This window comes from Burkholderia sp. RF4-BP95 (assembly GCF_001521985.1).
Lineage (GTDB): Bacteria > Pseudomonadota > Gammaproteobacteria > Burkholderiales > Burkholderiaceae > Burkholderia > Burkholderia diffusa.
Window position 1 is genome coordinate 55,078 of the sequence record NZ_LOSX01000053.1, and the last position, 56,578, is coordinate 111,655.

The following is a 56,578-nucleotide window of genomic DNA, read 5'->3' on the forward strand; positions in this document are numbered from 1 at the left end:
ATGCCGTTGAACACGAACTCGATCATCGCCCACGTGCTCTCGGCGCGCACGCGCGACGCGACCGTGCTTTTGCGGGAGAAGCTCGTGTAGTTCATCATCATCCCGGCCGACACGGCCGCGAGCACGCCCGACAGCTCCAGGTGCTCGGCGAACAGATAGGCGGCGAACGGCACGAGCAGCGTCATCACGATGCCGGGGGCCGGGTCGCCTTCCTGCTCGGCGTTCAGGAAGCGCGTCGACAGCGCGCTGAACACCCACGACACGATCGCGCCCGTCGCGAGCCCGCCGGCGGCGACGATCACGAACGTGATCGACGCATCGCGCAGCGAGAACACGCCGGTCAGCGCGGCCGCGACCGCGAACTTCAGCGCGACCAGGCCCGACGCGTCGTTCATCAGCGCCTCGCCTTCGAGGATGTGCATCAGTTGCGGCGGAATCCGCCCCTTGCCGGCGATGCCCGACAGCGCGACCGCGTCGGTGGGCGACAGCACGGCCGCGAGCGCGAACGCGATCGGCAGCGGCAACTCGGGTATCAGCCAGTGCGCGAAGTAGCCGACTGCGAGTACCGTCATGAACACGAGCCCGAACGCGAGCATCAGGATCGCGCGGCGCTGCAGGTACAGCTCGCGTTTCGGAATCCGCCAGCCGTCCGCGAACAGCAGCGGCGGAATGAACAGCAGCATGAAGATTTCGGGATCGAACGTGACGTGCAGGTTCAGCTTCGGCCATGCGAGCATTGCGCCGAACGCGATCTGCATCAGCGGCAGCGGCAATTGCAGTGGCAGGATGCGCGTGACCGCGCCGGACAGCGCGACGGTCAGCAGCAGGATCAGGACTGTGAAGACGATTTCCATCGATACGGCGATTGCGGAGAATGAAACGACCGTACGGAGTTTAGCGTGGCGACGTGACGGGTGCGTTCGAGTGCGCCGGTGCGCATGCACGCGAACGGTGCATCCGGCCTGCGCCACGCTGGTGCGGCGGCGCTGCACGCAGGCGCGGCGCGCGTGTTCGGCCCTTGCACGGACCTTGCTTGATGCTTGCCTACCGTCCGGCACCGGCCGGACAACCGAGGATTCCACCATGACATTGCGCGCGCCGTTTCAAGCACTCGCCGCGTTCGGCTGCATCGCCAGGAGGGCGCCATGACGATCGTGCAACAGGAGCGTCCGGCCACCGCTTCGCCGTATCGTTTCGAGCGGGAGATGAGCTCCGGCCTCGAACGCCTCGCGACGCAGCATCGCGACCTGACGCTCACGACCGTGTTCCAGCCGATCTTCAGCCTGTCGCACCAGCGGGCGGTGGGCTACGAGGCGCTATTGCGCGCCCATGACGCGCTCGACCGGGCGGTGTCGCCGCTCGACGTGTTCGGCGAGGCCGCGCGCCAGGGCGAACTGCTGCAGCTCGACCGGCTCGCGCAGGCGCTGCATCTCGAGAACTTCGCGCTGCTCGGCGCCGAGCGCGAGTGGCTGTTCCTCAACGTGCATCCGGGCGTGCTCACCGACCCGTTCCAGGCCGCCGCGCTGCTCGCGAACCTGAAGCGGATCGGCATGCCGCCGCGCCGCGTCGTGCTCGAAGTGCTCGAGCAGCGCGCGGAGGACATCGAGCGGCTCGCCGAAGCCGTGCGCGAATTCCGCGCGCAGGGTTTCCTGATCGCGCTCGACGATTTCGGCGCCGGCCACTCGAACCTCGAGCGGATCTGGCAGCTGAACCCGGACATCGTGAAACTCGACCGGATCATGCTGTCGCACGCGGCGCACCGCACGGGGCTCACCGCGATCCTGCACGGGCTCGTCACGCTGCTGCACGAGGCCGGCAAGCTCGTGCTCGTCGAGGGGATCGAGACCGAGCACGACGCACAGATCGCGCTGTCGTGCGAGGCCGATTTCGTGCAGGGCTATTACTTCGGCCGTCCGGCGCCCGGGCTGCCCGACAGCGCGACGGCGACCGGCTGCATCGGCGAGCTGACCGAGCGTTTTCGGCAACAAACCGAAGCGCGCGAGCGGCGCGACGCGCAGCGGCTCGCGCCGTACCTGCGCGCGTTCGAGCGTGCGGCCGAGCGGGTGGCGGCCGGCGAGCCGCTCGACGAGGTGTGCTGGAACTTCCTCGCGCTCGACGCCGCCGCGCGCTGCTTCCTGCTCGACGCACGGGGCCGCCAGGCGGGCCGCAACGTCGTGCTGCGCGCGGACCGCGCGCTCGCCGAGGCGCGCTTCTCGCCGCTGTCCGATGCGCAGGGGGCGAACTGGTTGCGCCGGCCGTATTTCCGTACGGCGATCGCCGAGCCCGGACGCGTGCAGGTCACGCGCCCGTACTTGTCGATCAACGAGGCGCAGCCCTGCGTGACGCTGTCGGTGGCCGTGCGCATCGGCGATGCGCAGCATGTGCTGTGCGGCGATATCGACTGGATCGACGAGGAAGCGGACGGCGCATAGCGACGGCGTCGCGCTGGCGCCGTTCACGCCGCTCGGCTAGGATGCGCGAATTGTCCTGACGATTCGCGAGCCGCCGATGAACCGAACCGCCGCTTCCTCCGTCCTCCTCGAAGTGATCGCCACCACCGTCGGCGACGCGAAGGCCGCCGCCCGCGCGGGCGCCGACCGCCTCGAACTCGTGACCGCGATCAGCGAAGGCGGGCTGACGCCGAGCGTCGGCCTGATCGAGGCCGTCGTGGCCGCCGTGGCGATTCCGGTGAACGTGATCGTGCGGCCGCACAGCCGCTCGTTCGTCTATGACGCCGACGACCTGCGCGTGATCGAGCGCGACGTGCGCGCGGCCGTTGCGGCCGGTGCGAACGGCGTCGTGTTCGGTGCGCTCGATGCGCGCGGCGACGTCGATCTCGACGCGCTCGCGCGCGTCGCGGCGGCTGCGGACGGGCGCGACCTGACGTTCCATCGCGCATTCGACGTGTCGCGCGACCTCAATGCCGCGTTCGACGCGCTGCTGCGCGTGCCGGCCGTCACGTCGGTGCTGACTTCGGGCGGCCATCCGTCGGTGCTCGACGCGGTCGCGACGATCACGCGGCTGGTGCGGCAGGCGGCGGGCTCGACCTGCACGGTGCTGGCCGGCTCGGGGCTCACGATCGACGCGGTCGGTGATTTCGTTCGCGCCACCGGCGTGCGCGCGGTGCATTTCGGCTCGGGCGTGCGGCCGCGCGGCGAAGTGCTGGCGCCCGTCGACGAACAGCGCGTCGAGCGCGTGCGCGCGGCGCTCGACGGTGCGGCGGCGCATGTGTGACGGGCGGCGCTGAAAGCCGCGCGCCGACGAGCGGGCGAAAAAAAGCCGGGGCATGCCCCGGCTTTTTCGTCTGCAAACCAAACGCGCTGCAGTCGCTTACGCGTTCTCCGCCAGCGCGTCGGCCTGGCTCGCGCGGATGCCGAGGCGCTCGAACAGCGCGCGGTCGCGCTGCGTCTGCGGGTTGCTCGTGGTCAGCAGCTGGTCGCCGTAGAACATCGAGTTCGCGCCCGCGAGGAAGCACATCGCCTGCATCGCGTCGTCGAGCTGCTCGCGGCCGGCCGACAGGCGCACGACGGCCTTGGGCATCGTGATGCGCGCCACCGCGATCGTGCGCACGAACTCGAACGGGTCGAGCGGTGCGGTGCCTTCGAGCGGCGTGCCTTCGATCGCGACGAGGTTGTTGATCGGCACCGACTCCGGATACGGATTCAGGTTCGCGAGCTGCGAAATCAGGCCCGCGCGTTCGCGGCGCGATTCGCCCATCCCGATGATGCCGCCGCAACACACGTTGATGCCCGCATCGCGCACGCGGTCGAGCGTGTCGAGACGATCCTGGTACGTGCGCGTCGAGATCACCTGGCCGTAGAACTCCGGCGACGTGTCGAGGTTGTGGTTGTAGTAGTCGAGGCCCGCGTCGGCGAGCTGCTGCGCCTGCTCGTTTTCCAGCATGCCGAGCGTCATGCAGGTCTCGAGGCCCAGTTCCTTCACGCCGCGCACCATCTCGGTCAGCGCCGGCATGTGGCGCTCCTTCGGGTTGCGCCAGGCGGCGCCCATGCAGAAGCGGCTCGCGCCGTTCGCCTTCGCCGCGCGCGCGGCGTCGAGCACCGTGTCGACGTCCATCAGCTTCTCGGCCTTCAGGCCCGTTTCGTGATGCGACGATTGCGAGCAGTAGCCGCAATCTTCCTCGCAGCCGCCCGTCTTGATCGACAGCAGCGTCGACAGCTGCACCGCGTTCGCGTCGAAGTGCTCGCGATGCACCTGCTGCGCGCGGAACATCAGGTCGTTGAACGGCAGCTCGAACAGCGCGACGACGTCGGCGACGCGCCAGCGCTGCGGCGCCGGAGCGGCCACGGGGATCGCGTCGGGTTGCACGGCGGCGGTCTGGGCTTGGGTCATGGTGGTTTTCCTGTCGTGGATGCGGGGATCGGGAGGTCAATGCCGCGCGTGGCGCAGCGTATCGACGAGCGTGGCGATGTCGAGCATCGCCGCCGCGGATTCGGGGGCGGCCGGCGCCAAGTGCGCGATGCGGCCGAGGAGCGGCGCGCGGTGCTCGCGCGCGAGCCAGTCGCGGATCGTCGCGACGTTCTCGTCGGCGTACGACATGGCCGGGTCGACGTGGTTCGCGACCCAGCCGGCGAGCGTGAGGCCGCGCTGGCGAATCGCGTCGGCCGTGAGCAGCGCGTGGCTGATGCAGCCGAGCCGCATGCCGACGACGAGCACGACGGGCAGGCCGAGCGCGACCGCGAGATCGGCCGTGTCCTGCGTGTCGTTCAGCGGCACGCGGAAGCCGCCGACGCCTTCGACGACGACGACGTCCGCGCGCGTCAGCGCTTCGCGGTGGCTCGCGACGATCGTGTCGAGGTCGAGCGTCACGCCTTCCTGCGCGGCGACGATGTGCGGTGCGGCGGGCGCCTTCAGCAGGAACGGCGTGCGCAGCTCGGGCGGCAGCGCGACGTTCGCGGCCGCGTCGAGCTGGTCGGCGTCCTCGTTATGCCAGACACCGTTGCGTTCGTACGCGCCGGCGGCGACGGGCTTCAGCGCGGCCGCGCGCAGCCCGTGCTGCGCGAAGCCGTGCAGCATCGCGGCCGACACGAAGGTCTTGCCGATCTCGGTGTCGGTGCCGGTGACGAAGAGGGAAAGCGGGGCCGTCATGCCGCGGCTTCCTCGGGGGGCAGCGAACGCGCGTGAGCGTCGGGGTGGTCCGCCGCCTCGCTGGCCTCGATCAGCGCGGTTTCGAGCCGCGCGAGATCGTCGAACGAATGCGCGGCCGACAGCGAGATGCGCAGTCGCGACGTGCCGGCGGGCACCGTCGGCGGCCGGATCGCGGGCACCCACAGGCCGTGCGCGTCGAGCGAGCGCATCGCCGCGAGCGTCGCGTCGTTGCCGCCGATCACGAGCGGCTGCACGGCCGTGTGCGAGTCGACCGGCTGCCAGCGCGTCATGCGCAGCAGCGCGCGCGTGCGCTCGATCAGCGCGGCGAGGTGCGCGCGTCGCGCATCGCCTTCGTCGCCGCCGATCACCTTCAGGCTCGCCGAGACCGCGTGCGCGACGGCCGGCGGCGCGGCCGTCGTGAAGATGTAGCTGCGCGCGCGCTGGATCATCCATTCGATCACGGTCTCGTGCGCGACGACGAACGCGCCCGCGACGCCGGCGGCCTTGCCGAGCGTGCCGACGTACACGAGGTTCGGCGAGCGCAGCGCGGCGGCCGCGAGCGCGCCGCGGCCTTGCGGGCCGAGCACGCCGAAGCCGTGCGCGTCGTCGACGACGAGCCACGCGCCGTGGCGTTCGGCCAGCGCGACGAGTTCGGCGAGCGGCGCGATGTCGCCGTCCATGCTGAACACGGTGTCGCTGACGATCAGTTTCGTTTCGGCCTCCGATGCATCGAGCAGCGCGGCGAGCGCGGCCATGTCCGCATGCGTGTAGACCTGCACGGTCGCGCGCGATAGTCGGATTCCGTCGATCAGCGACGCGTGGTTCAGCGCGTCCGAGAAGATCGTCGCGTGTTTGCCGGTGAGGGCCGTCATCGCGGCGAGGTTCGCCATGTAGCCGGTGCTGAAGTACAACGCGCGCGGTGCATCGGAGAAGCCGCCCGCGAAGGCGGCGAGTTCGTCCTCAAGCGTCGCGTGCGCGCGCGAATGGCCGCCGAGCAGATGCGAGCCGCCGCTGCCGGAGCCGTAGCGCTGCGCGCCTTCGGCGAACGCGGCGACGAGCGCGGGGTGCGCGGCGAGGCCGAGGTAATCGTTGCTCGCGAAACCGACGATGTCGCGGCCGTCGACGCGCATGTGCGCGTCGCACGCGGTGTCGGCGGTGCGGCGCACGCGTCGCAGGCCCTGCGCATCGAGTTCGGCGAGGCCGCGCTGCAGCGTGTCGAGCAGGGGCATGGTCGTTTCCCGTGAGGATTGCTTCATCGCGCCACCTCCGCGAGCGTCGCGTCGAGCGTGTCGCGCGTGCGTTGCGCGAGCCACGCGATGTCGTCGTCGCTCATCACGTACGGCGGCATCAGGTACACGGTCGTGCCGATCGGGCGCAGCAGCAGCTCGCGTTCCAGCGCGCGTTCGAAGAAGCGCCGCGAGAAGCCGCGTGCCGCGTCGCCGTCGAGCGCGACGTCGAAGGCGAACAGCGTGCCGCGCTCGCGCAGGTGACGCACCTGCGGGTGCGCGTCGAGCGGCGCGAGCGCGGCGCGCATCGCGGCCGACTTGCGCGCGTTGCTCGCGAGCACGTCGTCGCGCGCGAACAGGTCGAGCGTCGCGACCGCCGCGCGGCACGCGAGCGGGTTGCCGGTGTACGAATGCGAATGCAGGAAGCCGCGCGTCGTGTCGTCGTCGTAGAAGGCCGCGAACACGTCGTCGCGCGTGAGCACGAGCGACAGCGGCAGGTAGCCGCCGCTGATGCCCTTCGACAGGCACAGGAAATCGGGCCACACACCGGCCTGCTCGCAGGCGAAGAAGGTGCCGGTGCGGCCGCAGCCGACCGCGATCTCGTCGGCGATCAGGTGCACGCCGAATTCGTCGCACAGCGCGCGCAGCCCGCGCACGTACGACGGATCGTGCATCGCCATGCCGGCCGCGCATTGCACGAGCGGCTCGACGATCAGCGCGGCGATCCGGTCGGCGCGTTCGGCGAACAGGCGCCGCACGTCGTCGAGCGCGCGGCCCGCGACGTCGGCGGCCGTCTCGCCCGGCAGCGCGCCGCGCGCGTCGGGCGACGCGACCACGTGTGCATGGCGGATCAGCGGGTCGTACGCATCCTTGAACAGCGCGACGTCGGTCACGCCGAGCGCGCCGATGGTCTCGCCGTGATAGCTGTTCGCGACGCACACGAATTCGCGCTTGTCCGCGCGGCCGCGGTTGCGCCACGCGTGGAAGCTCATCTTCAGCGCGATCTCGACCGCCGACGCACCGTCCGACGCGAAGAACGCATGGCCGAGCGTGCGCGCGGTGAGCGCGTGCAGCCGCTCGGCGAGCTCGATCGCCGGCTCGTGCGTGCAGCCGGCGAGCATCGCGTGCTCGAGCGTGTCGAGCTGGTCCTTCAGCGCCGCGTTGATGTCCGGATTCGCATGGCCGAACAGGTTCACCCACCACGAGCTGATCGCGTCGAAGTAGCGGCGCCCGTCGCGGTCGTACAGCCACAGGCCCGCGCCGCGCGCGACGGGAATGAGCGGCAGGCGCTCGTGGTGCTTCATCTGGGTGCAGGGATGCCAGACCGCGCGCAGGCTGCGCGCGACCCAGTCGTCGGTGGCTGGCGTACTCAAGGCAACTCCGGGGGTAAAACGGCGGCGGGCATCGAACGGGATGCCGCGCGGCGACGGACGGAAAACGCGCTGAGATTAGCGTGTTCCGCCGCACGTTGCACTACCGGTTACAAACACCGCAAAGCCTTGCCGGACGGGAGTTCGGCGCAGATGCGGGGTGCTCGGGACGGTACGCGCCAGAAGCCCAGAAATGACCGCAGATGACGACGTTCGAGTGAGCCCCCCCGACAGAAAAAAATCGTGGGCAGGCTGATGCCGACGGGCGAAAAATCGGGGCGGGAAGCGCGACGCGACGTGCACGGTCGCCGGCGAATGTCGCGCGGACTCAGGCGCGGCCGAGATTCAGGAAACGCCCGAAAACGACCCTGGACGGCGTTGCGGGCCAGGCGTTCTTCGGCGGGGCATGCGGCCGCGTGAACGGGCGTGCGAACGCCGCCGCGGGCCGCGGCGCGCGTTCATGAAACGGAGAAGGGAGAAGGGGGAGACGCGGGCAGCGCCCGCCCCGGAGCGCCGCGGCTCGCGCGTCAGCGCGAAGCCAGTGCGCGCGGGTTGGCGTTGCCGTCGTCGGCCGTCTGCGTCGCGTTCGCGTTCCACACGACGCGGTCGTTGACCGCATACAGCCGGCATGCGCCCGCACCCTGCTTCGAGCAATTGTCGAGCGCGAGCGCCATCGGATCGTCGCCGCCTTCGGCCCACGACCATGCGCCTTCGGCGGACACCGCGAATGCACGGCTCGGATGCTGGTTCAGGAAGCGGCGATAGCCTTCGCGGCCGGCCTCGTCGAGGAACGGCACCGCGTCGACCGCATCGATCGACGCATAGCCGGTCGCATTCGGTTCGTGCGGGTTGGCGACCGCGTAGCGCACCGAGGTCGGCAGGTTCAGATCCGCGAGGAACGCATTGACGGCCGGCCACCACACGGGCACGCCGTCGCGATCGACGATCAGCCGGTGCGCGTCGTCCTTGTAGCGGCCGAAATCGATGAACTGCGCCTGCGTGCCGTGCGACACGTACGCGTCGTGCATCTGCGCGACGAGCGCGGGCGTCCATACCGAATCGTTGTCGCCGTACAGCCACAGCGAACGTACGGCCGTATGCGCGCCGTAATGGTCGAACGCGTCGACGAGATTGCGCTGCCAGCCGTCGCACAGATCCTGGCGCAGCCCGCCGGAGAAGTTGATGATGCCGCGCACGCCGGGCGCCGCTTCGGTGCCGTACGCGACCGACACGAGGCCGCCGTGCGACGTGCCCGCGACGACGATGCGCGACGCATCGACGTACGACTGGCGCGACATGTAGCGGACCGTCGCGTCGACGTCGGCGGCCTGCGTGAGCCCGTTCTTGCCGACGTTGCAGCCTTCCTGCTGGTACGAGCCGCCCGACCCCGCGAAACCCTGGCGGTTCGGCGCGATCACCGCATAGCCGCGGCGCACGAATTCGCGCGCGAACGCGAGCGGCCGGCTGCGCGGCTGCTGATGGAGGTCACCGGTGTTCTTGCCGTGGTTGAAGACGACGAGCGGGAAGGGGCCGGGGCCGTTCGGCTTGAACAGCGTGGCCTCGAGCATCACGGCGCCCGAGGCATCGGCCGGAATGCTGACGATTTGTTCGTTGAGGTTGGCGGCGACCTGCGGGAGGCCCGAATCGCCGTAATCGAAGCGCTCGGCGTGGGCGAGCGAGCCGCCGGCCGTGGCCGCGCCGGCGTTTGCGCCCGGCAGCGCACCGGCCTGAGCGGCCGACAGCGCACAGGCCGCCATCCATCCCACCAATACCTTGCTGAACGCCATTCGTAAGCCCTGCCATGCAACATGACCAATCTGAGGGCCATCCTAGCCCGACAAATTCAGGTTGTGCAATGCGGGAATTACCCGGCGTCTGACATGGCAACTATTTGTCAGCGTTCACTTACTTCTCCGTCGACATAGCGCCAGAAACCGTGCTCGTCGCGGGTGAACCGGCTCGTCTCGTGGAGCCGGTACGCCCGCCCGCCGACCTTGTAGCGGGCCACGAATTCGACCTCCGCGTGCCGTTCGTCGAGCGGCGCGTGGCGCTTGATCGCGAGGCCGAGCCAGCGCGGCGCGTCGGGCGCGTCCGGGTCCGCATCGAGATCGGCCGGGCAGGTGCGCGCGTCCCAGGTCGCGCGCAGGTAGTCGGTCGCGCCGAGCACGTACGCGCTGTACCGCGAGCGCATCAACTCGAGCGCGGTCGGCGCGGCTTCGCCGCCGTCGATGAAGCGGCCGCAGCAGGCCGCATAGCGCGGCGCCGGGGCTTTGCCGGCAGGCGCGGGGGACGCGCCGCCGCACGGGCACGCGTCAGGTCGGTTCAAAATCATGCGAATCGTGAATTAACGACGTCGGGTTGTGATGCCGGCTCACCAGCTGAGCTCGACGCCGTCGTACTGGAAGAAACGGCCGTTGGCCTGCGACACGTCCGCGCCGGCTTCGGCGATCACGCGGCGCATGCCGGTCACGCTGGTTTCCGGATCGATCGCGGCCTGCGCGCCGCCCATGTCGGTGCGCACCCAGCCGGGATGGAGCGAGATGCATGCGGCGTGGCGCGTCTGCAGCGACGCGATGCGCAGCACGTCGTTCAGCGCGGCCTTGCTCGCGCGGTACAGCCAGCCGGTCGTGCCGGTCGCCTCGGCGATGCTGCCCATCCGGCTCGAGACGACGGCCAGCACGCCGCGCGCGTCCTCGACGAGCGGCAGCAGGATCGGCAGCAACTGCATCGGCCCGCGCACGTTCGTGTGCATCACCGCGTCGAAATCCTCGGCGCCGATGGTTTCGACGCCTTCGGTGCGCGGCCCGTACACGCCCGACACGAGCACGGCGGCGTCGAGCCGTTCGCCGTCGAGCTTCCAGCCGAGCGCCGCGATCTGTTCGGGTTGCGCGATGTCGAGCGCGTGCGCGTGCGCGCCGAGTTCGCGCAGCGCGGCGAGCGACGCGTCGTCGCGCGCGGTCGCGATCACGTTCCAGCCGTCGCGCCGGTATTGCCGGACGAATTCGCGTCCGAGGCCGCGCGATGCGCCGACGATCAATACGGTTTTCATGTTCGCCGCTCCTTCGCAGTGCACCGCCGTCGCGGCAGTGTCGGTGTCAGATCAGTTCGATGCCCGTCGCGGCCGGACGCGCGATGCGTCTTCGGCCGCGACGGCGCGGGCGCACGTTACTTCGCGTCGTCGCACGGCTTCAGCGTGTCGGCGACCGCCTGCGCGACGTCGTCGAGCCGCGCGGCATCCGCCGCGACCATGTCGTTGTCGGGCGCGTGCTGGCCCCGCGCGGTCAGCGCCGCGACGCAGCGCTTGTAGGTCGCATCGAGCGCGTCGAAGTTCGACACGGACATCCCGAGGTTGCGCATCCGCCCGTCGTGCACGCCGTACACGAGCCCGTGCACGGTGAGCGACTGGCCGCGCGCCCACGCGTCGTTGACGATCGTCGTGCGGCACACGTTGACGACCTGCTCGATCGAGTTCAGCTCGATCAGGCGGCGATAGCGCGCCTCGCCGACCGGCCATTCGTCGAGCAGCGCCGCGTGGCGCTCGCGCACGTCCTGCACGTGATGCAGCCAGTTGTCCGCGAGGCCGACGCGGCGGTTGTGGAGCGCCGCGTTCACGCCCGAGCAGCCGTAGTGGCCGACGACCATGATGTGCTTCACGCGCAGGATGTCGACCGCGAACTGGATCACCGACAGGCAGTTCAGGTCGCTATGGACGACGACGTTCGCGATGTTGCGGTGCACGAACACTTCGCCCGGCGGCAGGCCGATGATCTGGTTCGCGGGCACGCGCGAATCCGAACAGCCGATCCACAGATATTCCGGCGCCTGCTGGTCGGCGAGACGCGCGAAGAAGTCGGGATCGTCGGCGAGCTGGCGCTTGACCCAGGCGTCGTTGTTGTCGAACAGATGTGAAAGCGGATTGTCTTGGGTATTCATCGGTGTGGATTCCGTTGGCGGAAAGCGGGTCGATAACGGGTTCGATTCGATTGGATCCGGTCGCGTGTCAGGCGGCGCGCTGCGCGTCGCCTGCGTCGTCACCGGCGTCCGGCGTCGCGTCGAAGCGCGCGGGGTAGCGCACGCTGAAGCGCAGCGACGCGTCGTACGGGAAAAAGTCGGGCAACTCGCCCTGCAGCAGCTTGTCCTTGCTGGCCTGCCACAGCGCGGGCTCGAAAAAATCCGCGTGATGCTTCATGAAGACCGTCCGCACGCGCGGGTCGCCGAGCAGGAACGGTCCGTAGGTTTCCGGAAAGATGTCGTGCGGGCCGACGGTATACCACGGCTCGCCGGACAGTTCGTCTTCCTCGTTGCGCGGCGGCGGCACGCGCCGCACATTGCAGTCGGTCAGGTATTCGATCTCGTCGTAGTCGTAGAACACGACGCGGCCGTGACGCGTGACGCCGAAGTTCTTGTACAGCATGTCGCCCGGGAAGATGTTGGCCTTCATCAGCTCCTTCACCGCGTTGCCGTATTCCTTCACGCCGTGCTCGACGTCCGCGTCGGTGCCGTTCTGCAGGTACAGGTTGAGCGGCGTCATCCGGCGCTCGATGTACAGGTGCTTGATCACGAGATTGCCGTCCTCGTATTCGAGCAGCGACGGCACTTCCTTCTCCAGCTCGCGCACCAGCGCATGGTCGAGCCGCGACAGCGGCAGCGCGACGCTCGAATACTCGAGCGTGTCGGCCATCCGCCCGAGACGGTCGTGGCGCTTCACGAGCTGGTACTTCTCCATGATCTGCGCGCGCGTCGTTTCCTTCGGCGGCGGGAAGTGATCCTTGATGATCTTGAACACGTACGGGAACGACGGCAGCGTGAACACGAGCATCACGAGGCCCTTGATCCCGGGCGCGATGATGAAGCGGTCGCTCGAATGCGACAGATGGTGCAGCAGGTCGCGGTAGAACAGGTTCTTGCCCTGCTTCTGCAGCCCGACCGATGTGTAGATCTCGGCCTTCGGCTTGCCCGGCATGATCGTACAGAGGAAGTCCACGTAAGCGGACGGCACGCCCATGTCGACGAGGAAATACGAATGCGAGAAGCTGAAGATGATCTGCAGCAGGTCGCGGCGCAGCAGCACGGTGTCGAGCGCAAGCAGGCCCGGGCGCACGTGGCGGATCGGCACCGCGAACGGCAGCACGCGATCGGCGTTGATGATGCGGCCGACGATGTACGCGCTCTTGTTGCGGAAGAAGAGCGACGACAGCACGTGGATCTGGAAATTCGGCGCGGCGTCGAACTCGCCGAATTCGTCGGCGATCGCCTGCATCACGCAGCCGATGTCGCGCGTGAGATCCTCGAACGGCGGCTCGAGCTGGAAGTTCGTGACGATGCGCTCGAGCGTGGCCGCGAGCCCGTCGGTGCCCGGGTAGTACGCGCGATAGGTCGGCTTCGCGGCCGGCTCGTCGTTCTCGAGGTATTCGGTCGAGATCGCGGGGCGCACGAAGATGAAATCGTTGCTGAAATACGAGCGGTGCAGGATCTTGCAGCACACCGAATTGAAGAACGTCTCCGCGCACTCGGGCTGGCGGTGCGACGTGAGCAGGCCGATGTAGTGCAGCTTGATCTGCTGCCACACTTCGTCGTCGATGTTCTCCGCGTCGTATTCGTCCTCCAGCACCTCGACGCATTCCTGCACGCGATCGTCGTACGACGTGATCCGCTCGCGCGCCAGCCGCTGCAGGCCGTGCCAGTCGCCGCGCTCGAATAGCGTCTTCGCCTCGACGGCGGCTTCCCGGAAGATCCGGTAGTGGCGGTCGAAGTATTCGAGCATCGTCTGTGCGACGTCGAAACCGATCTGCGACGACAGCAGTTTGGGGAAGTGATTCATCGCGTGCAGGCTCGTTCGAGAGGGACTGTAAGCACTCGCCATTTTAGCGCCCAAGTCGGCGTTTCAATGACTTTCGGGGGCCGGAGCCAAGTGCCGTCAATGCGCGGGTTGTGCGCCGTTACATGCCGTTCGGTGCATCTTCGCGTAAAGATACGGGTACGGAATCGATTCTGGCACGAACTTTTTTTGACCGTCCGGCGCCCCGCCGGGCACGCGTTTCGCGCGACGGCGATAGAATCGACGCGATGCCCGCCGCGGCCTGCCGCCCGCGCGCGCGCCCCGCATTCGCACGGGCATTTGCCCTGACAACGACGAGACGCCCCACCGATGAACGCACTGGAACACCAACTCGACTATCCCTTCGCCGACACGCTGCCCGCCGCGGGCGACACGTTCGAGGTCGCGCCCGGCGTGCGCTGGCTGCGCATGCCGCTGCCGTTTTCGCTGGATCACATCAACCTCTGGCTGCTGCGCGACGAGATCGACGGGCAGGCCGGCTGGACGATCGTCGACTGCGGGATCTCGTCGGACGCGATCCGTACGCACTGGGAACGGATTTTCGACACGCATCTCGACGGGCTGCCGGTGCTGCGCGTGCTCGTCACGCATTGCCATCCCGATCACTTCGGCCTCGCGAACTGGCTCTGCGAAGGCGGCGACAAGGGCCGCTGGAACGTGCGGCTGTGGATGACGCTCGGCGAATACATGTTCGGCTGCCTGATGGCGGCCGGCAACGGTTCGAACGCCGGCGGCGCGGCCGCGGCCGATCATTTCGCGCGCCACGGCCTGACCGATCCGGTCGCGCTCGAGAAGCTGCGCAGCCGCCGCAGCTACTACTCGGACCTCGTGCCGGCCGTGCCGCCGCGCTACCGGCGCCTGCGCGAAGGCGACGCGGTGAAGATCGGCGCGCGCACGTGGCGCGTCGTCACCGGCTACGGTCATTCGCCTGAACATTGCGCGCTTCACAGCGAAGCGGACGGCGTGCTGATCTCCGGCGACATGGTGCTGCCGCGCATCTCGACCAACGTGTCCGTGTTCGACCTCGAGCCGGAAGCCAACCCGCTCGCGCTGTACCTGGAATCGCTCGGCCGCTACGAGACGATGGCGCCCGATACGCTCGTGCTGCCGTCGCACGGCAAGCCGTTCCGCGGCGTGCGCACGCGCATCGCGCAGCTGCGCGCGCATCACGACGCGCGGCTCGACGAAGTGCGCGTCGCCTGCGCGGAAAAGCCGGCGAGCGCGGCCGACATCGTGCCGATCATGTTCCGCCGCCGCGAGCTCGACATCCACCAGATGACCTTCGCGCTCGGCGAGGCGCTCGCGCACCTGAACCTGCTGTGGCTCGCGGGCGAACTCGTGCGCGAGCAGGGCGACGACGGCGTGCTGCGTTTCCGTTCCGCGCGCTGAGCGTGCGTCGTCGCCGTCACGCGACGGGTTCGTAGCGCCACCCGTCGCGCTGCCATTGCATCGTGTGCGTCGGTGCGAGCGCCGCGAGAAACGCGTCGTCGTGCGACGCGACCACGAGCGCACCGGGGAAGCCGGCCAACGCGGCTTCGATTGCGCGCACCGATTCGAGATCGAGGTGATTGGTCGGCTCGTCGAGCAGCAGCAGCTGCGCGGGCGTGCCGCGCCACAGCGCACACGCGAGCGCAGCCTTCAGCCGTTCGCCACCGCTCAGGCGGTACACCGGCTGCGTCGCGCGCGCGGCATCGAGCTGCAGCAGCGCGAGCCGGCTGCGCAGGTCGCCTTCGGCGAGCGGCGTATCGAGGCGTCCCAACTGCTCGACGATCGAGCGTTCGGGGTCGAGCAGCGCGAGCCGCTGATCGAGATACGCGGCGCTCACGTGCGTCGTGCACGTTCCGGCGCGCGGCGCGAGTTCGCCGGCGAGCATGCGCAGCAGCGTCGATTTTCCGCAGCCGTTCGGGCCCGTCAGCGCGATGCGCACGGGGCCGCTGGCCGACCACGTGATCGCGTCCGTGCGGCCCGCGGTGCGCCACGGCAATTGCGCGCGCTCGAGCGCGAACAACTGGCGGCGCGCGCTCACCTCGGTGCCCGGCAGCGACACGAGCACCGGCGCGTCGGCTTCGACGCGCGCGGCGGCTTCCTGCACGCGCGCATCGAGCGTCGCCTTGCATTCGCTCTGGTGACGGCGGACCGTCCCCATGATGCTGCGAGCCGCCCCCTTGCGGCTCTGTCGCGCCATCGACGACAGGTTGGCCGCCTTCGCGTCGCGCAGCGAGCCGGCCGCGTGGCGCTGGATCGTGTCGTGTTCCTGTTCGAGCCGGCGCCGCGCGCGCCCGCGCTCGGTGCGCGCATGCTCGAGCGCGGCCTGCGCGGCCTCGTGTTGCGCATCGCGTTGCGCGCGATACAGCGCGTAGTTGCCGCCGTATGCGCGCACGCCGTGCGGCGTCAGCTCGACGATGCGTTGCACGTGCGCGAGCAACGCACGGTCGTGACTGACGACGACGACACCGCCGCGCCAGCCGTCCAGCGCGCCGCGCAGCCATGCACGGCCCGGCGCATCGAGGTGGTTGGTCGGTTCGTCGAGCACCAGCAGCCCGGCTTCCGACAGCAACGCGCCGATCAGCGCGACGCGCGCCATCTGGCCGCCGCTCAACGCATGCGCGGGCGTGTCGGCGCGCACGTCGTGCAGGCCGGCCGCGTCGAGCGCCGCGCGCAGCCGCTCGGCCAGGTCCCAGCGATCGCCGATCAGGTCGAAGTCGTGCGCCGTCGCGCGCCCGTCCGCGAGGCGCGCGAGGGCCGCGAGCGGCGCGTCGAGCGCGGCGATTTCCGCGACGCTCCGCGTGCCGGCCCGCGCGTCGTCGTGTTGCTGCGCGACGTAGACGACCGGCGTCTGCCGGTCGATCGTGCCCGCGCTCGGCGTGCGCCGGCCCGCGATCAGTTGCGCGAGCAGGCTCTTGCCGACGCCGTTGCGGCCGACGATGCCCGTCGGCGTGCGATCGATGGAAAGGTCGAGCGAATCGAACAGCGTGACGCCGTCGTCGAAGCGGAAAGAAACGTGATGAAGCGCGACGAGCGCGCCGGTCGGCGTGGCAGCAGCCATAAGCACCTCCGAAAATGCGTGAAACCCTTCGCGCGGCGTGCGTGGCACGGCGGCGAAAACATTTTTTGGAAGGCTTAGTTGTTCACTTCGGCTGGCGTCCGGTATGAGGAATGAGCGCGCAGTGTAGCAAGCGCGGCGCGCGGGCCGCAAGCGACGGGCGAGCGTGCCGTCGCTTGCGCGCCACGTGCGGTTACTGCACGGCGACCGCCGCGAAGTTCTGGCGGCCGAACGGGCTGACGTGATAGCCGCTCACGTTCGCGCGCGTGAGCGCGGCCGCGGTCGGGTAGCCGAGCGGAATCCACAGCGCCTGGTCGTGGATAATCTTCTGCGCGGATTCGTACAGCTTCGCGCGCCTGGCCTGATCGGCGGTCGCCTTGCCGTCGGCGATCAGCTTGTCGAGCTGCGCGTCGCAGAAGCGCGCGAAGTTGATGCCCGACTTCACCGCGTTGCAGCTGAACAGCGGCGACAGGTAGTTGTCCGGATCGCCGTTGTCGCCGGCCCAGCCCATGAACAGCATGTCGTGCTGGCCGAGCTTCGCCTGCTTGATCAGCTCACCCCATTCGATCACCTTCACCTCGGCCTTCACGCCGATCTTCGCGAGGTCGGCTTGCAGCAGTTCCGCGCCGGCCTTCGGGTTCGGGTTCAGCACGCTGCCCGTCGGGCGCGTCCAGATCGTCGTCGAGAAGCCGTTCGGAAAACCGGCCTGCGCGAGCAACTGCTTCGCCTTCGCGGGATCGTACGCATACGGCGCGACGTCCTTCGCGTAGCTCCACGTGTTCGGCGGATACGGGTTGTTCGCGGCCGTCGCCGTGTTGTCGAACACCACCTTCAGGTAGGTCGCGCGATCGAACGCGAGGTTCAGCGCCTCGCGCACCTTGTCGTTGTCGAGCGGCTTCTTCTGCGTGTTCAGCGCGACGAATGCGGTCATGAACGCGGGCGTCTGCACGACCTTCAGCGCGCTTTCGCCCTTCGCGGCGAGCACGTCCTGCGGCTTCGGCGACAGCGCGATCTGGCATTCGCCGGCCTTCACCTTCTGCATGCGCACCGACGCGTCGGGCGTGATCGCGTAGATCAGCCGGTCGACCTTCGGCTTCGTGCCCCAGTAGGCCGGGTTCACGTCGTAGCGGATCAGCGCGTCCTTCGTGTAGCTCTTCAGCACGAACGGGCCGGTGCCGATCGGCTTCGCGTTCAGGTCGGCCTGCTTGCCGGCCTTCAGCAGCTGGTCCGCGTATTCGGCCGAGTAGATCGACGCGAAGCCCATCGTCAGGATCGGCACGAACGTCGCGTTCGGCTCGTTCAGCACGAACTTCACCGTGCTGTCGTCGACCTTCGCGACCGACTTCACGAGCTTCACGAGGCCCATCGACTGCGCGTGCGGGAAGCCGCTCGCGCCGGCGACCTTGTGCCACGGGTTCGCATCGTCGAGCATCCGCGAGAACGTGAACACGACGTCGTCCGCGTTCAGCGGGCGGCCCGGCTTGAAGTAGTCGGTGGTCTGGAACGCGACGTTCGGGCGCAGGTGGAACGTGTACGTGAGGCCGTCGGCGCTCGCTTCCCATTTGTCGGCGAGCGCGGGCACGACCTTCTTCGCGGCTTCGTCGTACGACACGAGCGTGTTGAAGATCACGTCGGCCGATGCATTGGTCGTGACGAGCGAGTTGTACTGCACGACGTCGAAGCCGTCCGGGCTCGATTCCGTGCAGACGGTGAGCGGCTTGGCGGCGGCTAGGCCGGGAGCGGCGAGGGCGGCGGCGAGCGCGGCCGCGGCGAACAGCTTGACCTGCATAGGTTCTCCCATGTGACTTGTGATTTTTTGCCGGGTGTCGGAATGCGGGCGCGGCCCGACAGCGAGCAGGCCGGCGCGGCTGGCGGATAGCATACCGTCAAAGCGCGCCGCGCGTGAAAAAAGGCGCCGGAACGCGGCGAGTTGAGCGAAAAACGGCTGCGTTCGCGACGGAATGCGTGTTGGGGCGGCGCAGCGGCGGGGGAGGCGAGGCAGGTGCGGCAGTGAATGGCGGGCGGGCGAGGCGGTTGCGGGGAGACTGCAAATTGAGACGGGCCGGCGCGAATTTGCTTGGGGCGGCGGAAGGGAGAAGCGGAGAAGCGGAGAAGCGGAGAAGCGGAGAAGCGGAGAAGCGGAAGGCTCGCGGCGTGCGATCCGTGATACGGCCGACAGAAGGAAGCTCCGCATGCGACGGGGCGGCGCGACAGACGTGCCGGACACCCGATGCACCCGATGCGCTCAGTGCGCGCCGGCCTTCGGCTTGCGCGGCGCCTTTTCGAACAGACGGTCGTAGAGCCAGCGCGGCAGCACGTGCAGCACCTTCGCGACGACGCCCATTTGCCACGGAATCACGCGGAACGCGTGCTGCCGGGCGATCGCGCGTGCGGCGCGGGCCGCGAAGCGGTCGGCGTCCATCAGGAACGGCATCCGGTACGGGTTGTGCGCGGTCATCGGCGTGCGGATGTAGCCGGGCGCGATCGTCACGACGCCGACGCCGGCCGGGCGCAGCTCGACGCGCAGCGCCTCGAGATACTTGATCGCGGCCGACTTGGACGCGCTGTACGCGCCGGAACCGGGCAGGCCGCGCACGCCTGCGACGCTCGCGACGCCGACCAGCGTGCCGTGGCGCGCGGCCGTCATCGGGCCGACGAACGGCTCGAACGTCGCGACCATCCCGTAATAGTTGATGTCCATCACGTTGCGGAACGTGGCGAGATCGCCTTGTCCCGTGACGGCGCCCTGGCTGATGCCGGCGTTCGCGATCACGACGTCGGGGCAGCCGTGCGCGGCGATGAACGACGCGGCGGCCGTGGCGAGCGCATCGGCGTCGCGCACGTCGGCGGAGTAGACGGAGACGGACAGCTTGGGAAAGCGTCGCGCGAACGCATCGAGGGCCTCGGTGCGGCGCGCGACGAGGGCGAGCGTGGCGCCCTGGCGGGCGTATTCCTCGGCCATCGCGAGGCCGAGGCCGCTCGACGCGCCGGTGATGAAGACCTTCAGCGGAGTAGTCATGCCGGCGCGCGGGCGGGGATCAGAGCTTCTTGTCCTGAACCTGCTTCACGAGGTAATCGAGCACCTGCGCGGTGCCCGGAATGCTGTTCGTGTAAGCCGGGCCCGTCTTGTACTTGCCCTGGACGACGACCGTCGGCACGCCGTCGATCGCGTAGTTCTTCAGCAGCTCGGCCGACTGCTTCACCTGGCCCTGCACGCTGAACGAGTTGTACGCGTCCATGAACTGCTTCTTGTCGACGCCTTGCGTCGCCAGGAAGTCGGCTTGCGCCTGCGGCGTCAGCAGGTAGTTCTTCTGCTTGTGGATCGCGTTGAAGATCGCCGGCGTGACCTTCTCCGAGATGCCGAGCGCCGACACCGCGTAGAACAGCTTCGAGTGCGGGACGAAATCGTCGCGGAAGGCGACCGGCACGCGCTTGAAGTCGATGTTGTTGCCCTGCTTCTTCACCCAGGCCTCGATCGTCGGCTCGAATTCGTAGCAGTGCGGGCAGCCGTACCAGAAGAACTCGATGACCTCGACCTTGCCGGCCGGCGCGGACACCGGCTGCGGCGACTTCATCACCTCGAAGTCCTTGCCGGACACCGGTGCGGCCGGCGTTGCCTGGGCGAAGCCGGCGGCGGCCAGGCCCAGGGACAGAAGGAGCGTGCTAAGCAGTTTTTTCATGTTGTAGACGTCGAATCAGTTGCTCGGGTTACGAAACGTAACGGGTTCTGCGTGGGCGCGGCCGGTTGCTTACTGCTTCGTGAAACGGATCACCGCCGTGTCGACACCTGCATCGGACAGGCGCTGACGGGCCGAGTTCATATCCTCGAATTTCGAGAACGGGCCGACGCGCACGCGGAAATAGGTCACGCCGCTGACATCGCGCTTCGACACCTTCGACTCGAAGCCCTGGAAGCCCAGGCGCGCGCGCTGCTGCTCGGCGTCGCCTTCCGTCTTGTACGCGCCGACCTGCAGGAAGTAGCCGGTGTTCGCATCGTTCGCGGTCGGCGGTTTCGCTGCCGCGGAGGACGTCGCGGACGGCGCCGGCTTCGGCGTGTTCGCGGCCTGTTGCTGTTGCTGCTGTTTCTGCGCGGCAGCCTGCTGCGCCTGCTTCTGCGCGGCGAAGCGCGCGAGGTCGTCCTCGCCGCCTTGCTGCTGTTGTTGCTGTTGCTGCGCCTGCTGCGTCTTCTTCGGCGGCGGCGTGTTGTCGGCCGGCTTCGGCGCGACGGCGACGCCGTTGCCCGACGATGCATTGTTCGACGCGGTGGTGTTGCTCGAGCCGGTCGTGCCGTTCGTGTTGCCCGACGGCGGCACTTCGACGATCTGCGGCTCGGGCAGCAGGCCACCCTGGGTCTGGTTCGCGGCCTGGCCGGGCGCGGTATTGGGCGGCGCGGGCTGCGCGGCCTGCGGCACTGGCTGGCCGGGCGTCTTGCCCTGCAGCGCGCGGTTCGGGTCGAACTGCTGCGGCTGGCTCGCGCCGTTGTCGGCGGGCGGCGGCGCGACCTTCGACACGAACGGCGACGGCGAACGCGTGATGTAGAGCGCCACCACCACCGCGATCGCGAGGCCGACGATCAGGCCCAGCACGATTCCAAGAAATGTCCCTCCGGCTTGTTTCGATTGCTTCGAAGTTCGGCGTGGTTGTGCCATTGCTTGAGTCACCTGCAAAAAGAATCGTGAAAAGGCCGCGGCGGGCATCCGACGGCGGCGCCCGCTGCGGCCATTCGCAGCCCGGTTCGGGCCGCTTACATCTTGGCGGGCGCGGACACGCCGAGCACCGCCAGACCATTCTCGAGCACCTGCCGGGTCGCGGCGAGGAGCGCGGCGCGCGCGTTGCGCGGCGCTTCGTCGTCGACCAGCACGCGCTCCGCATTGTAGAACGAGTGGAATTCACCAGCGAGATCGCGCAGGTAGAACGCGACCGCGTGCGGCGCCAGTTCGTTCGCCGCGTGCGTGAGCATGTCCGGATACTCGGCGAGCTTCTGCATCAGCGACACGGCCTGCGGGCTCGTGAGCTGCGACAGGTCGGCGCCGGGCAGCTGCGCCGCCTCGACGTTGTAGCGCGACTTCAGTTCGTTGAGCACCGAGCAGATCCGCGCGTGCGCGTACTGGACGTAATAGACCGGGTTCTCGTCGTTCTGTTTCAGCGCGAGGTCGATGTCGAACACGAATTCGGTGTCGGCCTTGCGGGAGATCAGGAAGAAACGGACCGCGTCGCGGCCGCGCGTGATGGTCGCCTCGTCGATCAGGTCGGGTGCCGCTTCCTGGCCCGGCGCCGCGCCGCCCGACCATTCGATCAGGTCACGGACCGTCACGTAGCTGCCCGCGCGCTTCGACAGCTTCACTTCCTGGCCGTCGCGCATCACGGTGACCATCTTGTGCAGCACGTAGTCGGGATAACCCTTCGGAATGCCGACGTGCAGGCCCTGCAGGCCCGCGCGCACGCGCGCGATCGTGCCGTGGTGGTCCGAGCCCTGGATGTTGATCACCTTCGTGAAGCCGCGCTCCCATTTCGTCACGTGGTACGCGACGTCCGGCACGAAATACGTATATGTGCCGTCCGACTTGCGCATCACGCGATCCTTGTCGTCGCCTTCGTCGGTCGTGCGCAGCCACAGCGCGCCGTCCTGCTCGTAGGTCATGCCGGCCTTGATCAGCGCGTCGACCGTCTTCTCGACCCGGCCTTCGCTGTACAGCGACGACTCGAGGTAGTACTGGTCGAATTTCACGCCGAACGCCTGCAGGTCCATGTCCTGCTCGTGACGCAGGTACGCGACCGCGAACTTGCGGATTGCGTCGAGATCGTCGATGTCGCCCGCGCCGGTGACCGGCTCGCCGTCCTTCGCGGCCACCGTCTCGCGGTTCAGGTAATCGCGTGCGATGTCGGCGATGTATTCGCCGTTGTACGCGGCTTCCGGCCAGCCCGCGTCGCCCGGCTTCAGGCCGCGCGCGCGCGCCTGCGTCGAGATCGCGAGGTTGCCGATCTGCACGCCGGCGTCGTTGTAGTAGAACTCGCGGTGCACCGCGTAGCCCTGGCTCGCGATCACGTTCGCGAGCACGTCGCCGAGCGCCGCCTGGCGGCCGTGGCCGACGTGCAGCGGGCCGGTCGGGTTGGCCGACACGAACTCGAGCAGCACCTGCTTGCCCTTTTCGCGCTCCGACGTGCCGAACGCGCGGCCCTGGTCGAACACGGCGGCGATCACCGCCTGTTTCGCGGCGGCCGTCAGGCGCAGGTTGATGAAGCCGGGGCCGGCGATTTCGGCCGCGTCGACGAGCCCTTGCGCGGCCGGCTGGGCCGTGAGGGCGGCGACGATCTTCTCGGCGAGCTGGCGCGGGTTCGTGCCGAGCGGCTTGGCGAGCTGCATCGCGACGTTGCACGCGACGTCGCCGTGCGCGGCGACCTTCGGGCGCTCCAGCGTGATGGCCGGGGTGACGAATGCCGCGTCGGCGCCTTTCAGCGCGTGTGCGACCTGCGTGACGCTATCCGCGAGCAGGGCTTCGAGGGTCTGTTTGTGTGCTGGCAGCATGCTGGTAGAAGGCTTCGTTGGTGGCGGCCGGAAACGCCGGCCGGCCGGCGCGCTTTTTAAGCGCGCGTTTCAGGGATCGCAGAATTTTAACAGGTGCTAATATGCCGCTCAGGCGCCCCGCGTCCGCGAGGCCGGACGCCGGTCTGCCGGCGTCCCCCCAACTGCGCCGCGCGGGCACAACAAGATGAAAAGGGAATTGTCATGATTACGTTCAAGAGCAAGGCGGCACAGGATCTCGACGTGCTGAAGGATTTCGCCGTATACGTGCTGGGCCTCGTCGGCAAGCAGCTGGGCGAACGCGGCGTCATTACGCACGACGAACTGGACCACGCGATCGCCAAGCTGGAAGGCGCTGTCGCGCAGGCGAAGCAGGAGCGCGCCGAGCACGCGGGCCATTTCCACGAGGACGAAGACGACCACGCGCACCACGAAGTGCCGCCGAGCCTGGCGCAGCGCGTCGCGCCGTTCCTCACGATGCTGCGTGAAGCGAAGGCCGGCGAGGCCGACGTGCACTGGGGCTTCTGAGCTTCGTTGCCCGGCCGACGCGGCCGCAGGATTGATCAGGCAAGAAAAAGCCCGCGCGACGCGGGCTTTTTATTTGTCTGATCAAAAGGCGCCGAGGCCGCCCCGGTCGCGCATCGATCAGAGCTGCGGCGCGAGCGCGCGGCGCGCGTCGTCGAGCGACAGGGCCATGCGTTGCGCGTAGTCCTCGAGCTGATCCTGACCGATTTTCCCGACCGAGAAATACGTGCTGTCCGGGTGCGCGAGGTAGAAACCCGACACGCTGGCCGCCGGCAGCATCGCCAGCGAATCGGTCACGCTCATGCCGATCTCGTTCGCCTGCAGCACGTCGAACATGTCGCGCTTCACCAAGTGGTCGGGGCACGCCGGGTAGCCGGGCGCCGGGCGGATGCCCGCGTACTTTTCGGCGATCAGCGCATCGTTGTCGAGCGTCTCGCCGCTCGCATAGCCCCACAGCTCGCGGCGCACACGCGCGTGCATCGCCTCGGCGAACGCTTCCGCGAAGCGGTCGGCCAGCGCCTTCAGCATGATCGCGCTGTAGTCGTCGTGGTCGGCTTCGAACTGCTTTTCCTTCACGTCGACGCCGAGCCCGGCCGTGACCGCGAACATCCCGATGTAGTCGGCGACGCCCGATTCCTTCGGCGCGATGAAGTCGGCGAGCGAGCGGTTCGGGCGCATCACGCCGTCGACCACCGGACGCACGCTCTGCTGGCGCAGGTTGCGCCACGTCATCAGCACTTCCGAGCGCGACTCGTCGGTGTAGATCTCGATGTCGTCGTCGTTGACCGTGTTCGCCGGCAGCAGCGAGATCACGCCGTTCGCGGTCAGCCAGCGGCCCTGGATCAGGCGCGCGAGCATCGATTTCGCGTCCGAGAACACGCGCCGCGCCGATTCGCCGACGATCTCGTCGTTCAGAATCGCCGGATACGGGCCCGCGAGGTCCCAGGTCTGGAAGAACGGGCCCCAGTCGATGTAGTTCGCGAGCTCGTTCAGGTCGTAGTTCCGGAACACGCGGCGGCCGATGAACTTCGGCTTCACGGGCTGGTAGCCGGCCCAGTCGATCTTCGTCTTGTTCGCGCGCGCTTCGGCGAGCGTGACCATCGGCTGCGCCTTGCGGTTCGCGTGCTGGTCGCGGATCCGTTCGTAGTCGGACTTCAGTTCGTCGAGGTACTTCGCCGCGCCTTCGTCCGACAGCAGATTCGACGCGACCGACACCGAGCGCGAGGCGTCCGGCACGTAGACGACGGGGCCTTCGTAGTGCGGCGCGATCTTCACGGCCGTATGCACGCGCGAGGTCGTCGCGCCGCCGATCAACAGCGGAATCTTCTTCACGCGGAAGTAGTCGTCGCGCTGCATCTCGGAGGCGACGTACGCCATTTCCTCGAGGCTCGGCGTGATGAGGCCCGACAGCCCGATGATGTCCGCGCCCTCGACCTTCGCCTTCGCGAGGATCTCGTTGCACGGGACCATCACGCCCATGTTGACCACTTCGAAGTTGTTGCACTGGAGCACGACCGACACGATGTTCTTGCCGATGTCGTGCACGTCGCCCTTCACGGTCGCGATGACGATCTTGCCCTTCGCACGCACGTCGCCGCCCGCTTCGGCGAGCAGGCGCTTTTCTTCCTCGATGAACGGAATCAGGTGCGCGACCGCCTGCTTCATCACGCGCGCCGATTTCACGACCTGCGGCAGGAACATCTTGCCCTGGCCGAACAGGTCGCCGACGATGTTCATCCCGTCCATCAGCGGGCCTTCGATCACGTTGATCGGGCGGCCGCCGGCCGCGGCGATGGCCGCGCGCGCTTCTTCCGTATCGTCGACGATGAAGTTCGTGATGCCGTGCACGAGCGCGTGCGCGAGGCGTTTCTCGACCGGCTGGTTGCGCCACTCGAGGTTCTCCTCCTTCTTCGCGGCGCCGGTCTTGAACTTGTCGGCGATCTCGAGCAGGCGGTCGGTGGAATCCGCGCGGCGGTTCAGGATCACGTCCTCGACGCGCTCGCGCAGTTCCGGGTCGAGATCGGCATACACGCCGAGCTGCCCCGCGTTCACGATGCCCATGTCCATGCCCGCCTGGATCGCGTGATACAGGAACACGGTGTGGATCGCCTCGCGCACCGGGTCGTTGCCGCGGAACGAGAACGACACGTTCGACACGCCGCCGCTCACCTTCGCGTACGGCAGGTTCTGCTTGATCCAGCGGGTCGCCTCGATGAAGTCGACCGCGTAGTTGTTGTGCTCCTCGATGCCGGTCGCGACCGCGAAGATGTTCGGGTCGAAGATGATGTCTTCCGGCGGGAAGCCGACTTCGTTCACGAGGAAGTCGTACGAGCGCTTGCAGATCTCGGTCTTGCGCTCGTAGGTATCGGCCTGGCCCGTCTCGTCGAACGCCATCACGACCGCGGCCGCACCGTAGCGGCGGATCAGGTTCGCGTGGTGGCGGAACGCTTCCTCGCCTTCCTTCAGCGAGATCGAGTTCACGATCGCCTTGCCCTGCACGCACTTGAGGCCCGCCTCGATGACTTCCCACTTCGACGAGTCGATCATGATCGGCACGCGCGCGATGTCCGGCTCGGATGCGATCAGGTTCAGGAAGCGCACCATCGCCGCCTTCGAATCGAGCATCGCCTCGTCCATGTTGATGTCGATCACCTGCGCGCCGTTCTCGACCTGCTGGCGCGCGACGGCGAGCGCCTCGTCGAACTGGCCGTTGAGGATCATCCGCGCGAATGCCTTCGAGCCGGTGACGTTGGTGCGTTCACCGACGTTGATGAAGAGCGTCCCGGACGTGACGTTGAACGGCTCGAGGCCGGCAAGGCGCATCATGTGATCGGTCATGGCGGTGCGAATTCGTATGAGGTAGGGCGGGCGTTGGGGCGGTCGGTCAGGCGGCGTCGCTGTACTGGCTCGGCCAGCGGCGCGGTTTCACGTCGGCGAGCGCCTTCGCGATCTCGGCGATGTGCTCGGGCGTCGTGCCGCAGCAGCCGCCCGCGAGGTTCACGAGCCCGGCCTGCGCGAATTCCTTCAGCAGGCCCGACGTGACGTCCGGCGTCTCGTCGAAGCCGGTGTCGCTCATCGGGTTCGGCAGGCCCGCGTTCGGGTAGCACGACACGTAGGTGTCGCACAGCTTCGCGAGCTCGGCGATGTACGGGCGCATCAGCGCCGCGCCGAGCGCGCAGTTCAGGCCGAACGTGAGCGGCTTCGCGTGACGCAGCGAATTCCAGAACGCCTCGACCGTCTGGCCCGACAGGATGCGGCCCGACGCGTCGGTCACGGTGCCCGAGATCATGATCGGCAGGCGCTCGCCGGTGTCCTCGAACAGTTCGTCGAGCGCGAAGAGCGCGGCCTTCGCGTTCAGCGTGTCGAAGATCGTCTCGACGAGGAACAGGTCGACGCCGCCGTCGAGCAGCGCCTTCGCCTGCTGGTAATACGCGTTGCGCAGCTCGTCGAACGTGACGTTGCGCGCGCCCGGGTCGTTGACGTCCGGCGAGATGCTCGCCGTCTTCGGCGTCGGCCCGATCGCGCCCGCGACGAAGCGCGGCTTGGCCGGCGTGCTGTAGCGGGCGGCGGATTCGCGCGCGAGCCGCGCCGATTCGACGTTCATCTCGACGACGAGGTCTTCCATCCCGTAGTCGGCCTGCGCGACCGTCGTCGCGCCGAACGTGTTGGTTTCGACGATGTCCGCGCCGGCCGCGAAGTACTGGTCGTGGATCTCGCTGATGATCTGCGGCTGCGTGAGCGACAGCAGTTCGTTGTTGCCCTTGATGTCGCGCGGGAAATCCTTGAAACGCTCGCCGCGATACGCGGCCTCGTCGAGCTTGTAGCGCTGGATCATCGTGCCCATCGCGCCGTCGAGGATCAGGATGCGCGATTTCAGCAGCGCGGGCAGGTCGGCGCCGCGCGTGTAGGGCGCGTCGAGCGGGGCGGAAGCGGCGAGAGGGGTCGCGGACATGGCGGAAGAGCGGCGAAGACGGGAAAACCGTCATTGTAGCCGGTGCGCCGGGGCGCCGCCCGGCCCGCGCCAACAAACGAAAACCCCCGCCCGGCGAACCGGACGGGGGCTTGGATCGGAGTGCTCGCGGCGCCGCTCGAACGCGGCGAATGGCCCGGCGATGCGCCGGGCCGCGGGTCGTCAGTGCAGGACGACGGGCATCATCATCAGACTGTCGAACTGTCCGAGGAATTCGTCCACTTCGTCGAGCGACGGTTCATCCTCGATCAGTTGCTTCACGTGTGCGCGGAATCGCTCGGCGAGTTCGCCGTCGATGAAGATCTCGCGCTGCGCGTTCTTGTCGACGATTTCGTATCCGCCGGCATTCATCAGATGGTGGCCGGCCTGCGGCGCAAATTCGACGACGCAGTAGTTGGGGCTGTTGTAGATCATTTGCATGGCGGCACTCCTCTTCGCAGTGGCATCTGGCCTTGTTGTCCCGTAGGTGGGGCAGGCCTTGCCGGTTTCAAGGGGCTTGCGCTGCACACCCCGTTCTCCCGTTTGCGTGGGGTGTATCGGGTTAGAAGCCGATATCTATCAAACGTTTCTTATTGTGATCCGGTGCACCGAAATAGTTGTTAAAGAGTGTCATCGGCCATTTTGGCGAGAGCTTTAATCGGTCGAAATTGCCGATTGGTCGATCGTCACTGCACGGGCTGCGACGCTGCCGGCGGCGCAACCGCTGGCGCCTGCTCGGCGGGCGCCGGCGCGGGTTGTGCCGGCTCCGCGGCCGGTGCGCCGGCAGGCGCGTTCGTTGCGCCTTGGTTCGTCGCGCCTTGCGTCGCGCCATCGGCAGGCGCATCGGGCGGGGCGAGCCGGCCGTGCCACAGCAGCTCGATCTGCGAGCCGTTCGGTTCCGATTGTACGAGCCGCGCGGGCAGCCAGCCGAGCGACGGCGCGAGCCACATGTCGATGCGGCGCGTGTCGCCATCGCGGCGCGGCAGCCGCATGAAGTGGCGTGCGCGGACGATGCCGGCCTGTGTCTGCACGTCCTCGTCGCCGATCACCGTGATCGGCCAGGTCTCGCCGTTGTTGTTGTCGATCACGAAAAACTGCTGCGTGACGCCCGGCCGATACGCGGACGGATTGCCGCGCACGAGCCCCGACAGCTGCATCAGCATGCTGAAGCGGTCCTGCACGCCGTCGGGCAGCGGCGCGTTGTTCGGCGTGCGCGTGAAGACGACCTGGCGGATCTCGCGGTTGAAGATCGCGATGTCCTCGGGCCGCTTGCCGCGCTTTTCGACATAGCGGTCGGGCGCGACGCCGAATGCGTCGATGCTGCCTTCGCTGCGGTAGCTGAACGGGCCGACGAACGGCACGGGCATCGACACCGACAGGTCGTAGGTGCGGCCGTCGGTGCGCCAGTGGATCGTGCCGATCATGTTCTGCATGCCGTTGTAGAACGTGTCGTACTGCAGGTCGCCGGGCGGCGGCGCCGCGAACTTCACGCCGCTCGTCGCGGGGCCCGGTGTCGCTGCACCGCCGGCTTCGCCGGCCGATGCCGCCTGCGTGCCGGATGCGCCTGCCGCGCCGCTCGCAGCAGAGGCGGCAGAGGCGGCGGCCGGCGGCGGCTCGCCTTGCTCGGCCGTCTGCGTCGACGTGAGGACCGGCTCGGGCGACGGCGCGGGTTTCGCCGCAGGCTTCGGCGCGGCGGGGGCCGGCTTCGCCGGCGCTGGCTCGGCGGGATGTTCGGTGGGCTTCGGCGCGGGCTGGCGTTCGATCGGCCGCGGCTTCAGCAGCTCGATCTGCACCGGTATCTCGGCGGGCGCGGGCGGCGTGAACGCATCGCGGCTGCGCGTCAGCCACAACGCCGCGAGCGCGTGCAGCACCAGCACGACGACGAGCGCGACGCCCACGCGCAGCCAGTGGCGGGGCAGGGCGTGGCGAGGACGGGTGTCGGCAGGCGGCATCGGCGAAACGGAACAGGGTTGGGGCAGTCGTGGCGCGCGGCGCGCGTCACAGCCATCGGACCGCCGGGTGCGCCGCGCGTTCGCGGTACATCGCGCGGGTGTCGCACGCCCCGCGTGTCAGGCGTCGCGCGCGTCCGGACTATAGCCGAGTTCGTAAGACAGTTTCTGCGCGCATGCACGCAGCGCGGTGTCCATCTCGCCGCCCCATGCGATGTCGAACATGCCTTCCTGGCCGAGTGCGACGATCGCGAGCGCGAGTTCGCCGACCGCATCGAACACCGGCATGCAGAACGCATGGATCGTCGGCAGCAGCATCCCTTCGACGCGCGCGGCCTGATGCGCGCGCACGTCGGCGAGCACCGCCTCGACCTCGTCGAGCGTGCGCGGGCCGCCGTGATGCGGCGAGCGGCGCGTATCGGCGAGCTCGCGTTCGAGCATCGCCGCGGTCTTGCTGCGCGGCAGGTACGCGGCGAACAGCAGGCCCGTCGCGGAGCCGAGCAACGGCATCACGTCGCCGAGCTTCAGCGACGCCTTCGCGGGGTGGCTCGATTCCATCCAGTGCACGATCGTCGGCCCCTGGTTGCCCCACACCGCGATGCCGACCGTCTGGTCGACGCGGTCGCGCAACTCGGTCAGCGCGATCCGCGCGAGCTTCACGCCGTCGACGCGCGCGAGCCGCGCGAGCCCCATCTGCAGCGCGAAGCCGCCGAGTTCGTAGCGGCCCGACACGGGATCCTGCGACACGACGCCGAGCCGCGAGAAGCTGACCAGATAGCGGTGCGCCTTCGCCGGGCTCATGCCCGCGCGCTGCGCGAGATCGCGCAGCATCATCGCGCGCGGCTCGCTCGTCAGCACGTCGAGCAGGCGGAAGCCGACCTCGATCGACTGGATGCCGGAGCGGACCTTCTCGCCGCCTTCGCCGTGCTCGCCGGAGCCGGTGTCGTCGGTGTCGGAATCGGCGAGATCGTCGTCGGGAAGCGGGCTGGCGGGCATGGGCAACGGGGCGCGACAAGGCGGCAAGGGTCGGGACGAAAACGGCGCGCACGATCGTGGCGCGCCGCACGGATTCACCATCGTAAAATAGATTCCCTCCATCGTCACTACAACGGCAGATACCCCATGAAACTTGCATCGCTGAAGGACGGCACGCGCGACGGCCAGCTGATCGTCGTGTCGCGCGACCTGCACACCGCGGCGATCGCCGATGCGATCGCACCGACGCTGCAGCGCGTCCTCGACGACTGGGCGTTCTACGCGCCGCAACTGCGCGATCTGTACGACGCGCTGAACCACGGCCGCGCGCGCAACGCATTCGCGTTCGACCCGGCGAACTGCATGGCGCCGCTGCCGCGCGCGTTCCAGTGGGCCGACGGCTCCGCGTACGTGAACCACGTCGAGCTCGTGCGCCGCGCGCGCGGCGCCGAGATGCCGCCGGAGTTCTGGACCGATCCGCTGATGTACCAGGGCGGCAGCGACGATTTCCTCGGCGCGCGCGACGACATCGTGTGCCCGTCCGAGGAATGGGGCATCGACTTCGAGGCCGAGGTCGCGGTGATCACCGGCGACGTGCCGATGAGCGCATCGCCCGACGACGCGCTGAAGGCCGTGCGGCTCGTCACGCTCGTGAACGACGTGTCGCTGCGCAACCTGATTCCGGCCGAACTCGCGAAGGGCTTCGGCTTCTTCCAGAGCAAGCCGGCCACCGCGTTCGCACCGGTCGCGGTGACGCTCGACGAGCTCGGCGACGAATGGCGCGAGGGCCGCGTGCACCGGCCGATGATCGTCCACTGGAACGGCAGGAAGGTCGGCCAGCCCGACGCGGGCACCGACATGGTGTTCCACTTCGGCCAGCTGATCGCGCATGCGGCGAAGACGCGTAACCTGCGTGCCGGCTCGATCGTCGGCTCGGGCACGGTGTCGAACAAGGACGCGAAGCGCGGCTACTGCTGCATCGCCGAGAAGCGCTGCCTCGAGACGATCGAGCACGGCGCGCCGCAGACCGAATTCATGCGCTACGGCGACACCGTGCGCATCGAGATGTTCGACGCGGCCGGCAAGTCGATCTTCGGTGCGATCGAGCAGTCGGTCGCCCCGCCCGACGGCGCGGCCTGACGTCTGCGCGAATCTCGGCGCGAAACCCGGCGCGAAGCCCGGCTCCGGCCCGCGCGCCGGGTTTCGCCTGATGTTTGCCCGCGCGGGCTTGGCTACACTCGATTCAGGCGTTTCAGCATTTCAAGAACCCGGGAGCTGCGCATGACCGATCTCGCCGCGTACGGCGGTTACGAAGCATTGAAGGTGACGCGCCGCGATCATGGCGTGCTCGACATCGTGATGAGCGGCGAGGGCGCGAACCGCAGCGGCCTCGCGACCGCGAACGAGCGCATGCATCGCGAGCTCGCCGACATCTGGCGCGACGTCGACCGCGATCCCGACACGCGCGTCGCGGTGATCCGCGGCGAGGGCAAGGGCTTTTCGGCGGGCGGCGATCTCGCGCTCGTCGAGGCGATGGCGAACGACTTCGACGTGCGCGCCCGCGTGTGGCGCGAGGCGCGCGACCTTGTCTACAACGTGATCAATTGCAGCAAGCCGATCGTGTCCGCGATGCACGGCCCGGCCGTCGGCGCGGGGCTCGTCGCCGGGCTGCTCGCCGACGTCTCGATCGCCGCGAAGGATGCGCGCATCATCGACGGCCATACGCGGCTCGGCGTCGCGGCCGGCGATCACGCGGCGATCGTGTGGCCGCTGTTGTGCGGGATGGCGAAGGCGAAGTATTACCTGTTGCTGTGCGAACCCGTGAGCGGCGAGGAGGCCGAGCGGATCGGCCTCGTGTCGCTCGCGGTCGAGCCGGCCGACCTGCTGCCGAAGGCGTACGAGGTCGCGGAGCGGCTCGCGCACGGGTCGCAGTCGGCGATCCGCTGGACCAAGTACGCGCTGAACAACTGGCTGCGCAGCGCCGGGCCGACCTTCGATACGTCGCTCGCGCTCGAATTCATGGGCTTCTCGGGGCCCGACGTGCAGGAAGGCATCCGCTCGCTGCGCGAGCGGCGCCCGCCCGATTTCCCCGGCGACGCACCGTTCTGACGCGCGTTATGATCGGATCAAGGGCGGCCGCGCGACTCGTGCCGGCCGCATCGCCCACCCAGTCAACCAGGATGCCCGTATGACGACCGATGCCTCCGGCTCCAATCCTTTCGCCGGCTTTGCCGGTTTCAAGCCTGCCGACATGCTCGACCGGATGTGGGACATGATGCGGATGTCGCCGTTCGGCGGGATGGCGTCGTTTCCCGGCGCCGCGTCGGGGCTGCCGCCGTCGCTGTCGAGCATGTCCGACATGATGGCGCCGCTCACGAGCGTCGAGGAGCTCGACAAGCGGATCACCGATCTGCGCGCGGTCGAGCAGTGGCTCAAGCTGAATCTCGGCATGCTGCAGTCCGCGATCCAGGCGCTCGAGGTGCAGCGCGCGACGCTCGCGACGCTGCGCGCGTTCGGCGCGTTCGCGCAAAGCTCGATGTCGGCGGCCGAGGAGGCGGCGGCCGCGGCCGCGCAAGCGGCGTCCGCGCCGCGCGCCGATGCGCCGCAAGCACCGGATGCCGCTGCCGCGGCTGACGAACCGCCCGCAGGCGACGCCGCGCAGCAGGCGTTCGATCCGGCCGGCTGGTGGAACCTGCTGCAGGCGCAGTTCAACCAGCTCGCGAGCCTCGCGATGACGCAGCCGGGCGCGCAGCCCGCGGAGGCGGGCGCCGCGCCGTCCGGGCATGCCGCATCGACGGCGCGGGCGGAGCAGCCCGCACCGGCCGCGGCCGCCGCGCCGCGCAAGCCGGCCGCGAAGCGTGCGAAGCCGGCCGGCTCCGCCGCGGCGCGCGCGGCGGCCGCCTCGTCGCCCGAAACGCGTCCGCCGAAGCGCTCGACGTGACGCCAACCGGATAGCAGGTCGATCATGCGGCTCGCGCTCGTGCTGATGGGAGGCGGCGCACGTGCCGCCTATCAGGTCGGCGTGCTGAAGGCGCTGGCCGAGATCGCACGCGAGGCCGATCCGAACCGGCACACCGTGCCGTTCACGGTCGTCTGCGGCTCGTCGGCCGGCGCGATCAACGCGACGTCGATCGCGAGCCACGCGGACGACTTTTCGCATGGCGTGCGCCGTCTGCTCGAATTCTGGGAACCGCTGCGCGCGGACTACGTGTATCGCACCGACTGGCTCGGCATCGCGGCGGCGGGCGCACGCTGGCTCGCGACGATGACCTTCGGCTGGGCGGCGCGCCGGTCGCCGCGCGGGCTGCTCGACAACGCGCCGCTCGCACATCTGCTGCAGCGCGAGCTGAGCTTTCACCGGATCGAGCAGATGCTCGAGAGCAGGCTGCTGCACGCGCTCTCGGTGACGGCGCTCAGCTATTCGAGCGGCCGGCACCTGACGTTCTACCAGGCCGCCGAGCCGATCCAGGCCTGGCGGCGCGCGCAGCGCACCGCGCGGCTCGTCGATCTGTCGGCATCGCACCTGCTTGCGTCGTCGGCCATTCCGTTCGTGTTTCCGGCTGTGCCGCTCGTGCTCGACGGCCAGATCGAATATTTCGGCGACGGCTCGATCCGGCAGGTCGCGCCGCTGTCGCCGGCGATTCACTTCGGCGCGAACCGGATCGTCGTCGTCGGCGCGGCCGACCCGCGGCCGGAAATTCCGGCCGCGAACGGTTCGGGACGGGTGCGCGGCTACCCGACGCTCGCGCAGATCGGCCAGCAGGTGCTCGCGAGCGTGTTTCTCGACTCGATCGGCTCGGACATCGAGCGGATCGAGCACATCAATCAGATGATCGAGCACTTGCCGCACCAGGTCGAAGTGGACAGCGGCTGGCGGCACGTCGACGTGCTCGCGATCGCACCGTCCGAGCGCATCGAGTTGATCGCCGCGAAACACCTGAAGCAGATGCCGGCGACGATGCGCGGGCTGCTCGGCGCGATCGGCGGCAGCCAGCCGGCCGGCGCGTCGTTCGCGAGCTACCTGCTGTTCGAGGAGGCCTTCACGCGCGAGCTGATCGAGCTCGGCTATCGCGACGGGCGCGCGCAGCGCGACACGCTGGCGAACTGGATCGCGGGGGCCGACGGCGGCAGCGGGCCGGCATCCGGCCTGCCGCCGGAGAGCGGCCGCGCGACCGGCGAAATACGGGTCTGATGCGCGCGGAGCGGGGCCGAAACGGATGAAACTTACATATCGGTTGCGTTTTCGCGACGGCCGCCCGCGACCGATCGCCGCACCGACGTTGGCGGCGCGCGACCGGCTCCACGTCTCGGAACCGTCATGCGCGCGTGCTATCATGGCCGCCGCCGTATACACCATATCGAGCAGCCCGCCGGTCCGGCGGTCGCACGGGAACCCGTCCGGGAACCGCGTGGCGCCGGGCGGGCTCGCCACCGAGCCGGCCTGCGCCGGCCCCCACATCAGGCACGCGCGGCCGGTACCGTTCGAGCAGAGCGGGGCCGCGGCGTGCTTCAAGGCGGCGGCGCGGCCGCCCGGTTGCCGGACGCGGAAACTGCGTCCGGGGGCTGGATACACGCGTAAAATTAGAGTCTTGGCTGCAAAAGGCGCGCTCGCGCGCCCACGCGGCAACAGTCACGTTTAGAGAAGTCGCATTGCGCAGAACAGGGGTGGGACCATCATGAACACCATGCTTTATCCGGAACTTTACAGGTCGCTCGAAGCTGTCCGCTGGGACATGGAGAAGGACATTCCGTGGGACAAGTTCGACGCTTCGCTGCTCACCGACGAGCAGGCGAAGACGATCAAGATGAACGCGATCACCGAATGGTCGGCGCTGCCCGCGACGGAGATGTTCCTGCGCGACAACCAGCACGACAGCGACTTTTCCGCGTTCATGAGCGTGTGGTTCTTCGAGGAGCAGAAGCATTCGCTCGTGCTGATGGAATACCTGCGCCGCTTCCGGCCGGAAATGGTGCCGACCGAAGAGGAACTGCACGCGGTGCGCTTCGAGTTCGATCCGGCGCCGCCGCTCGAGACGCTGATGCTGCATTTCTGCGGCGAGATCCGCCTGAACCACTGGTATCGCTGCGCGGCCGACTGGCACACCGAGCCCGTCATCAAGCACATCTACGAAACGATTTCGCGCGATGAAGCGCGCCATGGCGGCGCATACCTGCGCTACATGAAGAAGGCGCTGAACAATTGCGGCGACGTCGCGCGCGCGGCGTTCGCGAAAATCGGCGTGCTGATGGCGTCGGCGCGTCGCACCGAGAAGCCGCTGCACCCGACCAACCTGCACGTGAACCAGGCGCTGTTCCCGCGCGACACCGTGCAGTCGCGCCTGCCCGATCCGGAATGGCTCGAGCGCTGGCTCGACGAGCAGATCCGCTTCGACGGCGAGTGGGAAAAGAAGGTCGTCGAACGAATCCTGCACAACCTGTCGATCCTGTTCGAGCGCACGTTCGCGACCGCCCAGGAGCTGAATCGCTATCGCAAGGAAGTCACCGGCCGCCTGCAGTCCGAAAGCGGCCCGTCGTCGGCCGCGCAACCGGCCTGAGGCCGCGCGGCATCGCAGCCGGCGTGAAGCGCCGCCGGTCGCGATCGCCGCAGTGTATTCCCGCATGAAGCCCGCCCGGCCATCCGGCGGGCTTTTTATCTGGCGCCGCCGTGTTTCGTCGCGACGTGCACCGCGCGCCGCTCACGCCATCCGAAATTCATCATGTCCGCTACCTTCGAACGCAAGCTGATCACCCGCGACGCCCTCGTTGCCCTGCGCGCTTCGCTGCCTTCGCCCGTCGTGTTCACGAACGGCGTGTTCGACATCCTGCACCGTGGCCACGTCACGTATCTCGCCGATGCGAAGGCGCTCGGCGCGTGCCTGATCGTCGGCGTGAACAGCGATGCGTCGGTGCGCATGCTCGGCAAGGGTGACGACCGCCCAATCAACCGCGAGGAAGACCGGATGGCGCTGCTCGCGGCGCTGGAAAGCGTCGACTGGGTCGTGAAATTCGAGGAAAAGACGCCGGTGTCGCTGATCGAGGCCGTCCGTCCGGACATTCTGGTGAAGGGCGGCGACTACGACATGGATGCGCTGCCGGAATCGGCCATCGTGCGCGGCTGGGGCGGGCGTGCGCTCGCGATTCCGTTCGAGCACGACCGCTCGACCACCGCGCTGTTGAAGAAGGTGCGCGCGCAGCAGTCCTGATCCGGGTGCCGCGCCGTCAGGGCGCGGATGCCGCGAGCGGCTCGGCCGGCACGGCCGGCGCGCCGATCGGACCGCCGATCACGGGCTGATCGCTCGCCTGCGCGAGCGGCATCGCATGCAACGCATCGGGCCGAACCTGCCGGGACAGCACGCCCGGTTCGCGCGGGCCGGCCGCCGGCAGCGGCCCGAACACGCCGCGCACGGCGACGAACGCAAGCAGGTTCGCGAGAATGAGAACAGCGATCAGCCAGCGCAGCATCGTCGACACTCCTCGTCGTTGTTCAGTCGTTCAACCGTTCGCTCGGGCCGCAGGCACGTGCGGCCGGCTGTCTGCACGGGCGCACGCGCCGGCGCCCGTTTCCCATCCCCACTGTGACGAAGCCCGCACTCGGGCCTGCGTCGACGCGGCCGGCGCGATGCCGACCGGTTTCCGTCAGTTCCGCGCCGCCGCGTCCGCGGCGATCAACGCAAGCCCCGACAGGATCAGCGCGTCGTGCCGCGTATGCGGCAGCGTCAGCGCGCGCGCGACATCGTCCGCCGCGCCGCCTGCCAGCACGAGCCGCACCGGTGCCTGCCACGCATCGGCGAGATCGCGCCATGCGCGCTCGATCAGCCCCGCCTGCGCGTACAGGCAGCCCGCCGACAGCGAGCGCGGCGTATCGACCTGGAACGGCTCGGCCTGCGCGCCCGCGAGCAGCCCGCTCGCGATGTCGGTGGTCAGCGTCGGCAGCTGCGCGGTGTGCGTGCCGAGCGCGCGCATCATCAGCGCCCAGCCCGGCGCGATCAGCCCGCCGGTGAAACGGCCGTCCGCGCGCAGCGCTTCGAGCGTCGTCGCCGTGCCGAACGTCGCGATCAGCAGATGCTCGCCCGGAAACGCCGCCCGCGCGCCGATCAGGCCGGCCCAGCGATCGCTGCCGAGCTGCTCGGGCGTCGTATAGCCGTTCGTCACGCCGCATTGCGCGGGCCGCGAGCGGATCGTCGTGCGCGCCAGGCCCGGCCAACGGGCGTCGAGCAGCGCGTCGAGCCGCGCGGCCACGTCGGCGCCCGCGACGTTCGAGATCCATGCGCCATGCGGACGCGGCAGGGCCGACCAGTCGGGATCGGCACCGCCGTCGCGCGTATGGCCGAACGCGCCGGTGTCGACGAGCGTGCGCTGCGCGTCGGCGAGCGCCCACTTGATCCGGCTGTTGCCGGCGTCGATCAGCAGGTGCGGTTCGTTCATTGCGCTTCGCGCAGCGATATGTCGCCGGCCGCGATCGCCTGGATGCCGTCGGGCGTGTCGAGCAGCAGCTGGCCGGTCGCGTCGATGCCCGTCGCGATGCCGCGCACGCGTTCGATGCCCTGTTCGAGCAGCACGACTTCGCGTCCCGCGTAAGCGTGCAGCGCGTGCCAGCGCGGCAGGAACGGCGCGAGCCCGTCGGTGCCGAACTGCGCGAGTGCGGGCGTGAGCGCGTTCAGCGCCGCGGCGAGCGTATCGGTGAGGTTCGCCGATGCGCACGCGGCCGACAGCGCCGCTGGCGGCAGCCCGCTCGCGAGTGTCGCTTCGCGCGCACGCAGCGCATCGACCTGCGCGGCGACGGCTTCCGCGCCGCGCACGTTGATGCCGAAGCCGATCACGACGGCGGTCGCGTCGGCGGTGGTCCAGACGGTTTCGATCAGGATCCCGGCAAGCTTGCCGACGATGCGCGACGTGCCGTCGGCGGCGGTCGTCAGCAGCAGGTCGTTCGGCCATTTGAGCGCGACGCGCGTGCGGGCGTCGAGCGGCAGCGTGGCGAGCCCTTCCGCGAGCGCAACGCCGATCGCGATGCTGAGGCCGCCCAGCGCGTCGACGGGGCGCGGCACGATGCAGCCGACCGAGCAGAGCAGCGCGTTGCCGGGCTGCGCGAACCAGGGACGGCCTTGCCGGCCGCGGCCCGCCGTCTGCTCGAACGCGACGCGCACGAGCGGCGCGGGCAGCGCGTTCGCGGTGCGCGGCAACGCCTTGAGGCGCGTCGCGACGTCGGCGTTGGTCGAGCCGGTGGCGGCGACGATGTCGAGCGGCCACGCGCGCGGCGCGGCGTCCAGGTGCGCCTCGAGCCGGTTGCGCGCGATGTGCGCGTCGCCGGAATCGGGCGTGTCGGAGGAGGTGGGGACGTTCATGGCGCCTATTGTAGCGACAGGGGGCCGTGCGTGACGGGCGGCGCGCACGACAGGCGGGGCCGGGGCGGCGGCCCGCACGCGACCTGCGCAAAGCCGCCGCCCGCGCGGCTCGGTGCTTCTCGATCTGCACCAGCGCCTTGACGCCCTCTTCGGACGTTTTCGCGGGCAAGCAGCGTCTTGCCCTTCAGGGCTGGCGTCCTGGCGGGCCGATTTCCGTTGCGGGCGGTCGATGCGCGGGGCGTCAGGTCGCTCTGCCGCCGCGTTCGTGCCCGCGCGGCCGACGCACCGTCACGGCGCGACGACCGGATGCTTCAACGCATGCGCGGTCTCGATCCACTGCGCATGGAATTCGTCCGCGTCGGGCTTGAGCCCCAGCTCGCCGTTGCGATAGGCCATCGCGAGCGTTTGCACGGCTTCCGGCAGCTCGTGTTCCGCCGCTCGGCGATACAGCGCGAGCGCGCGCGCTTCGTCGCGCGGCACGCCGCTGCCTTCGCGGTACGCGTTCGCGAGCATGAAATCCGCGGCCGGGATGTCCGCGCGCGACGCGATCTCGAACCAGTGCGCGGCCTGCACCGGGTCGGCAGCGATGCCGTAGCCGCTGCGATAGATCAGCCCGAGGTAATACGCGGCGGCCGGATCGCCGTGTCCGGCCGCTTCGCCGAGCAGCGTGCGGGCGCGTGCGTAGTCCTTCGGAAGGTCGCCGCTGCCGAGCAGCAGCGCCTTGCCGAGCGCCAGCTGCGCACGCCGCGCGGCCGGCGTGTCGGCTTTCGCGTCCGCCTGCGCGGCGGTTTCGAGCCAGCCGCGTCCCTCGTCGCGCAGCCCCGGCTCGCGCGCATCGACGAGCGCGATGCCGAGCGCCGCCTGCGCGTCGCCCGAGCCGCGCCGCGCGAGGGTGCGCAATTGCGCGAGCGCGTGCGGCTCGACGGCCTGCGCGACCATCGCCTGCCATTCGTCGAGCTGCGCGGCGCTCGGCGCGGGGCCGGCGGCGCGCCAGCCCGTCGCCGCGACGACGGCCGCAACGGTCACGGCCGCCGCCGCGAGCAGCGCGGCCGGCGGGAGTTTCGCGCGCAGCAGGCGCCGCGCGGCGGCGGTGAAGCCGGCCTCGGCGGGCCGCATCGTCCGGATCGGTTGCATCGCGGGTCTCGTGGTCATTGCGTGAGGTCGATCTCGTAGAGGGCGAGGTTCTTGCCCGAGCCGTCGTCGGCCGCGACCTGCGTGAGGCCGGTCAGGCCGGCTGCCGCCGCGTCGCCGAGCCGGTTCGGCGCGGACGTGAACTGCACGTGCGCGACCGAGCTCGCCAGCTTCGTGAAGCGCCAGCTGCGCTGCGCGCCGTCCGCCGCGCGCGTGATCGCGCCGCGCTTCTTGATGAACGCGATCAGCACGTCGCGGTTCGCGTCGGGCGACGCGAAGATCGTCTTGCTGCCGTCGAGGCCCGGGAAGTTGCCGCCGCCGCTCGCGCGGTAGTTGTTGGTCGCGACGATGAACTGCGCGTTCGGGTCGATCGGCGCACCCTTGTACGTCAGGTTCCTAATCCGGCTGCCGACCGGCTGCGTGACGTCGATCTCGTACGCCAGATCCGCTGACGTGAACATGTCGAAGTTGTAGCCAGGGAAGCTGCTGACGAGCGGCTGCACGGTCGCCTTGGTCGGATCGATCGTGTTGAAGCGCTTCGCGGCCGTCTCGAGCCAGTTCTTCACGTCGCTGCCGCTCACCTTCACCGCATACACGGTGTTCGGATACAGGTACAGGTCGGCCGCGTTGTTGATCGCGAGCGCGCCCGGCGCGACGTCGGTGTAGTCGCTGCCGCCGCCGAAGCCGCTCTTGAACGGCGCGCTGACCGACAGCACCGGCAGCGACGCGTATTGTGGCAGGTTCGCCTGCACGTAGGTCTTCACGTAATCGGCCTGCGCCTCGTTGACGATCTGGATCGCGCCCGGATCGCCGACGTCCGCGAAGTACGAGTTCATCCGGTAGTCGGTCGAGCCGATCGGCGTCTTCACGTAGTCGATCGTCGCCTGGTGTTCGGCGGCGATCGCGGCGGACACCGACGGATCGGCGGCGACGTAGCTCTTGTCCGCGTTCTGGATCGGCCGCGCCTCGACGGTCGTCTGCGACTTGTCGACGCTCCACGTCTTGCCGTCGAACTTCAGGCCGAGCTTGATCACGCCGAGATGCTTGCCCCAGTAGTTGGCCATCACGGTCGGCACGCCGTTGACGGTGCCCTTCGCCTTGTCGACGCCCGGCAGGTTGAACTGCGCCACGGTGCTGTTCGCGTCCGGGAACACCTGGTGCGAGTGGCCGATCAGCATCGCGTCGATGCCCGGCACCGTCGACAGCCACCAGCTGCCGTTTTCCATGGTCGGCGAATACGCGGCATTGTCGAGGCCGCCGTGCGAGATCGCGACGACGAGATCGGCGCCCTTCGCGCGCATCTCCGGAATGTACTTCTCGGCCGCTTCCTTCAGGCCGGTCGTGTAGACCTTGCCGTCGAGCCAGCGCTTGTCCCAGCTCATGATCGCGGGCGGCGTGAAGCCGATGATGCCGATCTTCACCGGCGCGCTGACGGTCTTGCCGTCGGGCGCGACGGCCGTCACGGTGCGGGTCAGGATCGTGTACGGCGTGAACAGCGGCGCGTTGGTCCGCGCGCTGATCACGTTCGCGAGCACCTGCGGGAAGTTCGGGCCCGCGCACTTCTTCTGCTGCGCGGGGGCGGGCAGCCCGTCGACGTCGAACGTGTTGCCGGTCACCTGCGACAGGTACGGCAGGCCGTAGTTGAACTCATGGTTGCCGATCCCGCCGCCGTCGAACTTCGCCGCGTTCATCACCTTGTAGATCGCGAGCGTCTGGTCGCAGCCGATCGGGTTCACGAGCGCCTGGTAATCCGACAGCGCGGTGCCCTGGATCGTGTCGCCGTTGTCGAGCAGCAGCGTGTTCGGATACTGCGCGCGCGCCTGCGCGATCAGCGTCGACACGCGCTCGAAGCCGAGCGACTTGTCGGCGGCGAGCTTGAAATAGTCGTACGACAGCACGTTGGTGTGCAGGTCGGTCGTTTCGAGCAGCGCGAGCGTGGCCGTCGTGCCGGCGGGCGCCTGCGTCTGCGACGACGGCGGAGCGGTGACGTCGTCGCCGCCGCAACCGGCGAGGGCGAAGGCGAGGCTGGCGAGCGCGGCGGCGGCGGTCGCGCGGCGGCGGGAAAGCGGGGGGAGACGCATCGATTGTCCTGTTTGGTGTTCTGTTCTATGAATCGCGAGGAGCGCAGCGAAATGGCGGCGCGGGCGCCGACGGCCTGACGTGCGGCGCGTGAGAGTATCGAAAGGAAACGTGACGGAAGAATGAAAGGTCGCGTGCCCGGCACGCCGTTGCGGCGGCGAACGCCGCGCCGTGACGGGCCGGGCACCCTCGACGAGGCGCCTTTGGCCCGGCTGCTCGCCCCGACGGCAATCCTCACGTCGCGGCGCCGGACGGTTCGATACAATGGCCGCTGTCATCCTTTTGCAAACAACCCGCCCTTGGACTTCGACACACCTCCCGGCCTGTCGGTCGACGCCGGCGGCCAGGGCCAGACGGTGCGCCTGACCGGCCAGTGGACCGCGCTCGCGCTTGCGCGCAATCGCGGCGAGGTCGCGCGCCGCGTCGCGGGCATCGCGTCCGGGCGCGTGAACGAATGGGATCTGTCCGGCATCGAGCGGCTCGATCACGTCGGCGGCCAGGCGCTGTGGCGCGTATGGGGCCGCAAGCTGCCGGCCGGCGTCGAGCTGACCGCCACGCAGCGCACGATCTTCGAGCGGATCGAACGTCTCGACAGCCAGCGCGAGGCGCCCGAGCGCGTCGTGCGCTTCGATCCCGTCACGCGCCTCGGCCAGGCGATCTTCGCGTTCGGCGAACACCTGCAGGGCGGCATCGCGATGTTCGGCCTCGTGATCCTCGACGCGCTGTCGGTGCTGCGCCGTCCGCAGACGATGCCGTGGAAGGAAACCTCGGCGAACATCTACAGCGCCGGCGCGCAGGCGCTGCCGATCACCGCGCTGGTCGCATTCCTGATCGGCATCGTGCTCAGCTATCTGTCCGCGCAGCAGCTGCAGATGTTCGGCGCGAACCGCTACATCGTGAACATCCTCGGGCTGTCGGTGATTCGCGAACTCGGGCCCGTGCTGTCGGCGATCCTCGTCGCGGGCCGCTCGGGCTCGGCGATCACCGCGCAGATCGGCGTGATGCGCGTGACCGAGGAGCTCGACGCGATGCGCGTGATGGGCATTCCGCACGGGCTGCGGCTGATCCTGCCGCGCGTGCTCGCGCTCGGCGTCGCGATGCCGCTGCTGGTGATGTGGACCAACATCGTCGCGCTGACGGGCGGCGCGCTCGCCGCGAAGTTCGTGCTCGGGATCGACGTCAACTATTTCGTGCGCTCGCTGCCGGGCGTCGTGCCGATCGCGAACCTGTACATCGGCCTCGGCAAGGGCGTCGTGTTCGGCATGCTGATCGCGCTGGTCGCATGTCATTTCGGCTTCAGGATCAAGGCGAACTCGCAAAGCCTCGGCGAAGGCACGACGACGTCGGTCGTGTCGTCGATCACGGTCGTGATCCTCGCCGACGCGGTGTTCGCGATTTTGTTCCAGAACGTGGGGCTCGGATGAACGCGTCGAAACAACCGGCGGCCGGTGCCGTGCCGGCCGATGCCGCCAGCGCACATGCCGCGGCAGTCGGCGCGGGCGCGGTCGGCACGCCGCCGGCGGCCGCGCACGGCGACGACCTCGTGATCGAGGTGCGCAACCTGACGAAGCGCTACGGGCGCAACATCATTCACCAGAAGCTCGATTTCGATGTGCGGCGCGGCGAGATCGTCGCGATCGTCGGTGGCTCGGGCTCGGGCAAGACGACGCTCGTGCGGCAGATCCTCGGCCTCGAGCGGCCGACGTCGGGCACGATCAAGGTGTTCGGCGAAGACACGTCGAAGATCGACGACGCGAGCGCGCGGATGATGCGCACGCGTTCGGGGATGCTGTTCCAGCAGGGCGCGCTGTTCTCGTCGATGACGGTGTTCGACAACGTCGCGCAGCCGCTGCGCGAGCTCGGCCGCGTACCGCCCGACCTGCTGCACGACATCGTGATGCTGAAGCTCGAGATGGTCGGGCTGCCGTGCAAGCACGCGTCGAAGATGCCGGCCGCGCTGTCGGGCGGGATGGTGAAGCGGGTCGGCATCGCGCGCGCGATCGCGCTCGAGCCCGAGCTGCTGTTCCTCGACGAGCCGACCGCCGGGCTCGACCCGCAGGCGTCCGACGAATTCGTCGAGCTGATCGCGACGCTGCACCGCACGCTCGGGCTGACCGTCGTGATGGTGACGCACGATCTCGACACGATGGTCGCGTTGTCGACGCGCGTCGCGGTGCTGGCCGATCGCAAGGTGCTTGTGGCGGCGCCGGTCGAGGAGGCCGCGAACGTCGACCATCCGTTCATCCACGAATATTTCCTGGGGCTGCGCGGGCGCCGCGCACTGCAGGCGCTGCCGCCCGAGCGGCGCGCGAAGCTGCCGAAGGCGGCCCTCGAACCGGCGCTGTCGAGCGTCGAGTTGTAAGCAAGGCAAGAAGCAAGGAACCCGCGAATGGAAAACAAATCACATGCGTTCTGGGCCGGCCTGTTCACGATCGCGCTGACGCTGGCGATCGCGGGCACCGTGTTCTGGTTCAACGTCGATCGCACCGTGCGCGTGCCGTACGACCTGCTCGCGCGCACCAACGTGACGGGCCTGTTCCCCGATGCGGCCGTGCGCTTTCGCGGCCTCGACGTCGGCAAGGTGCAGTCGATCGGCTTCGACCGCTCGCATCCGGGCCAAATCCGGATCCGGATCCTCGTCGACCACGACGCGCCGATCACGCAGTCGACCTACGGCAGCCTCGGCTTCCAGGGCGTGACGGGCATCGCGTTCGTGCAGCTCGAGGACACGGGGCGCGATCTGGCGCCGCTGCCGTCGTCGCCGAAGGCGATCGCGCAGATCCCGATGCGGCCGAGCCTGTTCGACCAGATCCAGGAGCGCGGCGACGTGTTGCTGCGGCAGCTCGAACTGGCGGCGAAAAGCGCGAATGCGCTGATGTCGCCGGAGATGCGCGAGCAGCTGCGCGCGACGGCCGAAAGCCTGCAGCACGCGGCGGACGGCGCGACGACGCTGTCGAAGCAGCTCGCGCCGGCAGTGGCCGCGCTGCCGGAAACGATGCACCAGGTCGATCGCGCGATGGCGTCGGCGAACACGCTGCTGCAGCCGAACGGGCCGCTCGTGGCGAACCTGAACAAGGCCGGCTCGGCTGCCGAGCAGGTCGGCGTCGCGCTGAACGACCTGAACGCGCGGGTCCAGTACGACACGCTGCCGCGGTTCAACGTGCTGGCCGGCAGCGTCGGCGATGCGTCGCGGCAGTTGAAGGACGTCGCCGGTGAACTCGGCCGCAACCCGAGCAGTCTGTTGTTCGGTTCGCCCGGCTCCGCGCCCGGCCCCGGCGAGGCGGGCTTCGTCTGGCCGGGGGCAGGGGCCGCCGGGAAATGAAGCAGATCGCCAGCCCGGGCCACGACGTCATCGAAACCGGAAACATCATGCAGGAACATGCCATGCCACGAATCCTTGATCGCGCGCTGCGTCCCGCCGCGACCGCGCTCGCGATGCTGACGCTCGTGTTCGCCGCCGGCTGCGCCGGCAACGGCGCGGCGCTGTCGAACGTCCGCTACGACCTCGGGCCGGCTGCATCGGCCGTCACGGCCGGGACGGGCCCCGCGCTGAAGGTGCTCGACGTCGCCGCGCCCGACGCGCTCGACACGGACAAATTCGTCTATCGCCTCGCGTATGCGGATGCGCAGCGCACGGCCGTCTATCGCGACAGCCGCTGGACCGCGCCGCCCGCGCAACTGCTCACGCAGCGGCTGCGCGGCGCGCTGTCGTCGCGCGGTGCGGTGCTCGAAGGCTCCGACGGCGTGCGCGCGCCGACGCTGAAGGTCGACCTGAACGAATTCGAGCAGGTGTTCGACGGGCAGTCGCAGAGCCACGGCGCGGTCACCGCGCGCGCGACGCTGATGCAGGACGGCAAGGTGCTCGGCCAGCGCACGTTCGTCGCGCGCGCGCCGTCGAGCACGCCCGACGCGGCCGGCGGCGCGCGCGCGCTCGCGGCCGCGAGCGACGAGCTCGTGTCGCAGATCGCGGCGTGGGTCGGCGTGCAGGCGTACGCGGGCAACCCGTGACGCAGCGCGCGCAGCCGCGATGAGCGCGCCGGGCACGTCGCGCGCGTCGTCGCTGGCGCGGCAGGCGTTCGCCGCGTATGCGGCGCTCATCGTCTATGCATCGCTGTATCCGTTCGACGGCTGGGTATCGCTCGGCATCGGGCCGTTCGACTACCTGTTCGCGCCGATGCAGCGTTATGTGACCGCGTTCGACGTGGTCACCAACGTGCTCGGCTACATGCCGTTCGGCGCACTCGGCGTGCTCGCGCTGCATCCGCGCTGGCGCGGCGTGGCCGCGACGCTGATCGTGGGCGGCCTCGGCGTGCTGCTGTCGGGATCGATGGAGGCGCTGCAGACCTACCTGCCGACGCGCGTCGCGTCGAATCTCGACCTCGCGGCCAATGCGCTCGGCGCGCTGCTCGGCGCGGCGCTCGCGGCACCGGCCACCGGCGCGCTGCTCGACCGCGGCGCATTGCGCCGGCTGCGCTTCGCGTGGTTCGAGGCCGACGGCGCGACGCCGCTGCTGCTTGCCGCGCTGTGGCCGTTCGCGATCCTGTTTCCGTCGCCGTTCCTGTTCGGCATCGGCGACTGGCCGGCCGCGCTGTGGGAGCGCGCCGACGGCTCGATGCAGGACGCGCTGCTCGCATGGCTGCCGGCCGCGTGGCGCGTGAGCGAATGGCCCGAGCGCGTCGACGGCTGGATGTCCGATTCCGCGTGGGAAGCCGCGCTCGGCGGGTTGATGCTGTTCGCCGCGCTGGCGATCGCGTCGCTCGCGATGCGCGCCCGCGCGCCGCGCGTGCGGCTCCTGATCGCGTTCGTCGCCGCGACGCTTGCGCTGAAGGCGGCCGCGACCTTCATGCAGTCGAGCACCGGCCTCGTCGTCGTGTGGGCGACGCCCGGCGCGCGGCTCGGCATCGAGCTCGGCTTCGCGGCGGCGCTGCTCGCATTGCGCGTGCCTGCCGCGTGGCGCGCGCTGCTCGCGGCGCTCGCGCTGCTGGCCGGTGTGGCGCTCGTCAACCTGCTGCCCGTCAACCCGTTCTTCGACTTCACATTGTCGGGCTGGCGGCAGGGCCGCTACGTGCACTTCAACAGCATCGCGCGCTGGCTCGCATGGATCTGGCCCTACGCGGCGCTGATCTGGCTCGGCCAGCGGGTCGAGCACGCGTGGCTGCCGGCCGCGCGGCGGCGCTGACGCGGCGGGAGCGGCAACGGGGCGGCGCGGCCGCGCCTCGTCGGTCGCGGGCAGCCGCGCGCGCCGATCGCTATAATCGTCCGCACATCCGTTGCCGCGCGCAACGGCAATCGCCCCTTCTTTCCGCCCGGCGCCGCGCCGGGTCGCACGTCATCATCATGGATTCCTACTACCAGCACCACGTCTTCTTCTGCCTGAACCAGCGCGAACCGGGCGCCGAGCGTCCGAGCTGCGCGCAATGCGACGCGCAGACCATGCAGGAGTACGCGAAAAAGCGCGTGAAGGAACTCGGCCTCGCGGGGCCGGGCAAGGTGCGCATCAACAAGGCCGGTTGCCTCGACCGCTGCGAGGAAGGGCCCGTGATGGTCGTGTATCCGGAAGGCACGTGGTACACGTACGTCGACCAGGCCGACATCGACGAGATCGTCGAATCGCACCTGCGCGACGGCAAGGTCGTCGACCGCCTGAAGATCTGAGCGGGCCGGCCGAATGAACGTTCATACGCAGAAGTCGCTGATCCCCGGCCCGGTCGGGCAGATCGAAATCGCGGTCGACCTGCCCGACGCCGTGCGCGAAGGCGGCGCCGCGCCGCGCGGCATCGCGCTCGTCGCGCACCCGCATCCGCTGTTCGGCGGCACGATGGACAACAAGGTCGCGCAAACGCTCGCGCGCACGCTGGTCCAGCTCGACTACGTGGTGTACCGGTCGAATTTCCGCGGCGTCGGCGCGACCGAGGGCGTGCACGACAACGGCGTCGGCGAGGCCGACGACCTGCTCGCCGTGCTCGCGCACATGCGCGCGCAGCCCGCCTATGCGGACCTGCCGCTCGTGCTCGCGGGCTTCTCGTTCGGCACCTTCGTGCTGTCGCACGTCGCGAAGCGGTTGCGCGACGCGGGCGAGACGATCGAGCGGATGGTGTTCGTCGGCACGGCCGCGAGCCGCTGGCAGGTCGCCGACGTGCCGGAGAACACGCTCGTGATCCACGGCGAAACCGACGACACGGTGCCGATCGGTTCGGTCTACGACTGGGCGCGGCCGCAGGAACTGCCGGTCGTCGTGATCCCCGGTGCCGAGCATTTCCTGCATCGCAAGCTGCACGTGCTGAAGCGCATCATCGTCGACGCGTGGCGTTGATCCGCTGAACCCGGCGTGCGGCGCCGCTGCCGCACGACCGCGATGTCGCCGCGCGCGCGACATCGCGCCGCATCGTGTCCCGACGCGATCGCAGATGCCCGCGCCAGCGCGGCGCAATCCGGCTTGCACGGCGCCTGCGCACGCCTTTCGCACGGCTTCGAGCACGATTCTCCGCAGCGAAGCCGCGCTATCCTCCCGAAGCCTGTGCGTGGCCGCCTGAGCCCTGGTTCGCGAAAACGCCGTTCGCGGCCACGTATAATGGCCGCATTTCGCGTCGCCCGCGGCCCGGCCGGGCCCATGCGGCGCTCGTTTCGCCGCCTGTCCGCCCGCTCGCGACGGCCGCGAACCGAACGCGTCCGCACGAGTCCAACCGGCGCGTTTCGCGCCGTCCGACGCAGTCGGACGAACGCCGGAACGCTCGCCGCCTTGCCGTTCAACCCCTGCGCGTTTCGCGCCGCACTTTCTGCCACCAGCCTGAATCGATCATGCGTCTGTCTCCCCAAGGCCTCAAGTCCCTCGCTTCTTCCATCGCCTTCGGCACCGCCGCGCGCAACGTCGCGCTGGGCGTGATGCTGCCCGTCGCACTCGCGTCGACGATCGTCGTCGCCGAGGCGAAGCCGGCCGCCAAGGCCAAGGCCGCGCATGCCGCGCCGGCCGCTGCCGCCGAGCAGTCGACCGGCGCGCCCGCGACCTTCATGCCGGGCGCGGTGCCGCCGCCGGGCGTGAACGCGCGCTCGTGGGTGCTCGTCGATGCGACGAGCAACACCGTGCTCGCATCGGGCAACGCGGACGAACGCGTCGAGCCCGCGTCGCTGACGAAGCTGATGACGGCCTACCTGGTGTTCGAAGCGCTCGACAAGAAGAAGATCTCGATGGAGCAGATCGTCACGCCGAGCGTTGCGGTGCGCCGTGTCGGCACCGACGAGTCGCGCATGTTCATCGAGGCGAACAAGCCGGTGTCGGTGCACGACCTCGTGTACGGGATGATCATCCAGTCGGGCAACGACGCCGCGATCGCGCTGGCCGAACTGGTCGGCGGCAGCGAAGGGCAGTTCGTCACGCTGATGAACGACGAGGCGGCGCGCCTCGGCATGAAGGGCACGCACTTCGCCGACGTGAACGGCATGCCCGACCCGAACCACTACACGACGGCCGGCGACCTCGCGAAGCTGTCCGCGCACCTGATCCGCGATTTTCCGCAGTACTACAGCATCTTCTCGGAGAAGGAATTCAAGTACAACAACATCCGCCAGGGCAACCGCAACCGCCTGCTGTGGCTGGATCCGACGGTCGACGGCCTGAAGACGGGCCATACGCAAGCGGCCGGCTATTGCCTGATCGCGTCGGCCAAGCGCGCGATCCCGGGTGTCGACAGCCAGCGCCGTCTCGTGTCGGTGATGATGGGCGAGCAGAAGGAAAGCGAGCGCACGCAGGACAGCATGAAGATGCTGAACTACGGCTATAGCGCGTTCGACGCGGTGCGCCTGTTCAAGGGCGGCCAGGCGATGTCGACGCCGCGCATCTACAAGGGCAAGGAAAACACCGTGCAGGTCGGCGTGAAGGGCGACCAGTGGGTGACCGTGCCGCGCGGCCTGGGCGACAAGGTCAAGCCGGAAGTCGAGGTCAACGCGCCGCTGATCGCGCCGCTCGCGGAAGGCCAGCAGGTCGGTACCGTGAAGATCGTCGCCGACGGCAAGACGCTGTCGGAGTTCCCGGTCGTCGCGCTGCAGGCGGTGCCGGAAGCGGGTATCTTCGGTCGTATCTGGGACTCGATCCTGCTGATGTTCAGCAAGAAGAAGTAAGCGCGACGGGCCTTTGTTTTCACGACTTCATCCCCATCTGGTACAGCCATGAGCCAAGCCGAATTCGAACCGATCGTCTACCTCAGCGTGTCGTCGCAGGAGGAGCTGGTGCCGTTGTCGCAAGCCCGGGTCCCGGTGCTCGACCGCGGGTTCATCTTCGGCGATGGCGTGTATGAAGTCGTCCCCGTTTATGCGCACGACGGCGCGCACGTGCCGTTCCGGATCGAGCAGCATCTGGAACGGCTCGCGCGCAGCCTGAAGAAGATCGGCATCGACGATCCGCATGACGCGGCCGGCTGGCGCGCGCTGATCGAGCGCGTGGTCGCCGCGAACGCGGAAGGCCTCGGCGACGGCAATGCGCTCGTCTACCTGCAGGTGACGCGCGGCGTCGCGAAGCGCGGCCATGCGTTCCCGGCGAACGCGGTGCCGACGGTGTTCGCGATGACGAGCCCGCTGCGCCTGCCGTCGGACGAGGAGCGCGCGCGGGGCGTGCGCTGCGTGACGGCCGAGGATCGTCGCTGGCTGCATTGCGACATCAAGTCGATTTCGCTGCTCGGCAACGTGCTGATGGCGCAGCATGCGGCCGAACGCGATGCGTTCGAGACGATTCAGCTGCGCGACGACAACGTGACCGAAGGTTCGTCGTCGAACGTGTGGATCGTGAAGAACGGCGAGCTGATGGCGCCGCCGCGCAGCAACAGGATCCTCGAAGGGATCCGCTACGCGCTGGTCGAGCAGCTGGCCGAGGAATGCGGCATTCGGTTCGTCGCGCGCGAAATCAGCGAGGTCGAGCTGCGCTCGGCGGACGAGATCATGATCACGTCGGCCACGAAAGAGATTTTGCCCGTCACGTCGCTCGACGATCTGCCCGTGCAGGGCGGCAAGCCGGGCCCCGTGTTCGCGGCGTTGTACGACGCGTACCAGCGTGCGAAGGCACGCGAGTTTGAACAGTTTGACCTAACCCGGAGAAAATGATGAGCGAACCGACCAAAACCATCGAGGTCACCGGCGCGATCGATACCCGGAAGGAGTCGCTGCTGGAGTTTCCGTGCGATTTCCCGATCAAGATCATGGGCAAGGCGCACCCGGAGTTCAAGGACACGATCTTCAAGGTCGTGGCCGTCCACGACAACGAGATCGATGTCGAGAAGATCGAGGAGCGTGCCTCGAGCGGCGGCAACTACACCGGCCTCACGATCACCGTGCGCGCGACGAGCCAGGAACAGCTCGACACGATCTACCGTGCACTGACCGGCCATCCGATGGTCAAGGTCGTGCTCTGAGCGCCGTTTTCCATCCGCCTTGCTGCGCGCACTCGGCGGGGGTCTTCCCCGCCGCGCGCCGCGCGTCCAGCTCGTCGCACAGCAGCTTGTATTCGGCGACTTCCTGAAGCAGCCACGCCCTGAACGCCTGCACGCGCGGCGTGTTCAGGAGCGGCGGCGGACACACGAAAAAATAGTGCCACGGGCTCTGCCCGTCGATGTCGAACAGGCGCACGAGGCGCCCGTCCAGCAGGTCGTGCACCGCGAGCGAGCGGCGCACCAGCGCAATGCCCTGGCCGTCGATCGCGGCCAGCAGCAGGTTCGACGAATCCTGGTACAGAATCCCCCGTTTCGGCTCGGTCAGCGTATCGAGCCCGGCCGCGTCGAACCACGGCCGCCACAGCTCGTCGTCCGAGCGCAGCAGGTTGTAGTGCACGAGATCGGCGGGCGTCCGCGGCAGGTTGCCGCCGTTCAGCGTCGGCGAGCACGCCGGAAAGAACACCTCCTCGAACAGCGGCTCGACGTGCAGCCCCGGATAGGTGCCCGAGCCGAAGCGGATCGCGAGGTCGACATCGTCGCGCGCGAAATCGGTGAGCGAGTTGGTCGACTGCAGCTCGACGTCGATTTCCGGATGCCGCTCGATGAACGTGCCGATGCGCGGCGTGATGAAGCGCGCGGCGAACGACGACAGCATCGACACCACCAGCCGTCGCCCGCGGTCGCTTGCGCGCACCTCGCGCGTCGCGTCGGCGATCACCATCAGCGCGGTGCGGACCTGCTGCGCGTAACGCATGCCGGCGTCGGTCAGGCACAGCCGCTTGCCGTTGCGCGTGAACAGCTGCACGCCGAGCTCCTCCTCGAGCGCGCGAACCTGGTGGCTGACCGCGCCGTGCGTGACGTACAGCTCGTCGGCGGCGCGGGAGAAATTCTCGTGGCGGGCGGCGGCTTCGAACGCGCGAATCGCGTTCAGCGCAGGCAGCTGGCGGAGGTCCATTTGCTAATTTTCCTCACATCGACGTGAAAATTGGTCGTTTTGTCGGACGCCTTGAAGTGACTACGATTGTAGCCATCGAAGCATTTATTGGCGGAGACGATCATGCAAGAAATTTCTTCAAGCATCACGTTCGAAATTCCCGCGGGCGAAACCGTGCCGATGAAGGTGCAGCGCAGCACCCGTCTGACGGTGCAGTGCGGGCCGGTGTGGGCGACGCGCAGCAACGACGTCGAAGACTACTTCCTGGTCGACGGCGAGACGCTCCGGCTGCGCCGCGGCGAGCGGCTGTGGCTCAGCGCGGAAGGCCGGCAGGGCGCGCATGTGGCGTTCTCGGTGTCGCGGCCGGCCGGGGAGATCGCGCGCGGCGCGCTCGCACGGCTGCGCGATCGTGTGAATGCGCTGCTCCACGACGGCTGGCGCACCGTCTGACGGGCCTCTCCTCCGACGGATACGCGCGATCCGTCCCCTTCCATAGCCGGCGAGACGCATGGGTTTTCGGTAAACTACCGCCCATGTCCGTCTCGCCGGTTGCCATCGTGTCCACGCCTGTCGCTGTTTCCGAATCGCCCGCCGGGTCTCCGGTTCAGCCCGTCGCGCCGGTCACCGTGCGCTGGCGGGGCAGCGAGGCCTACGAGACGAGCTTCGACGCGATGCGCGCGTTCACCGACACGCGCACGGCCGACACCGGCGACGAAATCTGGGTCGTCGAGCATCCGCCCGTCTACACGCTCGGCCAGGCCGGCGACCCGGCCCACCTGCTGGTGGCCGACAGCGGCGTGCCGCTCGTGAAGGTCGACCGCGGCGGACAAATCACCTACCACGGCCCCGGCCAGATCGTCGTCTACCTGCTGCTGGACCTGCGCCGGCGCAAGCTGATGGTGCGCACGCTCGTGACGAAGATCGAGGAAGCCGTGATCGAAACCCTCGCGGCGTATAATCTCGCTTCGGTCCGCAAGGCGGGCGCGCCGGGAATCTACGTGGCATCCGGCGTGCACGAAGGCGCGAAGATCGCGGCCCTCGGCCTGAAGATCCGCAACGGCTGCAGCTATCACGGGCTGAGCCTGAACGTGAAGATGGATCTGCGCCCGTTTCTCGCGATCAACCCGTGCGGCTATGCCGGACTGGAAACCGTCGACATGGCGAGCCTCGAGGTTGCCGCCGACTGGAACGACGTCGCCCACACGCTGGTGGGGCGCCTGATCGCCAACCTCGACGGCGAATCCGCGGCCGCCGACAAGCCGCAGGCACTGGAACATTCGAATGACTGACGTTACCGCTTCCCCCGCACCGGCCGATTCGGCCGCGACCCCTGCCTACGATCCGACCGCCAAGCAGAAGGCGCAGGCGAAGACGGCGCGCATCCCGATCAAGGTCATTCCGATCGAGAAGCTGAAGAAGCCGGAATGGATCCGCGTGAAGGCGGCCACCGGCAGTTCGCGCTTCAACGAGATCAAGACGATCCTGCGCGAGCACAACCTGCATACCGTGTGCGAGGAAGCGAGCTGCCCGAACATCGGCGAATGCTTCGGCAAGGGCACCGCGACGTTCATGATCATGGGCGACAAGTGCACGCGCCGCTGCCCGTTCTGCGACGTCGGCCACGGCCGTCCCGATCCGCTCGACGCGGACGAACCGAAGAACCTGGCCCGCACGATCGCCGCGCTGAAGCTCAAGTACGTGGTGATCACGAGCGTCGACCGCGACGACCTGCGCGACGGCGGCGCCGCTCACTTCGTCGAGTGCATCCGCGAAGTGCGCGAGCAGTCGCCGGAAACGCGCATCGAGATCCTGACGCCGGACTTCCGCGGCCGTCTCGACCGCGCGATCTCGATCCTCAACGCGGCACCGCCCGACGTGATGAACCACAACCTCGAAACGGTGCCGCGCCTGTACAAGGAAGCGCGCCCGGGTTCGGACTACGCGCACTCGCTGAAGCTGCTGAAGGACTTCAAGGCGCAGCATCCGGACGTCGCGACGAAGTCGGGCCTGATGGTCGGCCTCGGCGAGACCGAAGAGGAAATCCTGCAGGTGATGCGCGACCTGCGCGCGCACGACGTCGACATGCTGACGATCGGCCAGTACCTGCAGCCGTCCGAGCACCATCTGCCGGTGCGTGCGTACGTGCATCCGGACACGTTCAAGATGTACGAGGAAGAGGCGTACAAGATGGGCTTCACGCACGCGGCCGTCGGCGCGATGGTGCGGTCGAGCTATCACGCCGATCTGCAGGCGCACGGGGCCGGGGTGGTCTGAGCGCCGCGTTCGCGCAACAGCCTCACATCTCATGCAGTTGAAGAAGCCCGCAGCGATGCGGGCTTTTTCGTTGGTGCGGCCGCCGCCCGCGCGTTCGCACGACAATCGCCATCCGACCGGACGCGCGATCCGGTCGAACGTGGAAAGCAAAGCTGAAACGGCATCGATAGCTTCGCAGGATAAGTTCGCTCCCGCCGCGCGCAAAGCTCGTAAAGTCGGCTCTCCCGCAGCAATGTCCGCATTCGAAGGAGAGCCGCATGTCCCGTTTCAGCTTCGTCCGCCGCGCCGCCGTCGCGCTGACCGCCTTTGCCGCGCTGGGCGCGGCGCACGCCGAATCGCGCGAAGTCGTGATCGCGTACCAGGATATGGTCGTGCCGTGGCGCTACGCGCAGGCGAGCGGTGAAGTCGAAAAGGCGACCGGCTACAAGGTCACGTTCCGCAAGCTCGACAGCGGCGCCGACGTGATCCGTGCGCTCGCGTCGGGCTCCGTGCAGCTCGGCGAGGCCGGGTCGAGCCCGATCGCGGCCGGCCTGTCGCAGGGGCTCGACATCTCGCTGTTCTGGGTGCTCGACAACATCAACGACGCCGAGGCGCTCGTCGCGCGCAACGGCTCGGGCGTGACCAGCGTCGCCGCGCTGAAGGGCAGGAAGATCGGCGTGCCGTTCGTGTCGACGTCGCATTTCCATACGCTCGTCGCGCTGCAGGCCGCCGGCGTGAATCCGAACGACGTGAAGATCGTCAACCTGCGTCCGCCCGAGGTCGCGGCCGCGTGGACGCGCGGCGACATCGACGCGACCTACATCTGGGATCCGGTGCTCGCGAAGGTCAAGCAGTCGGGCACCGTGCTGACGACGTCGGGCCAGGTCGCGAAGCAAAGCGGCAAGGCAACCTTCGACGGCTTCGTCGTGAGCCGCAAGTTCGCGCGCGAGAACCCCGAGTTCGTCGCGCGCTTCGTGAAGGTGCTTGCGTCCGCCGATGCCGACTACCGCGCGCATGCGGCCGCCTGGAAGGCTGGTTCGCCGCAGGTCGCGGCGGTCGCGAAGGTGTCGGGCGCGGACGTGCAGGACGTGCCCGCGAGCCTCGCGCTCTACGCGTTCCCGACGCCGGCCGAGCAGGCGTCGCCGACGTGGCTCGGCGGCGGTGCGCAGTCCGGCGCCGCGAAGTCGCTCGCGGCCACCGCCGCGTTCCTGAAATCGCAGGGCACGATCCAGACGGTGCTCGCCGACTATTCGGTCGGCGTCGATCCGCAGTTCGTGCAGAAGGCCGCACGCTGAACGCGGCGCGTCAGGCGACTCAGGCCACTCATCGCGGAGCCCTCGATCATGAGCACGCTGGAAGTCCGTCAGGTATCGGTCGCCTATCCGGGCGAACGCGGTCGGCCGACGACGCAGGCGCTCGCGCGCGTCGACCTGCGCATCGATTCCGGTGAATTCGTCGTCGCGCTCGGCGCGTCCGGGTGCGGGAAGACGACGCTGCTGAACTGCATGGCCGGCTTCGTCGCGCCGACGACGGGCGACGTGCGCGTCGACGGCGTGCCGGTCGCGGGCCCGGGCGCCGACCGCGGCGTCGTGTTCCAGAAATATGCGTTGCTGCCTTGGCTCGACGTGCTCGAGAACGTCGCGCTCGGGCTGCGCTTCGCACGCGTGTCGAAGGCGGAGCGCGAAGCGCGCGCGCGGGAGATGCTCGCGCTCGTCGGGCTCGACAAGCATGCGCATGCGCGCGTGTACGAACTGTCGGGCGGGATGCAGCAGCGCGTCGGCATCGCGCGTGCGCTCGCGAGCGATCCGCGCGTGCTGCTGATGGACGAGCCGATGGGCGCGCTCGACGCGATGACGCGCGGCACGATGCAGGCGCTCGTCCTCGACGTGTGGGCGCGCACGGGCAAGACGGTGTTCTT

General features: G+C 68.9%; 52 protein-coding genes (2 of these 52 running past the window's edge). 25 read left to right on the top strand and 27 right to left on the bottom strand.

Translation table 11 applies throughout. From position 1 onward, the window contains the following. A protein-coding gene (locus WS46_RS18685; RefSeq protein WP_059691397.1) for a Na+/H+ antiporter crosses the window boundary here: on the bottom strand, window positions 1-854 show its 5' portion. It extends 814 nt beyond the left edge of the window; only the first 854 of its 1,668 coding nucleotides appear in the window; its start codon is at window positions 852-854; its stop codon lies off the left edge, out of view. Between the two features lie 291 nt (window positions 855-1,145). Between WS46_RS18685 and WS46_RS18690 the strand changes: the two genes are divergently transcribed. Both WS46_RS18690 and WS46_RS18695 read left to right on the top strand, forming a co-directional pair. Then, entirely contained in the window at window positions 1,146-2,432 is a 1,287-nt protein-coding gene (locus WS46_RS18690; protein ID WP_059691398.1) for an EAL domain-containing protein, read from the top strand. A gap of 76 nt (window positions 2,433-2,508) precedes the next feature. Continuing rightward, a complete protein-coding gene (locus WS46_RS18695; RefSeq protein WP_059523942.1) occupies window positions 2,509-3,234 on the top strand; it encodes a copper homeostasis protein CutC in 726 nt (241 codons plus the stop codon). Between the two features lie 96 nt (window positions 3,235-3,330). Here WS46_RS18695 and bioB read toward each other — a convergent pair whose 3' ends face one another. The 9 genes from bioB to aceK form a co-directional block, all read right to left on the bottom strand. Beyond that, complete coding sequence (gene bioB, locus WS46_RS18700) at window positions 3,331-4,350, bottom strand: biotin synthase BioB (RefSeq protein ID WP_059523944.1); 1,020 nt, start codon at window positions 4,348-4,350, stop codon at window positions 3,331-3,333. Between the two features lie 36 nt (window positions 4,351-4,386). Further along, on the bottom strand, window positions 4,387-5,106 hold the full coding sequence (bioD, locus tag WS46_RS18705; RefSeq protein ID WP_059691399.1) for a dethiobiotin synthase: 720 nt from the start codon (window positions 5,104-5,106) through the stop codon (window positions 4,387-4,389). Beyond that, the gene (gene bioF, locus WS46_RS18710; RefSeq protein ID WP_059691400.1) at window positions 5,103-6,335 is read right to left on the bottom strand and encodes an 8-amino-7-oxononanoate synthase; all 1,233 of its coding nucleotides are present in this window, start codon (window positions 6,333-6,335) and stop codon (window positions 5,103-5,105) included. Before bioF ends, bioD begins: the two co-directional genes overlap by 4 nt. Window positions 6,336-6,358: 23 nt before the next feature. After that, complete coding sequence (bioA, locus tag WS46_RS18715; protein ID WP_059523950.1) at window positions 6,359-7,705, bottom strand: adenosylmethionine--8-amino-7-oxononanoate transaminase; 1,347 nt, start codon at window positions 7,703-7,705, stop codon at window positions 6,359-6,361. A gap of 524 nt (window positions 7,706-8,229) precedes the next feature. Further along, window positions 8,230-9,489 carry a dienelactone hydrolase family protein gene (locus WS46_RS18720; RefSeq protein ID WP_059691401.1) on the bottom strand — a complete coding sequence of 420 codons (1,260 nt, stop codon included), beginning with the start codon at window positions 9,487-9,489 and terminating at the stop codon, window positions 8,230-8,232. Window positions 9,490-9,596: 107 nt separating this feature from the next. Beyond that, entirely contained in the window at window positions 9,597-10,034 is a 438-nt protein-coding gene (locus tag WS46_RS18725; RefSeq protein ID WP_059691402.1) for a YchJ family protein, read from the bottom strand. A gap of 39 nt (window positions 10,035-10,073) precedes the next feature. Continuing rightward, entirely contained in the window at window positions 10,074-10,751 is a 678-nt protein-coding gene (locus WS46_RS18730) for an SDR family oxidoreductase (RefSeq protein ID WP_059524034.1), read from the bottom strand. Between the two features lie 116 nt (window positions 10,752-10,867). Next, on the bottom strand, window positions 10,868-11,635 hold the full coding sequence (can, locus tag WS46_RS18735; protein ID WP_059691403.1) for a carbonate dehydratase: 768 nt from the start codon (window positions 11,633-11,635) through the stop codon (window positions 10,868-10,870). A gap of 67 nt (window positions 11,636-11,702) precedes the next feature. Then, window positions 11,703-13,523 carry a bifunctional isocitrate dehydrogenase kinase/phosphatase gene (gene aceK, locus WS46_RS18740; protein ID WP_059691404.1) on the bottom strand — a complete coding sequence of 607 codons (1,821 nt, stop codon included), beginning with the start codon at window positions 13,521-13,523 and terminating at the stop codon, window positions 11,703-11,705. A gap of 327 nt (window positions 13,524-13,850) precedes the next feature. Between aceK and WS46_RS18745 the strand changes: the two genes are divergently transcribed. Beyond that, window positions 13,851-14,930: an MBL fold metallo-hydrolase gene (locus WS46_RS18745; protein WP_059691405.1), complete on the top strand. Its 1,080-nt coding sequence runs from the start codon at window positions 13,851-13,853 to the stop codon at window positions 14,928-14,930. 16 nt (window positions 14,931-14,946) lie between these two features. Here the strand turns inward: WS46_RS18745 and WS46_RS18750 are convergent, their stop codons facing one another. The 6 genes from WS46_RS18750 to argS form a co-directional block, all read right to left on the bottom strand. Next, window positions 14,947-16,587, bottom strand: coding sequence for an ABC-F family ATP-binding cassette domain-containing protein (locus WS46_RS18750; RefSeq protein ID WP_059691406.1), 1,641 nt, complete (start codon window positions 16,585-16,587; stop codon window positions 14,947-14,949). Window positions 16,588-16,777: 190 nt separating this feature from the next. Continuing rightward, the gene (locus WS46_RS18755; protein ID WP_059691407.1) at window positions 16,778-18,373 is read right to left on the bottom strand and encodes an ABC transporter substrate-binding protein; all 1,596 of its coding nucleotides are present in this window, start codon (window positions 18,371-18,373) and stop codon (window positions 16,778-16,780) included. Window positions 18,374-18,829: 456 nt separating this feature from the next. After that, window positions 18,830-19,603, bottom strand: a complete 774-nt coding sequence (locus WS46_RS18760; RefSeq protein WP_059465877.1) for an SDR family oxidoreductase — start codon at window positions 19,601-19,603, stop codon at window positions 18,830-18,832. Window positions 19,604-19,622: 19 nt separating this feature from the next. Further along, on the bottom strand, window positions 19,623-20,264 hold the full coding sequence (locus WS46_RS18765) for a thiol:disulfide interchange protein DsbA/DsbL (RefSeq protein ID WP_059465878.1): 642 nt from the start codon (window positions 20,262-20,264) through the stop codon (window positions 19,623-19,625). 69 nt (window positions 20,265-20,333) lie between these two features. After that, the gene (locus tag WS46_RS18770) at window positions 20,334-21,233 is read right to left on the bottom strand and encodes an SPOR domain-containing protein (RefSeq protein ID WP_059691408.1); all 900 of its coding nucleotides are present in this window, start codon (window positions 21,231-21,233) and stop codon (window positions 20,334-20,336) included. 95 nt (window positions 21,234-21,328) lie between these two features. Beyond that, a complete protein-coding gene (gene argS / locus WS46_RS18775) occupies window positions 21,329-23,110 on the bottom strand; it encodes an arginine--tRNA ligase (RefSeq protein ID WP_059523968.1) in 1,782 nt (593 codons plus the stop codon). 201 nt (window positions 23,111-23,311) lie between these two features. Here argS and WS46_RS18780 point away from each other — a divergent pair, with 201 nt between their 5' ends. Beyond that, window positions 23,312-23,635: a DUF1840 domain-containing protein gene (locus WS46_RS18780; protein ID WP_059523970.1), complete on the top strand. Its 324-nt coding sequence runs from the start codon at window positions 23,312-23,314 to the stop codon at window positions 23,633-23,635. Between the two features lie 117 nt (window positions 23,636-23,752). On the opposite strand, the gene metH is transcribed toward WS46_RS18780, so the two are convergent. The 5 genes from metH to WS46_RS18805 all read right to left on the bottom strand — a co-directional run bounded on the left by metH (window position 23,753) and on the right by WS46_RS18805 (window position 30,526). Continuing rightward, entirely contained in the window at window positions 23,753-26,470 is a 2,718-nt protein-coding gene (gene metH, locus WS46_RS18785) for a methionine synthase (RefSeq protein WP_059691409.1), read from the bottom strand. Window positions 26,471-26,516: 46 nt separating this feature from the next. Further along, window positions 26,517-27,584: a homocysteine S-methyltransferase family protein gene (locus tag WS46_RS18790; RefSeq protein WP_059523975.1), complete on the bottom strand. Its 1,068-nt coding sequence runs from the start codon at window positions 27,582-27,584 to the stop codon at window positions 26,517-26,519. Between the two features lie 180 nt (window positions 27,585-27,764). Next, the gene (locus WS46_RS18795) at window positions 27,765-28,022 is read right to left on the bottom strand and encodes a DUF3567 domain-containing protein (protein WP_006477667.1); all 258 of its coding nucleotides are present in this window, start codon (window positions 28,020-28,022) and stop codon (window positions 27,765-27,767) included. Between the two features lie 245 nt (window positions 28,023-28,267). Beyond that, entirely contained in the window at window positions 28,268-29,533 is a 1,266-nt protein-coding gene (locus tag WS46_RS18800; protein ID WP_059691410.1) for a DUF3108 domain-containing protein, read from the bottom strand. 117 nt (window positions 29,534-29,650) lie between these two features. Further along, window positions 29,651-30,526: an IclR family transcriptional regulator gene (locus tag WS46_RS18805; RefSeq protein WP_059523979.1), complete on the bottom strand. Its 876-nt coding sequence runs from the start codon at window positions 30,524-30,526 to the stop codon at window positions 29,651-29,653. Between the two features lie 126 nt (window positions 30,527-30,652). Between WS46_RS18805 and WS46_RS18810 the strand changes: the two genes are divergently transcribed. The 6 genes from WS46_RS18810 to rfaE2 all read left to right on the top strand — a co-directional run bounded on the left by WS46_RS18810 (window position 30,653) and on the right by rfaE2 (window position 36,708). Then, on the top strand, window positions 30,653-31,645 hold the full coding sequence (locus WS46_RS18810; RefSeq protein WP_059523981.1) for a fumarylacetoacetate hydrolase family protein: 993 nt from the start codon (window positions 30,653-30,655) through the stop codon (window positions 31,643-31,645). Window positions 31,646-31,786: 141 nt separating this feature from the next. Further along, window positions 31,787-32,614 carry an enoyl-CoA hydratase/isomerase family protein gene (locus WS46_RS18815; RefSeq protein ID WP_059523983.1) on the top strand — a complete coding sequence of 276 codons (828 nt, stop codon included), beginning with the start codon at window positions 31,787-31,789 and terminating at the stop codon, window positions 32,612-32,614. 79 nt (window positions 32,615-32,693) lie between these two features. After that, window positions 32,694-33,446, top strand: a complete 753-nt coding sequence (locus WS46_RS18820) for a PhaM family polyhydroxyalkanoate granule multifunctional regulatory protein (protein WP_059691411.1) — start codon at window positions 32,694-32,696, stop codon at window positions 33,444-33,446. A gap of 24 nt (window positions 33,447-33,470) precedes the next feature. Continuing rightward, complete coding sequence (locus tag WS46_RS18825; RefSeq protein WP_059523987.1) at window positions 33,471-34,697, top strand: patatin-like phospholipase family protein; 1,227 nt, start codon at window positions 33,471-33,473, stop codon at window positions 34,695-34,697. Window positions 34,698-35,181: 484 nt separating this feature from the next. Next, a complete protein-coding gene (locus WS46_RS18830) occupies window positions 35,182-36,060 on the top strand; it encodes a ferritin (RefSeq protein ID WP_059451551.1) in 879 nt (292 codons plus the stop codon). Window positions 36,061-36,222: 162 nt separating this feature from the next. Beyond that, window positions 36,223-36,708: a D-glycero-beta-D-manno-heptose 1-phosphate adenylyltransferase gene (rfaE2, locus tag WS46_RS18835; protein WP_059451616.1), complete on the top strand. Its 486-nt coding sequence runs from the start codon at window positions 36,223-36,225 to the stop codon at window positions 36,706-36,708. A 16-nt stretch (window positions 36,709-36,724) separates the two neighbouring features. Here the strand turns inward: rfaE2 and WS46_RS18840 are convergent, their stop codons facing one another. From WS46_RS18840 to WS46_RS18860, 5 genes are all read right to left on the bottom strand, one after another. Next, complete coding sequence (locus WS46_RS18840) at window positions 36,725-36,967, bottom strand: hypothetical protein (protein ID WP_059691412.1); 243 nt, start codon at window positions 36,965-36,967, stop codon at window positions 36,725-36,727. A gap of 174 nt (window positions 36,968-37,141) precedes the next feature. Then, on the bottom strand, window positions 37,142-37,930 hold the full coding sequence (locus WS46_RS18845; protein ID WP_059523989.1) for a type III pantothenate kinase: 789 nt from the start codon (window positions 37,928-37,930) through the stop codon (window positions 37,142-37,144). Continuing rightward, the gene (locus tag WS46_RS18850; protein WP_059691413.1) at window positions 37,927-38,847 is read right to left on the bottom strand and encodes a biotin--[acetyl-CoA-carboxylase] ligase; all 921 of its coding nucleotides are present in this window, start codon (window positions 38,845-38,847) and stop codon (window positions 37,927-37,929) included. The genes WS46_RS18845 and WS46_RS18850 overlap by 4 nt, the downstream gene beginning before the upstream one ends. Window positions 38,848-39,135: 288 nt before the next feature. Beyond that, entirely contained in the window at window positions 39,136-39,981 is an 846-nt protein-coding gene (locus tag WS46_RS18855; protein WP_059691414.1) for a tetratricopeptide repeat protein, read from the bottom strand. A gap of 14 nt (window positions 39,982-39,995) precedes the next feature. Further along, window positions 39,996-42,059, bottom strand: coding sequence for a bifunctional 2',3'-cyclic-nucleotide 2'-phosphodiesterase/3'-nucleotidase (locus WS46_RS18860; protein WP_059691415.1), 2,064 nt, complete (start codon window positions 42,057-42,059; stop codon window positions 39,996-39,998). A 297-nt stretch (window positions 42,060-42,356) separates the two neighbouring features. On the opposite strand from WS46_RS18860, the gene WS46_RS18865 reads away from it, so the two are divergent. From WS46_RS18865 to WS46_RS18910, 10 genes are all read left to right on the top strand, one after another. Continuing rightward, window positions 42,357-43,481, top strand: a complete 1,125-nt coding sequence (locus WS46_RS18865) for an ABC transporter permease (protein WP_059691416.1) — start codon at window positions 42,357-42,359, stop codon at window positions 43,479-43,481. Then, a complete protein-coding gene (locus WS46_RS18870) occupies window positions 43,478-44,419 on the top strand; it encodes an ABC transporter ATP-binding protein (RefSeq protein ID WP_059691417.1) in 942 nt (313 codons plus the stop codon). Before WS46_RS18865 ends, WS46_RS18870 begins: the two co-directional genes overlap by 4 nt. 27 nt (window positions 44,420-44,446) lie before the next feature. Then, window positions 44,447-45,379: an MlaD family protein gene (locus WS46_RS18875; protein ID WP_059524000.1), complete on the top strand. Its 933-nt coding sequence runs from the start codon at window positions 44,447-44,449 to the stop codon at window positions 45,377-45,379. Between the two features lie 62 nt (window positions 45,380-45,441). Beyond that, the gene (locus tag WS46_RS18880) at window positions 45,442-46,065 is read left to right on the top strand and encodes an ABC-type transport auxiliary lipoprotein family protein (protein ID WP_059691471.1); all 624 of its coding nucleotides are present in this window, start codon (window positions 45,442-45,444) and stop codon (window positions 46,063-46,065) included. A 19-nt stretch (window positions 46,066-46,084) separates the two neighbouring features. Continuing rightward, complete coding sequence (locus WS46_RS18885; RefSeq protein ID WP_059691418.1) at window positions 46,085-47,236, top strand: VanZ family protein; 1,152 nt, start codon at window positions 46,085-46,087, stop codon at window positions 47,234-47,236. A gap of 158 nt (window positions 47,237-47,394) precedes the next feature. After that, on the top strand, window positions 47,395-47,712 hold the full coding sequence (locus WS46_RS18890) for a ferredoxin (protein ID WP_011694422.1): 318 nt from the start codon (window positions 47,395-47,397) through the stop codon (window positions 47,710-47,712). Between the two features lie 13 nt (window positions 47,713-47,725). After that, on the top strand, window positions 47,726-48,370 hold the full coding sequence (locus tag WS46_RS18895; RefSeq protein WP_059691419.1) for an alpha/beta hydrolase: 645 nt from the start codon (window positions 47,726-47,728) through the stop codon (window positions 48,368-48,370). Window positions 48,371-48,855: 485 nt separating this feature from the next. Further along, entirely contained in the window at window positions 48,856-50,172 is a 1,317-nt protein-coding gene (locus tag WS46_RS18900) for a D-alanyl-D-alanine carboxypeptidase family protein (protein ID WP_059691420.1), read from the top strand. A 48-nt stretch (window positions 50,173-50,220) separates the two neighbouring features. After that, window positions 50,221-51,147, top strand: a complete 927-nt coding sequence (locus WS46_RS18905; RefSeq protein ID WP_059524008.1) for a D-amino acid aminotransferase — start codon at window positions 50,221-50,223, stop codon at window positions 51,145-51,147. After that, window positions 51,147-51,455 (top strand): YbeD family protein, encoded by a 309-nt coding sequence (locus tag WS46_RS18910; protein ID WP_059524041.1) that lies wholly within the window; start codon window positions 51,147-51,149, stop codon window positions 51,453-51,455. The genes WS46_RS18905 and WS46_RS18910 overlap by 1 nt, the downstream gene beginning before the upstream one ends. On the opposite strand, the gene WS46_RS18915 is transcribed toward WS46_RS18910, so the two are convergent. Beyond that, on the bottom strand, window positions 51,439-52,428 hold the full coding sequence (locus WS46_RS18915) for a transcriptional regulator GcvA (RefSeq protein ID WP_059691421.1): 990 nt from the start codon (window positions 52,426-52,428) through the stop codon (window positions 51,439-51,441). The two genes, WS46_RS18910 and WS46_RS18915, sit on opposite strands and share 17 nt — an antisense overlap. A 102-nt stretch (window positions 52,429-52,530) precedes the next feature. Between WS46_RS18915 and WS46_RS18920 the strand changes: the two genes are divergently transcribed. The 5 genes from WS46_RS18920 to WS46_RS18940 form a co-directional block, all read left to right on the top strand. Next, on the top strand, window positions 52,531-52,857 hold the full coding sequence (locus WS46_RS18920) for a DUF2917 domain-containing protein (RefSeq protein ID WP_059524043.1): 327 nt from the start codon (window positions 52,531-52,533) through the stop codon (window positions 52,855-52,857). Window positions 52,858-52,940: 83 nt separating this feature from the next. Next, the gene (lipB, locus tag WS46_RS18925) at window positions 52,941-53,696 is read left to right on the top strand and encodes a lipoyl(octanoyl) transferase LipB (RefSeq protein ID WP_057928547.1); all 756 of its coding nucleotides are present in this window, start codon (window positions 52,941-52,943) and stop codon (window positions 53,694-53,696) included. Further along, window positions 53,689-54,681 carry a lipoyl synthase gene (gene lipA, locus WS46_RS18930; protein ID WP_057928546.1) on the top strand — a complete coding sequence of 331 codons (993 nt, stop codon included), beginning with the start codon at window positions 53,689-53,691 and terminating at the stop codon, window positions 54,679-54,681. The genes lipB and lipA overlap by 8 nt, the downstream gene beginning before the upstream one ends. Before the next feature lie 257 nt (window positions 54,682-54,938). Continuing rightward, window positions 54,939-55,955, top strand: a complete 1,017-nt coding sequence (gene tauA, locus WS46_RS18935; protein ID WP_059691422.1) for a taurine ABC transporter substrate-binding protein — start codon at window positions 54,939-54,941, stop codon at window positions 55,953-55,955. 48 nt (window positions 55,956-56,003) lie between these two features. Continuing rightward, on the top strand, window positions 56,004-56,578 hold the 5' portion of the coding sequence (locus WS46_RS18940; protein ID WP_059691423.1) for a taurine ABC transporter ATP-binding protein. Its footprint extends 223 nt past the window's final position; only the first 575 of its 798 coding nucleotides appear in the window; its start codon is at window positions 56,004-56,006; the stop codon falls past the right edge of the window.

Coding starts and splice junctions, on each gene's coding strand:
- WS46_RS18870 (WP_059691417.1), top strand. CDS start 43,478: ATGAACGCGTCGAAACAACCGGCGGCCGGTGCCGTGCCGGCCGATGCC.
- WS46_RS18820 (WP_059691411.1), top strand. CDS start 32,694: ATGACGACCGATGCCTCCGGCTCCAATCCTTTCGCCGGCTTTGCCGGT.
- lipB (WP_057928547.1), top strand. CDS start 52,941: ATGTCCGTCTCGCCGGTTGCCATCGTGTCCACGCCTGTCGCTGTTTCC.
- WS46_RS18895 (WP_059691419.1), top strand. CDS start 47,726: ATGAACGTTCATACGCAGAAGTCGCTGATCCCCGGCCCGGTCGGGCAG.
- tauA (WP_059691422.1), top strand. CDS start 54,939: ATGTCCCGTTTCAGCTTCGTCCGCCGCGCCGCCGTCGCGCTGACCGCC.
- WS46_RS18920 (WP_059524043.1), top strand. CDS start 52,531: ATGCAAGAAATTTCTTCAAGCATCACGTTCGAAATTCCCGCGGGCGAA.
- can (WP_059691403.1), bottom strand. CDS start 11,635: ATGAATACCCAAGACAATCCGCTTTCACATCTGTTCGACAACAACGAC.
- WS46_RS18815 (WP_059523983.1), top strand. CDS start 31,787: ATGACCGATCTCGCCGCGTACGGCGGTTACGAAGCATTGAAGGTGACG.
- bioD (WP_059691399.1), bottom strand. CDS start 5,106: ATGACGGCCCCGCTTTCCCTCTTCGTCACCGGCACCGACACCGAGATC.
- WS46_RS18845 (WP_059523989.1), bottom strand. CDS start 37,930: ATGAACGAACCGCACCTGCTGATCGACGCCGGCAACAGCCGGATCAAG.
- WS46_RS18890 (WP_011694422.1), top strand. CDS start 47,395: ATGGATTCCTACTACCAGCACCACGTCTTCTTCTGCCTGAACCAGCGC.
- WS46_RS18745 (WP_059691405.1), top strand. CDS start 13,851: ATGAACGCACTGGAACACCAACTCGACTATCCCTTCGCCGACACGCTG.
- WS46_RS18885 (WP_059691418.1), top strand. CDS start 46,085: ATGAGCGCGCCGGGCACGTCGCGCGCGTCGTCGCTGGCGCGGCAGGCG.
- WS46_RS18810 (WP_059523981.1), top strand. CDS start 30,653: ATGAAACTTGCATCGCTGAAGGACGGCACGCGCGACGGCCAGCTGATC.
- lipA (WP_057928546.1), top strand. CDS start 53,689: ATGACTGACGTTACCGCTTCCCCCGCACCGGCCGATTCGGCCGCGACC.
- WS46_RS18755 (WP_059691407.1), bottom strand. CDS start 18,373: ATGCAGGTCAAGCTGTTCGCCGCGGCCGCGCTCGCCGCCGCCCTCGCC.
- WS46_RS18915 (WP_059691421.1), bottom strand. CDS start 52,428: ATGGACCTCCGCCAGCTGCCTGCGCTGAACGCGATTCGCGCGTTCGAA.
- WS46_RS18720 (WP_059691401.1), bottom strand. CDS start 9,489: ATGGCGTTCAGCAAGGTATTGGTGGGATGGATGGCGGCCTGTGCGCTG.
- WS46_RS18790 (WP_059523975.1), bottom strand. CDS start 27,584: ATGTCCGCGACCCCTCTCGCCGCTTCCGCCCCGCTCGACGCGCCCTAC.
- WS46_RS18805 (WP_059523979.1), bottom strand. CDS start 30,526: ATGCCCGCCAGCCCGCTTCCCGACGACGATCTCGCCGATTCCGACACC.
- WS46_RS18730 (WP_059524034.1), bottom strand. CDS start 10,751: ATGAAAACCGTATTGATCGTCGGCGCATCGCGCGGCCTCGGACGCGAA.
- WS46_RS18725 (WP_059691402.1), bottom strand. CDS start 10,034: ATGATTTTGAACCGACCTGACGCGTGCCCGTGCGGCGGCGCGTCCCCC.
- WS46_RS18780 (WP_059523970.1), top strand. CDS start 23,312: ATGATTACGTTCAAGAGCAAGGCGGCACAGGATCTCGACGTGCTGAAG.
- WS46_RS18695 (WP_059523942.1), top strand. CDS start 2,509: ATGAACCGAACCGCCGCTTCCTCCGTCCTCCTCGAAGTGATCGCCACC.
- WS46_RS18770 (WP_059691408.1), bottom strand. CDS start 21,233: ATGGCACAACCACGCCGAACTTCGAAGCAATCGAAACAAGCCGGAGGG.
- WS46_RS18900 (WP_059691420.1), top strand. CDS start 48,856: ATGCGTCTGTCTCCCCAAGGCCTCAAGTCCCTCGCTTCTTCCATCGCC.
- WS46_RS18760 (WP_059465877.1), bottom strand. CDS start 19,603: ATGACTACTCCGCTGAAGGTCTTCATCACCGGCGCGTCGAGCGGCCTC.
- WS46_RS18905 (WP_059524008.1), top strand. CDS start 50,221: ATGAGCCAAGCCGAATTCGAACCGATCGTCTACCTCAGCGTGTCGTCG.
- WS46_RS18765 (WP_059465878.1), bottom strand. CDS start 20,264: ATGAAAAAACTGCTTAGCACGCTCCTTCTGTCCCTGGGCCTGGCCGCC.
- WS46_RS18795 (WP_006477667.1), bottom strand. CDS start 28,022: ATGCAAATGATCTACAACAGCCCCAACTACTGCGTCGTCGAATTTGCG.
- WS46_RS18800 (WP_059691410.1), bottom strand. CDS start 29,533: ATGCCGCCTGCCGACACCCGTCCTCGCCACGCCCTGCCCCGCCACTGG.
- WS46_RS18830 (WP_059451551.1), top strand. CDS start 35,182: ATGAACACCATGCTTTATCCGGAACTTTACAGGTCGCTCGAAGCTGTC.
- WS46_RS18850 (WP_059691413.1), bottom strand. CDS start 38,847: ATGAACGTCCCCACCTCCTCCGACACGCCCGATTCCGGCGACGCGCAC.
- WS46_RS18880 (WP_059691471.1), top strand. CDS start 45,442: ATGCCACGAATCCTTGATCGCGCGCTGCGTCCCGCCGCGACCGCGCTC.
- rfaE2 (WP_059451616.1), top strand. CDS start 36,223: ATGTCCGCTACCTTCGAACGCAAGCTGATCACCCGCGACGCCCTCGTT.
- WS46_RS18690 (WP_059691398.1), top strand. CDS start 1,146: ATGACGATCGTGCAACAGGAGCGTCCGGCCACCGCTTCGCCGTATCGT.
- WS46_RS18840 (WP_059691412.1), bottom strand. CDS start 36,967: ATGCTGCGCTGGCTGATCGCTGTTCTCATTCTCGCGAACCTGCTTGCG.
- WS46_RS18825 (WP_059523987.1), top strand. CDS start 33,471: ATGCGGCTCGCGCTCGTGCTGATGGGAGGCGGCGCACGTGCCGCCTAT.
- aceK (WP_059691404.1), bottom strand. CDS start 13,523: ATGAATCACTTCCCCAAACTGCTGTCGTCGCAGATCGGTTTCGACGTC.
- argS (WP_059523968.1), bottom strand. CDS start 23,110: ATGCTGCCAGCACACAAACAGACCCTCGAAGCCCTGCTCGCGGATAGC.
- bioF (WP_059691400.1), bottom strand. CDS start 6,335: ATGCCCCTGCTCGACACGCTGCAGCGCGGCCTCGCCGAACTCGATGCG.
- WS46_RS18750 (WP_059691406.1), bottom strand. CDS start 16,587: ATGGCTGCTGCCACGCCGACCGGCGCGCTCGTCGCGCTTCATCACGTT.
- WS46_RS18855 (WP_059691414.1), bottom strand. CDS start 39,981: ATGCAACCGATCCGGACGATGCGGCCCGCCGAGGCCGGCTTCACCGCC.
- WS46_RS18910 (WP_059524041.1), top strand. CDS start 51,147: ATGAGCGAACCGACCAAAACCATCGAGGTCACCGGCGCGATCGATACC.
- bioB (WP_059523944.1), bottom strand. CDS start 4,350: ATGACCCAAGCCCAGACCGCCGCCGTGCAACCCGACGCGATCCCCGTG.
- WS46_RS18875 (WP_059524000.1), top strand. CDS start 44,447: ATGGAAAACAAATCACATGCGTTCTGGGCCGGCCTGTTCACGATCGCG.
- WS46_RS18860 (WP_059691415.1), bottom strand. CDS start 42,059: ATGCGTCTCCCCCCGCTTTCCCGCCGCCGCGCGACCGCCGCCGCCGCG.
- metH (WP_059691409.1), bottom strand. CDS start 26,470: ATGACCGATCACATGATGCGCCTTGCCGGCCTCGAGCCGTTCAACGTC.